The organism is Streptomyces sp. NPDC002958 (assembly GCF_055563255.1).
Genome location: NZ_JBVHDS010000003.1, coordinates 57,672 through 113,469 on the forward strand (window position 1 = coordinate 57,672; position 55,798 = coordinate 113,469).

The following is a 55,798-nucleotide window of genomic DNA, read 5'->3' on the forward strand; positions in this document are numbered from 1 at the left end:
GCTTCTCCTCCGGCAGCGCGTTCGGTCCGTTCACGGCCAGCAGCTCGGCAGCCCGGGCCGCGGAGAGTCCGGACGCCGGATCGACACCGACTGCCGACGCGACTTCCTGCGGAGAACGCGCGTACCAGATCTCCGGAGCACCGGCTCGCTGGGCGGCTGCCCGTTTCGACTGAATCACCATGGTCAGGACTCCGATCCGGATCCGGTCCGCCACATCCCGACAAGCTAGGCCCGCTTGCCCTTCTTGGTCCGCCGCGGCGCAACGGACGACTGCTTCAGCTTCGCCGTACGGTCGGTTCGGTGCCGTTCGCCGCCGGCTTCGGGCATCGGATGCCCGGCCACGTACGGATCGGCCGGCGCGCCCTCAGGAGCCTCGGCCTCCAGCTCTCGCCTGGCGGCCCGGAGGTCCTTGCGCGCCTCCTTACTGACCACGGGGTAGCGGGGGTCGATCTCCATCAGCGTGTGCGCCAGCACCGCTGCCGTACAGATACGCGCGTACCACTTCCGGTCCGCCGGTACGACGTACCAGGGCGCCCACGGGGTACTGGTCGCCGAGAGCATCTCGGAGAACGCGTGCTGGTAGTCGTCCCATCGCCGGCGCTCCTGGACATCGGCGGCGGAGAACTTCCAGTTCTTCTCCGGCACGTCGAGCCGCTTCATGAAACGAATGCGCTGCTCTTCCTTGGAGAGGTTCAGGAACAGCTTCACCACCTTGAACCCGTTGTCGGTCAGGTAGCGCTCCCAGCTGTTGATATCCCGGTAGCGGCGGTCCCAGATATCCGCCCTTCGTACATGCTCCGGCAGCCGTTGCCGATCGAGGATCTCCGGGTGCACCCGCACTACGAGGACCTCTTCGTAGTGCGAACGGTTGAAGATCGCGATGTTGCCGCGCGCGGGCAGCCTGGCGGCGTACCGCCACAGGTAGTCGTGGTCGAGCTCTTCGGCGGAGGGCTGCTTGAAGCTGCTCACCTTGACACCTTGCGGGTTCACCCCGCTCATGACATGCCGGATCGTCCCGTCCTTGCCTCCGGCATCCAGTGCCTGCAGACAGAGCAGCACTCCGTAGGTGTCCTGGGCGGCCAGACGCTCCTGGTACTCGGCGAGCAGCGACACACCCATGTGCAGCAGCTCCACACCGCGCTCCTTCTTCAGGCCGGCCTTGTAGCGGGGGTCGAAGTCCTTGCCCAGGTTCACCCGCGATCCCGGCTTCACCCGCAGTGGCTCGATGAGTTTCGCGATGCGTTCGGCCCTCGCGTCCGTCATGACGACCCGCCTCTTTTCCTGTCACGCCGAGTGCCCCTCGGTTCAGGGCGCTCGCCAACATGGCCCAAGTCCGAAGCGGGCGAGGGCTGGAGCCTCTCGGGCATTCACCGGCTGCGCAGAGGGGAGCGCGCCATGCTCCCGGGCGGTCTTCAAGCCTCCGACCACCCGAAGGAGGGCGACTGCCTCGTCCTGCCGGGCGGACGTCTCGGCTACCTGGGGCACCGCCGGACCGAAGCATGTGTGCGGACCGGGACCGCGACTCGTTCCCTGCGGTGGGGTGCTGTCGCCGGCGGTGGATGCCGGCTCATCCGTCCTCATCGTTAAACCGCCCGCGCGCTCGCAGGATCCAGGTCTCAAGGGCCAGAGACTGCATGGCCGATGGCCCCGGACCCGACTGTCCCGAGACAGCTCGACGGCCTGCGAGGCCGCCTCCCCCATTCTCAGGCCCCCCGGTCGAAACCGCCTCACGGACAACGCCCTCACGAGGGGTCCCTGCGATGTCGCAGGAACGATGCTCGAAACCGGGCCGCGGGGGAGGGGGCCGTGCGAGGCCGCCCGAGGCCGCCCGAGGTCGATCGATGACGACCGACAGCGACAGGTGAGCTGCAATACCGAGCAGCGGAGCCGCAGTGGCCGGCAAGGTCCAGCCGGCTTCGAGGAGTACGCCGACTGGAGCGAGCAGCTGCTCCCTTGGGAGGACGTCGAGGCGAAACTGGGCGGCTACCTGGTCGGTCTGGCGGTGTTGGTGCTTACGAAGACCCAGCCCTGCCCGAACGCGGAGACCTCCGCCCGGGAACCGTGATCGTTTTCACCAGGATCTCCCTGTACCTCAACTACTCACACCCGAACTACCGGCCGCCCGAGAAGTGATGGCCCTCGCCGGTTTGTCCGACCTCCCTTGCCTGTCGGCCAACGATCAGGGCGGCGAAGGCGTCGAGGACGCGTTGCAGACCGAAGGAGTAGGCGTGGGCGGGGTCGTAGGCACTGCTGTGTGCGGCGCCTGCGGCTGCGCCGACGCGGACGGCAGTGGGGTAGGTGTTTTCGTCGAGGACCCGGGCGAGGAGCGGGGCGTTCAGCTCCCACCATTGTTGGTCGTTCAGGGCGCTGTCGTGCTGTGCGGCGCGGGCGTCGGCGACGGCGCGGGCGCATGCCTGCACGAAGGTGAGTAGGTGGGTCAGGCAGTCATCCATCTCGACGTCGCTGAGGCCGAGGCCGTCGAGCCCAGACAGTTCGTGCTCGTACTTTGACATCTGCCCCGGCCCCAGCGGAGGCCTGACGGTGGAGACGGCCGCGGCCCATGGGTGGCGTTCGAAGAGGGCTTTGTTCTCCTCGGCGATAGCGGTGACGCGTTGGCGCCAGGGCTGTCCGGTGATGTCGGTGCGGGGCATGCGGGCGTAGGCGGCGTCGAGCATGAGGTCGAGGAGTTCGGCCTTGCCGGGGACGTAGGTGTACAGCGTCATCGGCACCACGCCGAGTTCCTTGGCCACCCGGCGCATGGTCACCGCGTCCAGGCCTTCAGCGTCGGCGATGGCGGTGGCAGCCTCGATCACCGCGTCGATGCTCAACCCCCGTCGCGGTCCTCGGCGACGGTCGGAGGAGGAGCTGCGCCACAGCAGTTGCAGGGTGTGGGCCGGGTCGCCCGAGCTGGTTCGTTCCGTTGGCACGGGGTCATCCTCTCGCAGTCAAACTCTGTACGATGTATATTGTACTGCGTATAGAGAATGTGCTCAGTGCGATCTCGGAGGAGTTTTCATGAAGGTCACCTCTAGTGCCGTGTCGCTCAACGTCGACGATGTCCCCGCATCCAGCGCCTTCCTCGTCGAGCACTTCGGGTTCCGCGAGGAGATGGCCGCCGACGGCTTCGCGTCCCTGACGCGCGACGACGTCGGCATGAACGTCATCTTTTTGCGGCGGGGGCTGGACACCCTCCCGGCAGACCAGCGCGACGAGCACGCCGCAGGTCTGATCCTCGCCTTCGTCGTCGAGGACCTCGAAGGCGAGCTGGCGCGCCTGCGCTCTGAAGGCGTCACGATCACCATGCCGCTGACCGACGAGGAGTGGGGTGAGCGCGCCTTTCAGGTCCGCGATCCCAACGGCGTCATCGTCCAACTGGTCGACTGGAACGCACCCACCAGCCGCTGAGACAACCGGCGGCGCCGCCCCGAAGCGATGACGCCCAGCCAGGGTCACAGGGCGCCGCGAGGAGAGGCCCCGACCTGTTGTTGAGCCCCTCAATCAAGTAGAGAACGCGAGGGGCCCTGGAAATTTTCGAATTTTCGAGGAGCCCCAACAGGGCCGACCTCGGCGGACTGGGGCCGGTTTTTCCCGGCTTCCGGCCGACGAGGGAGGCCGCCGCGGCCGCGGGTAGAGCCCACCGCATACTGACGGCGCTCAGTACTACGCAGCCCGCCGCGACAACGGTCAGACGGCTCCCGGGGTCGACGGCCCGCCGGGCCGCACTGCTGATCACCGCTCTGTCCACCCGGACGACCGTACGCAGCCCAGGGGTGCCCCGGCACTGCCGAAAGTCCCCCTGCGCAGGCGGTGTGCCGCTGCCGGCCGGAGTGGTTGTGGCTCCAGGCAGACGCCGGACCAGGCCCAGCTCAAGCACGGTGTGCCGACGGAGCCGTCCAGTTGGGCGAGTTCAGCCGTACCGTCCGTACCGGCTATACCGTCCGTCAGGACGACTCCGGGGGCGCGCCACCACTCATGTCACATCGTGGTCAGTCATCGGCGGGACGCTTCTTGGGCCGTCCGCTCGGTCGGCTCAGGCGTTGGGGCGCTTGCCGTGGTTGGCGTTCTTCTTCTTACGGCCGCGTCGCTTGTTTCCTCGCTTGGCCATGCTGCACATCTCCTTGTTCAGGCGTTCAGGCGTTCGCGAATTCGCGCATTCGGGACTTTTCGTGCCTTCGTCAGTCTAGGTTCGGCCCGGTGAGACCGCATCAGGGGGCGATTCTCGGGCCGTCACCCGTATGGGCGCGTCCGGGTGGTCGCGCGGGAGCGTGCCGCGCAGGGTCGGTTCTGTCTTGCAGTCCCGCTTCCGGTCAAGGAGTCTCCATGGCACACTCAGCGCCCATGCCCGGCCAGGCCCGTACCGCCGAACTCGGGGGCATCAACCCCTGGGCGGCCGGTGGGATCACGTTCGCCGGCGTGCTGCTGCTCGTCGACGGTGTCCTCGGAGTGATCAAGGGCATCACCGGTATAGCCTCCGACGAGGTCTACAGGCGTGTCAGGAACTACACGTTCAAGTTCGATGTGAGCGCATGGGGATGGATCCACCTCGTCCTCGGCATCGTGCTCGTATGCGTCGGCTGGGGCATCCTCAAGGGCGCCGCCTGGGCCCGTGTCACGGGTGTGGTGCTCGCCGCCATCAACCTGGTCGTCAACTTTGTCTGGCTGCCGTACCAGCCGGTCTGGGCGATCGTCTCCATCGCCATCGACGCGTTCGTGATCTGGGCCCTGTGCACGGAGACCTCGGAGGCGGTCATCTGAGTCATTCGGGTGCCAGGGCCCGACTCGGCTGTCCGGGAGGCCAGTTGGCCCATGCCGATCCTCGGTGAGGGTGAGTGAGTGAATGCGCTGGTGCGCGAGTGAGTGAGTGAGTGAGAGGACTGCGGTGTCGGAGGAGAACACGGAAGAGCTCGTCGCGCTCGCCGCCGAGGCGTATGTCTACGGCTGTCCGCTGGTCCACGACCTGTCGACGGTCGAGAACTTCATGCACACGGGCTTCGGGCCGCTGCCGCCCACCCCCTTCAACCACTTCGCGCATTCCGCTCAACTGGCTCTCCCCTACACGCACTTCTTGTCCGTCGACAACGACACCGTCCACTCGATCGCCCACCTCGACCTCTCCGGCGGGCCGGTCCTGCTCCATGTCCCCGACACGGGCGGCGCGTACTACGTGCTGCAGTTCGTGGACGCCTGGACCAACAACTTCGCGTACGTCGGCCGCCGAGCCACCGGTACGGAGGCCGGGGACTGGCTCGTCGTGCCACCCGGCTGGTCGGGCAGCGTGCCCGACGGGATGCGCGGGGTGATCGACGCGCCGACCTCCGTCATCTCCGTCATCGGCCGCAACGCCTGCAACGGACCGGACGATCTGGGGCGGGTCCGCGCGCTTCAGGCACAGTTCACCCTCACACATTTCGAACCGGGGACCCACCGCACGGGACTGCCCGCGCCCGACCCCGACGCACCGGAGTCGCTGCGGTTCTTCGAGCGGCTCAGGGTGTGGATGGCCGATTTTCCGCCGTCCGCGGCCGACCAGGCGTATCAGGACCGGTTCCAGCCGCTGGGGCTGCTGGAGGAGGGGCCCTCGCCGTATGTGTCCGCCGACCCCTCCCTCGTACACGCACTGACCGAGGGCCTGGCGCGGGGCAAGGCGCGGGTGGAGGAGGCGAGCCGGCCCGCGACGGCGGTAGGGGGCTGGGAGATGGATCCGCATCTCTTCGACTACAACCTCGACCGGTACGGCATCGGGACCGTCGACTCCCCGGAGTGGCGGATCGCGGACCGGGAAGCTTCCTATCTGACCAGGGCCGTGGTGGCACGGAGCGCGCTGTGGGGGAGCCATGGGTACGAGACGCTGTACGCCCACACCTTCCGCGACGCCGACGGCGAGCGGCTGAACGGCGCCCACTCCTACGTGCTGCGCTTCGACCGGCAGCCGCCGGTCGAAGCGCTCTGGTCCCTGACCATGACCACGTCCGACACGCCGGATCACCACCGCGTCGAGAAGTCGGCGGAGCGGTACTCGATCGGTGACCGCACCCCGGGCCTCGTATACGGAGAGGACGGTTCGCTGACGATCCACATGCAGAGGGAGCGTCCGGCCGCCCCGGCTGCGGCGGCGAACTGGCTTCCCACACCCGACGGGGACTTCCGGCCCGTGCTCGGGCTGTATGTACCGGGACCCGAGATTCTCGACGGTACGTACGAGATCCCCGCTGTCGAACGGAGCGGCGGACGGCGAACGGAGTGGTGAGGTGAGGTGCGGGGGAGCCCGGCGGGCGGCTGTTTGCCCCGGGCGTTGTCAGTGGCTCGGGTCACACTGGAGGCATGTGCCGCAGCATCAAGACCCTTCGCCCGCCCGCTCTCCCCGAAGAGGCCACCGAGGAGGAGATTCGGGCCGCCGCCCTGCAGTTCGTACGCAAGGTGTCCGGCTTCCGTGCGCCGGCCGCGCACAATAAGGAAGTGTTCGACCGGGCTGTCGACGAGATCGCCGAGGCGACCGCCAGGCTTCTGGACGGTCTGGAGATAAGGGGAGCCGTCAGGGCGCCGTAGTGGCAGTCGCGGGCGCCTGGGCTTGGGCCGCAGCCGCTGCTGCCGGGCGGCGCATGAGGTACGCGGCCAGGGTGCCCGCCACGAACAGGGCGAGGACCGAGACGGCCGTGCCCACCCAGGTCGCGCCGAGCCAGTGGGCAGCGAAATATCCGAGGCCCACGCTGTATCCGGCCCAGGCCACGCCTGCCAGGGCCGACCAGGGCAGGAATTCCTTCGCCCTGCGATGCGCGGCACCCGCGCCCAGGGAGACGACCGAGCGGCCCGCCGGGGCGAAGCGGGCGATGATCACGAGGATGCCGCCGCCCCGGGCGAGGGCGGCGCCGAGACGTTCCTGCGCGGAGCTGAGGCGGCGGGAGCGGGCGATGGCCCGGTCCAGACGTTCGCCGCCGCGCCAGGCCAGCCGGTACGCGACGAGGTCACCGAGGACCGAGGCGGTGGCCGCGCACAGGATCAGGGCGAGGAGGGAGGGGACCTGGGACACCTGCTCGGCGGCGTGCGCCGCGGAAGTCGCACCCGCGACCGTTGTTGAACCGGCGGCTGCCGTGGCGGCAGCGATCACCAGGACTCCGCTGGGCAGCACGGGCAGAAAGACGTCCAGGAGCACCGAAAGGGCGATCACGGCGTAGATCCATGGGCTGCCTATCAGCGCACCCACACTCTCAAGCACCTACTACTCCCCGATCGGAACAACGCCGCGACGTCGCAGGGGAGCGGCAGGAGCGGCAGGGCCAGTTGTACAGCGTACGCCTGACGTTCATCAGGTGATCGAAAAATTTCGGGCGATGTTGGAAAGCTCACGTACACCCGGAAATGGGAAGATTAGGCTCCGGGTGCGGGTGTACGTGAGGAGTGGCCGTGGAGCGGCCCGCGGCGGACGGGCCGGCCGTGTCGGAACGGCCCGGAACGGCCCGCGAGCGGAAGGGCCGGCCCGGCTCGTGAGGGGAAGGGCCGGTCCGGCTCGTGCGGATTAGGCCGTTATGGCGGTCAGACCGATACGGCCGGTGCCTGCTGGCCGGTGCCTGCTCGCGTGCGCGGGTTGCCGAACCATGGCCCGCCGGTCCTGTGCCGGCCGACCGGCGGCGTGCCCGTCCGCCCGTGCCGCGCCGGCAGCCGGCCGCGCGCACCCAGCGCGCCTCATTGGCGTCGAGCATCGACCGTCGCTGTTCGTCGAGCTCGCGGGCCGCGCGGGGCTCCACCATCAGCAGCCGTACTCGGCCGAAAACACGTCAGTAGCTCCAGGGCGCGAGCGTGGGCTCGGCTTCCGCCTCGGCGGCGAAACAGCGCAGGGTTTCGGTGCCGTCCGGGACGGCGCGCACCGCCATGCCGTCCCGGTGTACTGGTACGGAACCGTGCGGCGTGCACGGCCCCGTATGGTACGGAACGACGAGGGAGGGCGGGACGGTTCCGCTCGGCGGCCCCTTGCCGAGGTGCTGGGCCAGGGGCCCGGTGAGGCGCCTGGCCCAGCACCTGGCGAGGGGCCGGTTGCGGTGTTCGGTGCGGGGGTCAGCAGCCGTTCAGGACGGACTGCAGGGTGCTCTTCTCGGCCGAATCGACGCTCAGGTCGTAGTAGTGCTTCACATGCACCCAGGCGCGCGCGTACGTGCACAGGTACGAGGTGCGCGAGGGCAGCCATTCGGCCGGGTCCTTGTCGCCCTTGGACTGGTTGACGTTGTCCGTGACCGCGATGAGCTGCGGGCGCGTCAGATCGTTGGCGAACGACTGCCGTTGGGCGGTGGTCCAACTGCTGGCGCCCGACCGCCAGGCCTCGGCGAGCGGGACCATGTGGTCGATGTCCAGGTCGGAGGCGGCGGTCCAGGTGGCACCGTCGTACTCCGAGTACCAACTTCCGCTGACGGCCGCGCAGCTGGAGTCCTGCGTCACATTCGTGCCGTCCCGCTCGAGAACGACCTCACGGGTGTTGCAGGCGCCCGACTGGGTGATCCAGTGCGGGAACTTGTCGCGGCTGTAGCCGGTCGACGAGCCCTCCGCGGAGACGGTCAGCTGGCTCAGATAGGTGCGGGCGGTCGACGCGGAGACCGGGGTGGGCATGGCCGCCTGGGCGGTGGGGGCGGTGAGCAGCCCGGTGGTTGCGGCGAGGGCGGCGGATGCGACGACAACAGCGGTGCGACGCGCGTAGACACCTGACATGCGAACTCCCTTGATGTGGGGGGCCTTGGACGGGTGACCCTTCGGGCCCGACCATCGTGGCGGCGCCGGGTTTCCGTGGGGTGGGCGCCAGGTAACAGGGTGGCGACATGGGCACGTCACATCAAGGGTTCTGGCGAACAGCGCTGGAGCATGGGGGTGTACGTCCGCATCTGCGCGGGCGCATGTGCTGACGCATCGGCAACTCGCCTAAGCCGTAGACCGGTTCGCGCGGGTGGCCGGAGTCGGGCCGGTCATAGGGTTACGGCGTGCTGCTACCGGTCAACATCACGCTCGGGGTCGTCCTCGCCCTGCTGCTCGTGGCGGCGGCCACCGTCGCCGCCCTGGCCTCGCTCGGCCGGTCGCGCGAGATCTTGGTGGCCGGGCTGCGGGCCGCGGTCCAACTCGCCGCGGTTTCCCTGCTCATCGGCTGGGTGGTCCGTTCGCTGCCGCCGCTGCTCGCGTTCGTGGCGCTGATGTACGCCGTGGCGGTACGGACGGCGGGCCGCCGGATCACCCGCAATCGCACCTGGTGGTGGGCTGCCCTGCCGATCGGTGCGGGGGTCGCGCCGGTGATCGCCCTGCTGCTGCTCACCGGGATCGTCCCGGTCCGGGGCATCGCGCTGATCCCGGTGGTCGGCATCCTCATCGGGGGTGCGCTGACCGTGACCGTGCTCGGCGGGCGGCGGGCGCTGGACGAGTTGACGACCCGGCGCGGAGAGGTGGAGGCGGGTATGGCGCTCGGACTGCTCGACCGCGACGCGAGGCTGGAGATCGCCCGGCCCGCAGCGGCGGACGCGCTGCTGCCGGGGCTCGATCAGACGCGGACGGTGGGGCTCGTCACGTTGCCGGGCGCCTTTGTGGGCATGCTGCTGGGCGGCGCCTCACCGGTCGAGGCGGGGGCCGTGCAACTGTTCGTGCTCGTTGCGCTGATGGCCGTACAGGTGGTGGCCGTCACGGTCGTGCTCGAACTGGTGGCGCGGGGACGGCTGTACCGGGACTGAGGCCCGCCGGGGCCGGCTATTGCGCGGCGATGAGTGAGCGCGGCGGTCGCGTCCATGAAGGCGGGCGCTGCGGCGATCGGGGCGACGCCGTCGGTGTCGGCGGTCTCCTCGGCGAAAGAGAACAAGCAGCCTCGCCCGCCGGTCAGGGGGGTGACGGGCGAAGGCTACTTTGTTCCATCACGATACAAAAACCTGTCCGGGAAAGCCAATCCCCTCCCGGGTGGAGTCGTCGAGCGCTCCGTTCCGGGTGGTCAGGAGCGTCCCCGGCTCGTCGTCTCGGTGATCAGCGAGACGGCCCGTCAGCTGGAGGGGCGCGGACTGGTCCGGCGCGAGGGCATACAACTGGTGCTCACTCACAGAGGCCGGCTCGGAAGTAGTGGTGAAGCTCGCGGAGTCCCGTGAGGAGTCGATGGCCGAGCTGCTGGGCGACTGGTGGGGGCCAAAACGGTCGACCGACCTGGTCGGGCTCGTGGTGGAGCTGACCGCCGAGACGAGCCGGGTCTTGCAGGGAACGGCCCCGCGGCCCCACGGCTCAGCCGAGGCGGAACCACGCGGCCGGACCCGCGTGAGCGGCTCCATGGAAACCCCTACAGCTCCTTGGCGAACCAGTGCTCCGCGTACTGCCGCCGGTGGAACGCCGGAACCTCCCGATAGCCGTGCTTGGCGTACAGCCCCCGCGCCTCGACCAGGTCATTGCGGGTGTCGAGCCTGACCGCGCGTACGCCGATGGCGCAGGCCGCGCTCTCGACGGCCGTCAGGAGCAAACCCCCGCCGCCTGTGCCGCGGTATTCGGGGCGTACGAACACCCGGGTCAGCTCCGCGATGTCCGCGTCCACCACCAGCAGCCCGGCGCAGGCCGCCGGTTTCCCCTCGAACCGGCCGACGACGAACTGTCCGGTGGGCGGGACGAGCCGGTCGGCGCCGTCGTCGGTGAGCCCCTCGTCGATCTCCTCGGCGGTCGCGGGCCGCCCCCAGTAGCGGCCGGCGACCTCGTCGTAGTAGTCCCGCCGCAGCAGCGCGGCGTCGGGGGAGTCGAAGGGTTCGGGGGCAACGGTCCAGGTCATGCCGGTCATTCTGACTTGAGCATGATCGGAGAAACGAGCGGATTGATGAGGCGGACGCTTCACTCCGCATGCAAGCGTTCGAATACCTTCCTCCCCCCGCCGACGAACACGGGAGAGGGCGGGGGAACCAGCGTTCCGGTGCCGAGACCCGGCCCGAACGGTCATCCAGACATCTTTTCGAAATGGGCTGAATGACCGTCAGGCGAAGAGAGGGCCGATTGTGCCTACCTCGTAGCGCAATGCGAAGGTTTCACGGCACGCCCAGGTCGAGGGACGGGCACGGAATCGGCGGGAGGGTCGGCGCGGCGTGGCGAATGCGGAGCACGGTGTGCGCGGAAATGCGACGACGGGGGCGCGGACCGGGGCGGCCAGGGCTCTGCTCTGGCTGGTTGTGGCCGCGCTGGCTGTACGGCAGATGGCGGTGGTGCTGAGACAGCCGCCGGGCGAACGGCTCACCGATCTGGAGACCTGGATCGGTGAGAACGGTGTCCTGCGTGTGACGGGCTCGATGTACGAGAACGACCAGTTCACCGGTACCCCGTTCGCAGGGCTGGTGCTGAAGCCACTGATCCGGACCGCGGAACAGAGCCTGGGCGTCGCCTGGACCTTCGGTTCGCTGCTGCTCGTCGCCGCCCTGGGCATCGTCGCCGCCCGCGCGCTGCCGGGCCCGGTCACCCGCCGCACCTCACTGCCGGCCGCCCCTGTCGCGATCAGCCTGTTGATGCTCTCCCTACCGGTCCGTAACGCACTCCACCTGGGGCAGACCAGCATCCTGCCGGTCCTGCTGGTGCTGCTGGCCTGTTTCGTGGTCCGCGGGGAGCGCACCTCGGGCCTCCTGATCGGTCTCGCGGCCGCGCTCCAGCCGACCGTGCTGCTCTTCGTGGTCCTGCTCTGGCTCACCGGCCGCCGACAGGCGGCAGTGACCGGCGGCGCCGCGTTCGCCAACTGCACCGCGCTGGCCTGGGCCGCGATGCCGCACGACTCGTGGACCTACTGGGTGCACCATGTGGCGGGCGCCGGACTCGGCGACGACGCGGACAGTCAGGCCAATCAGTCCCTGCACGGCGCGCTGCTCCGGTTCGGCCTGACAGGTCCGCTCGAACTCGCGCTGTTCGTGGTGCTGGCGGCCGCTGTCTGCTACCTCGGACTGCGTCGCGCCGTCCGGTACGCGCGCGACGGCCAGTTGCTGCTCGCCGTCGCCGTGACCGGCTGCGTCGCCGTCGCCATATCACCGACCGCTTGGCAGCACCAGTTGCTGTGGGTGCTGCTCGCCGTGGTCGGGCGGGTCGGCAAGCGGGCTTCCGACCGGCTGGTGTGGCCGGCGGCCGTGGTGCTCGTGCTCACACTGCCGGGGAAGATGCTGCTGCCGAACATGGCGGTGGTCTTCCCCGTGCGCGACAACGTGCTGCTGATCGCGGCGCTCGGCGCGGCCTGCGTCGCACCGTTCCTGCCGCGCACCTCGCCGTACTGGCAGCAGCCGATCCCCACGGACTACGCGGCCCCGGTCGCGGCCCGCTGGAGCCGCATCCCTCTGCTGCCGTTCTGGCGGCGGGTGCTCAGTCGGCCCGATCTGCTGCTGGAACTGCTCCTGATCAGGGTCGTCTACTCCGCGTACTCCCATGTCAGGCTCGCGGCGACGGCAGGACGTGCCACCGCCGAACAGCATGGCCGCCAGATCCACTCCCTCGAACAGTGGCTGCATATCGACATCGAGCACTGGGCCAACCACGCGGTCGTCGAGGTCGGCCGGCTGAGGGACTTCTTCGACCACTACTACTCGACGTTCCACTTCATCGTGCCGCTGACGATCCTCGGCGTGCTGTTTGTGCGACGCCCCGCGGACTACCGCTGGGTCCGCAGCTCCATCGGCTTCGCCACGGCCCTCGCGCTGGTCGGCTTCTGGCTCTACCCGCTGGCCCCGCCGCGGCTGATGCCGGGTCTGGGTTTCATCGACACGGTCAATGGGGTCCAGGACTTGGCGAAGCCGGACTACGGGACGCTGACGTCCATGACCAATCAGTACGCGGCGATGCCTTCGCTGCACTTCGGCTGGTCGCTCTGGTGTGGTGTGGTCGTCGTCATGCTGGCCCCGAAGATGTGGATGAAGGCGCTGGGGCTGCTGCACCCGCTGTTCACGGTCTCCGCGATCGTGGCCACGGCCAATCACTGGGTGCTGGACGCGGTGGGTGGCGCGGTCGTCGTCGCGCTCGGCTTCGGGCTGACCTACGTACTGGTGGGGCCGCGGAGGGCGCAGTTGCCGGTCGTGCCAGCGGTGGCGAAGCCGCAGAACGGGATCGCGGTGCCGGTGCCGATTCCGAGGTCGGCCGACGACGCGGTGAGCAGCAAGCAGCACTGGAGCGCGTGAAAGGCCGACGGGGTGCCGGGACGATGTGTTCGTCCCGGCACCCCGTCGGCATTGGATCGCCGCTTGACCAGCATCCGCCCATCGGCCCGGGTCCGCCACTCGAACGGCTCAGGGGCCGGTCGTCCCGAGCGCCCAGGTGGCGAAGGACAGCGTGGCCATGGACACCACCGTAGAGGCCACCACGGAGTTGCGGGCCACGCGGGTGTCCAGGCCGTACTGCTGGGCGTAGACGAAGGCGTTCTGAGCGGTCGGCAGCGCGGAACAGAGCACGACGGCCATCAACTGGTGGTCCGGCAGATGCAACAGCGGACCGCCGACGACGAAGGCGATCAGGGGCTGGACCAACGTCTTGAGTGCGACCGTCACAACGACCTCCGCGCGCTTCGTACGCACCGCGGATCCGGCGGGCTCGGCGTGCTCCGCCGGACCGTCGTTCGCCGGGCGGCTGTTCAGGGAGAGGCCCAGCGTGACCAGGGCCGTCGGCACGGCGGCGGCGCCGAGCAGGTCGCCGGAGTGGGTGAGGGCATGCGGCAGTTGCAGTCCGAGTGCGGAGACGACGACACCCAGCAACGAGGCCATGATGATGGGGTTGCGGACCGGCATGGTCAGCATCCGCCGGACCACGACGCCCTTTCCGGAACCGGTCCCCGTGCCCGTGTCCAGCAGTGTCAGGATCACCGGGGAGACCAACAACACCTGGAACAGGATGATCTGGGCGACGAACGACGCGTCGCCGAGCACCTGGACCGCCACCGGAATACCGAGATTCGCGGAGTTGACGTAGCCGGACGCCATGCTGCCGATCGCCCGGTCGGCCGTGCCGCGGCCGAAGAGCCGGCCGGCCGCCACGAAGCCGAGGCCGCAGACCAGCGCCGTACCCGCCGCGAAGGCCACCATCGAGGAGTTGGCGAAGGCGGCCGGCCGGGCCCCGGAAACCATGGTGAACAGGGCGGCGGGCATTGCCACATGGAAGACGAACCGGCCGAGCACGGCTTCCGCCTGTTCGCCGAGGAGACCAGTGCGGCCGACCGCGTAACCGATGGCCGTGAGCGTCCAGATGGGGGCGAAGGCGGAGAGCAGGGCGTGCATGCCCGTCATCATCCTCGTGCTGTTGTGCGTGTCCCGCGCGAGGGTTCGGACGGGGGCGCGGGGTTTGTCGGTACGGACGGCGGGGGCCGGGGCGCGAGGGGGAGGCGCCCGCCGTCCGAAGCTGCCGGAGGCGGTCAGCTCCCGGCGGTTCCGACGTCCGCGGTGCTCGCGGCGGTGCTGACCTGAAGCTGCTTGATCCCGTTGAGCCAGGCCGAGCGCAGCCGCCGCGGGTCGCCGACCAGCCGCAGGTCCGGCAGCAAGTCCGCGATCGCGTTGAAGATCAGGTTGATCTCCATCACGGCAAGGGACTTGCCGAGGCAGAAGTGCGGACCGCCGCCGCCGAAGCCGAGGTGCGGGTTGGGGTCGCGGGAGATGTCGAAGGTCTCCGGGTTCTCGAAGACCTCGGGGTCGTTATTGGCCGAGGAGTAGAACAGCCCGACCCTGTCGCCCTTCTTGATCTGCTGCCCGCCCAGTTCGACATCCTGAGTGGCGGTCCGCTGAAAGGAGACCACAGGGGTGGCCCAGCGGACGATCTCCTCGGCGGTCGTCTCCGGCCGCTCGCGCTTGTAGAGCTCCCACTGATCGGGGTGGGTGAGGAAGGCGTGCATGCCGTGGCTGATGGCGTTACGGGTGGTCTCGTTCCCGGCCACGGCGAGCAGGATCACGAAGAAGCCGAACTCGTCGGAGGAGAGGTTCCCTTCGCCCTCCGCGGCGACCAACTGGGAGACGATGTCCTTGGCCGGGCACTCCTTGCGGGCCGCCGCCAGATTCATCGAGTAGGAGACGATCTCCATGGCCGCCTCGGTGCCGACTTCCTCGGTGATCGCGTACTCGGGATCGTCGTACGCGGCCATCTTGTTGGACCAGTCGAAGATCCTGGACCGGTCCTCCTGCGGTACGCCGATGAGTTCGGCAATGGCTTGGAGCGGCAGCTCGACGGCGATGTTGGTGACGAAGTCGAACGATCCGTCGTCGTCGGCGGCGGCGAGAGCCGTCTCGACGATCGAGCGGGCGCGGCTGCGAAGGGCCTGCTCCAGGGAGCGTATCGCCCGGGGCGTGAAGCCTCGTTGGACGATCTGGCGGACCCGGGTGTGCTCCGGCGGATCCATGTTCAGCATGATCAGCTTCTGGACCTCGATCTGGTCGCGGCTGATCGATTCGTTGAAGCGGATGACGGCGGTGTTGGTGTTCGAGGAGAACAGTTCGGGGTGGGTGGAGACGTACTTGACGTCCGTGTGCCGGGTGACGACCCAGTAGCCCTCGTCATCGAAACCGGAGATACCGGCCGGCTGGGTGCACCACCAGACAGGTGCGGTCTGCCGCATCTGTGCGAACTCCGGGTGCGGAATGCGGGCGTGGAGCAGATCGGGATCGGTGAAGTCGAACCCTTCGGGCAGATGGGGGCAGGACATCGGCAACTCCAGGTCGGTCCGAGAGCCGCCCGAACAATGCCTGACGGCCCATCAGAAGTTGCCCGAAAGGTAGTAACGAGTTCTACAACTGGCAAGAGGGGTGGGTCGATCTGTTGCGTGAAGAGTGGGCGAGGCAGGTATGAAAACGGACGCAAGGTGCGTGCAAGACCCTTGCGTACCCGGGGTAAGCCCCACAAGACTGCCTACAGAACTAGAACGCGTACTAGTTCCCCTCCGCGGGCGCCGGGACGCCCCTGCGGAAGCGAGGAGAGGACGAGCTCATGGCCGCGGAACCCGTCATCGTCGAAGCCGTACGCACCCCCATCGGCAAGCGTGGAGGAGCGCTCGCCAATCTGCATCCCGCCTACCTGCTGGGCGAGACCTACCGAGAACTTCTCGGCCGTACCGGCATCCACGCCGACTGCGTCGAACAGATCGTCGGCGGCACGGTAACCCACGCCGGCGAACAGTCCATGAACCCGGCCCGCAACGCCTGGCTCACCGTGGGCCTTCCGTATGAGACCGCCGCCACCACCGTGGACTGCCAGTGCGGCTCCTCGCAGCAGGCCTCCCACATGGTCGCCAACATGGTTGCGGCCGGAGTGATCGACGTCGGCATCAGCTGCGGTGTCGAGGCCATGTCACGCGTGCCGCTGGGCAGCGGCTCCAAGCACGGACCGGGCAAGCCCTGGCCCGACGAGTGGAATGTCGACCTGCCCAATCAGTTCGAGGCGGCCGAACGCATCGCCCGCAATCGCGGACTGACCCGGGAGAACGTCGACTCGCTCGGGCTGATCTCGCAGGAGCGGGCAGCCGTGGCGTGGGCCGAGGAGCGGTTCAAACGGGAGACGTACGCGGTCCAGGTGCCGACCACCGAGGAGGAGCAGGCGGCCGGGCAGGGCATGTGGCGTCTGGTCGACCGGGACGAAGGGCTGAGGGACACCACGATGGAGGGGCTCGGCCGGCTCAAGCCGGTCATGCCCACCGCGATCCACACCGCGGGCAACTCCTCGCAGATATCCGACGGCGCCTGCGCCATCATGTGGGCGTCCAAGCGAATGGCACGCGCCCTCAAGCTCAAGCCGCGCGCCCGGATCGTCGCACAGGCACTGGTCGGCGCCGACCCGCACTTCCACCTCGACGGACCGATCGACGCGACCCGCGCGGTGCTCGGCAAGGCCGGGATGTCGCTCAAGGACATCGACATCGTCGAGATCAATGAGGCCTTCGCCTCCGTGGTGCTGAGCTGGGCCCAGGTCTTCGGGCAGGACCTCGAAAAGGTCAACGTCAACGGCGGGGCCATCGCGCTCGGTCACCCGGTGGGTGCCACCGGGGCCCGGCTGATCACCACGGCCCTGCATGAACTGGAGCGCCGTGACAAGGAGTTCGCACTGATCGCGATGTGCGCGGGGGGCGCGCTGGCGACGGGCACGATCATCCAGCGGCTGTGACGCGGCCCTGCGGAAGAGACTCCGGGAAGGTCCCCGGCCGGTCGCCCGGCCGAATCCACGCTGCCGCGGCGCCGGACGGACATGCCCGCTCAGTACGGCACGTGGGTGGGGAAGGTGGCGGTGGGGCTGAACAGCGCGGCGTACGCCTCTTCGTGGTGGCGGCGGTGCCGCCCGGACCGGCTTACTTCCGTGACCGGGGCCGCGACTGGGGCCGCGACCGGGGCCGCGAGCGTGAGCATTCCGTCGTTGGCGAGCTCTTGTACGCGCATCAGCAGCGCCCGTACCTCCAGGCCGAGTTCGGCGGCCACCGTCTGCAGGTCGAGGCCGGACTCCCAGCTCCACAGCAGCACGGAGTCCATGCTGGGTGACCAGACAACGGTGTTCTCCATCTCGGTGGACTGTGTCGGAGGAGGGGGCGGAGGCGGGGCCGGGGCCGGAGCATGCGGTGGCGTATCCAGTGGCGGAACGATCAGCTCTTCGCGCGGGTGCGGCACGGGGATCTCGGGTGCGCAAGGGGGTTCGGCCGCCGCTTCCCTTACCGCTTGCGAGGTTAGGCTCAGGAGCTCCTCGGCGAGGGAGCGGGCGGCACTGCGGCCCACCGTGCGTCGCGCCAACCGCACTTCGCGCTCGTTCAGGCCCATCAGGTCCGCGATCGAGCTGTCGTCGCCGACGGTCACGGCGAAAGCCGCCAGCGTCCTGCTCCGTTCCGCCTGCGCCTCGTCCAGCAACGCCTGTGCCTGACGCATGCGTTCGTCGCTGGCGCAAAAAGCTTCCGCCAGCACAGCGTTCCGATCCCAGAATTCTCGAGGTTCCACATACGTGACAACGCTCCGGCGGCTGACGGGAACGGACCCCCGAGGAAAATGCGCCTAGATGGACCAACGGGTTATTAAGCTGGCCAAGTTATATGAAGTAGACCGTTTACCAAGTGTTGACCGTGTCAGGGCGTGGCGAAGGCCCCGACCGTCGGTCGGGGCCTTCGCGCGAGCTCAAGGGATGCCGGCTCAGTACCAGTGGTTGGCCTGCCAGAACGACCAGACGCCGCACGGGCTGCCGTAGCAGGCGAGGGTGTCGCACGGGCCGGGGCGGCTACTGACCCGGGTCGTGGAGGGCCAGGGACCTGTGGGGGTCCTCACTCGCCGGGACGTCGAATGTGACCTGGGCCTCGAAGGCGGCGCGGCGGGTGGCCCGGCGGAGCGCCTTCAGCAGCGTCGCGCCGACGGTGAGGGTCAGTACCAGGGTGAGCACGGCCCGGCCCAGGTCCCAGCCGAGCGACGTGGCCGTGCAGTACGCGAGGAAGCGGACCAGGTTCTCCGCCAGCGGATCACCCGGCTGGAAGGAGATCCCCGAGCCGAGTCCGGGCACGATCGTCCATCCGTACAGGTTCATCACCGTGCCGTACGCGAACGACGCCACGAACCCGTACACCGCCAGCATCAGGAGCTCTGCCCGCCCGCGCAGCCGGTCCGGGCCCGGCAGCAGGCCCGCGCCCATCGCGAACCAGCCCATCGACAGCATCTGGAACGGCATCCACGGACCCACCCCACCGGTGAGCAGCGCGGACGCGAACATCGTCACCGAGCCGAGCACGAAGCCGAAGCCGGGCCCGAGCACCCGGCCGCTCAGCACCATCAGGAAGAACATCGGTTCCAGCCCCGCGGTGCCCGCGCCCAGCGGGCGCAGCGCGGCGCCGACCGCGGCCAGCACCCCCAGCATCGCCACCGCCTTCGCGTCGAGACCGGAGTCCGCGATCATCGCGACGACCACGCCGACCAGCAGCGGCAGCAGCGCGGCGAACAGCCACGGCGCGTCCTCGGAGTGCGCCAGGCCGGTGTTCCCGTCGGCCAGCAACGGCCAGCCGAACGCGACCACACCGATCGCACTGATGAGGACGAGCGCGGCGATCGCGCGCGGCCCGAGACGTACCGGCCGTGCCCCGTGCCCGCTCATGACAGGGCTCCCAGTGCACCACGCACCTGTGCCACGGTCAGCCACTCCTGCGGGGCGAGGATCTTCGCGGTCTGCGGGGCGAACGCCGGGGAGGAGACCACCACCTGCCGGGTCTCCCCGTCCGCGACGACCTCCCCATCGGCGAGGATCACCACCCGGTGCGCCAGCTCGGCGGCGAGCTCCACATCGTGCGTGGCCAGGACGATCGCATGGCCCTCGGCCGCGAGGCCGCGGAGCACGCCGACCAGCCGGGCCTTCGCTGCGTAGTCCAGGCCACGGGTCGGCTCGTCCAGAAGCAGCAGCGGGGGCCTCGCGGTGAGCACGACGGCCAGGGCCAGTGCGAGCCGCTGGCCCTCGGAGAGATCGCGCGGGTGGGTGTCGTCCGGCACGCCGGGCAAAAGCTCGGAGACCAGCGCCCGGCAGCTGCCCGCGGCGGCGCCCGCATCGGCGTCGGCCGCCGCGCACTCGGCGGCGACCGTGTCCGCGTACAGCAGATCGCGTGGTTCCTGCGGTACGAGCCCGACTCGGCGCACCATCTCGCGCGGCTGCGTACGGTGCGGGGTCCGGCCGCCGACGAGGACGGTGCCTGTGGTGGGCTCGACCATGCCGACGAGCGTGGCCAGCAGAGTGGATTTGCCGGCCCCGTTGCGGCCCATCAGGGCGACGGTCTCGCCGGGAGCGACGGTGAGCGTCACCCGGCGCAGCGCCTCGACGCGCCCGCGCCGTACGCCGAGACGCTCGACCTGGGCCGGGTCATCCGCGACGGGCTCGGAAGCGGTCGCGGTGGGGGCGCCGCGGCCCAGCAGCCGGGCGAGCACCCCACGCCGCGGCGCCGGGGCGGCGGACAACGGTGCCCATACCGTCCCGGCGGCCCTGCCCGTCCCCGGCGTCTCGGCAGCCCCAGCAGCCTCGACCGCTCCGTCGGCCCCGGCCCGCACACCCGCCCCGGCCCGCACACCGGCCCGGACTGCCTGGTCCGCCCCGGGCGGCTGTGCCTGCGCCAGCCGCTCGCGCAGGCCCGCCGCCCGGCGCCGGGCATCGCGGACCGAGAGCGGCAGTGGTTCCCACCCCGCCAGTCGGCCCAGCGCGACGACCGGCGGGTTGACCGGGGAGACGGCCATGATGTCCGCGGGCGCGCCCATGACCGGTGCGGCGCCCGGTGACGGCAGCAGGACGACCTGGTCCGCGTACTGCACCACCCGTTCCAGCCGGTGCTCCGCCATCAGGACCGTCGTACCCAGGTCGTGCACCAGCCGCTGGAGCACCGCGAGGACCTCCTCGGCCGCCGCCGGGTCCAGCGCGGACGTCGGCTCGTCGAGGACCAGGACCTTCGGGTGCGGGGTGAGGACCGAACCGATCGCGACCCGCTGCTGCTGGCCGCCGGAGAGCGTGGCGATCGGCCGGTCGCGCAGCCCGGCCAGACCCAGCAGGTCGAGGGTCTCCTCGACCCGCCGCCGCATCACCTCGGGGGCGAGACCCAGCGACTCCATCCCGTACGCCAGCTCGTCCTCGACCGTGTCGGTGACGAAGTGGGAGAGCGGGTCCTGGCCCACCGTGCCGACCAGATCGGCGAGTTCGCGTGGTTTGTGGGTACGGGTGTCGCGGCCGTCGACCGTGACCCGGCCGGTCAGCGTGCCGCCGGTGAAGTGCGGTACGAGACCGGACACGGCGCCCAGCAGCGTCGACTTGCCGACCCCGGACGGACCGACGAGCAGTACCAACTCGCCCTCGGGAACGGTCAGATCGACCCCGGAAAGGGTGGGGCGCTCCGCCCCCTCGTACTGCACCGAGACATGCTCGAACCGGATCACTGGCTCTCCTTGGAATTCGGGGCGCCCACCGGCGGCGGCACGGGCGCCACCACCGCGGGCAGCAGCCCGATCAGCACCGCCGCCGCGGGCCACAGCGGAAGCACCGGTGCGACCAGCGGTACGACCCCGGGGTGCAGCGCCTCAGGATCGACACCGCCCGCCCAGATCATCGCCACGGCCACCGCGACCCCCGAACCCGCCACCAGCCAGGCCCGCACACCCCACCGGTCGGGCCGGTAGCGGGTACGGACCGAGCGGGCCCCGCCGAGCCGCAGCCCGGCCATCGCGGCGACGAGCCCGGCGATCAGCAGCGGCAGGCCGTACACCGCCCCCTGCACGGCCAGCAGACCGTACGTACCCGCGCACACCCCGAGCAGCCCGCCGAGCGTGAGGACGTTCGTGGTGTGCCGGACGGCGGGCGGGACCTGGGCGGTGCGCCCGTATCCGCGCGAGTCCATCGAAGCCGCCACCGCAACCGACCGCTCCAGCGCGCCCTCCAGGACCGGCAGTCCGATCTGGAGGACCGCCTTGATGCCGCCGGTCGGACGGCCTCGCAGCCGCCGCGCGGTGCGCAGCCGCGCCACATCGGCGACCATGTTCGGCGCGAACGTCATCGCGACGACGACGGCGACTCCCGCCTCGTACAGCGCACCCGGCAGTGACTTCAGCAGCCGGGCCGGGTTGGCCAGCGAGTTCGCCGCACCGACGCAGATCAGCAGGGTGGCCAGCTTCGCCCCGTCGTACAGCGCGAAGAGGAGCTGCTCGGCGGTGACCTGGCCACCGATCCTGATCCCCTTCGCCCAGTCCGGCAGCGGCACCTCGGGGAGGGTGAACAACGTATGCGTACCGGGGATCGGTGAACCGAGAAAGATGGAGAAGACCAGCCGTACGCCGACGACGAACAGCCCGATCTTGATGAACGCGCCGTACGAGCGGGCCCACGGCGCGTCCGTACGCCGCGCCGCGACCACATAGCCCGCAACCCCGACCAGCAGCCCGAGCAGCAGCGGATTGGTGGTCCGGGACGCGGCGGTGGCGAGGCCGAGCGCCCACAGCCACCAGGCTCCGGCGGGCAGGGCGTTGCTCCGGTTCGCCTCGGGGGCGCGCAGCGGGCGGCGCAGCCGGACGGTGCCGGTGGCGCCGGTCACCGGGCCACTGGTCGGGGCGGTCATCCGCGGCGGCGGCGGGCCTGCACGACTGCGCCTGTGCCGAGGAGAAGAATGGCGGCGACACCGACGAGCAGCCCGGCGGACGGACCGCCGCCGACGTCGCCCGAGCTGTCGGCGGCGGCGGAACCGGCCGGGTCCGGGGAAGCGGACGCGGCGGGTGCCCCGTGCTCGTTGTCCGAGACCTGTTCGCCGCAGCCCGAGCTCGGATAGCCGGAGATGGCGCAGAGCAGCGCGTCGCTGCTGTAGCGCAGCGGCTTGGCCACCGAGGCGAGCGCCTCCGCGGTGCTCGCGTCTGGGGCGACCTGCGCGCATGCCGTACGCGGCGCGGGCGGCGTCTCGCCGGCCGGGGCGTCCGACGCCGTGCCCGGGTCGATGACCAGCGCGACCCGTTTGGTGCCGTCCTCGGCCGGGGTGTCCGCGCAGATCTTCGCGAAGTCGGGGGAGCGGCGCGGCTTCGCCGAGTCCTGGGAGTCGTCGCTCACCGAGAACCGGAAGCCCTGCACCGTGCCGTCGTCCGGCCGGACCAGGGACGGGCCCTGGGTGGCGTACGTCCAGCCGGTGCCGGAGCCCTCCCAGAACGACCAGTACCGGTAGCCCGCAGCCTGAGCCGTCCCCGCGCAGAGCACGGTCAGAACGGAGCCCAGGACCACCAGCAGGGCGGAGGTCCTTCCCGCCCGCCTCACAGCTGCTGGTTCTTCCGGCGGCCGCTTATCAGGAAGCCGGCGCCCGCACCGACGACGAGGCCGATGCCCACGTACCACCACACGCCGTTGATCACGTCGTCCCCGCTGTGGACCTCGTCCTTCTCCGTGGGCACGTACCCGGTGTCGGCGGACGGGTCGGGCGTCGTGATGGCCGCGGGGGCGGGGCCGGTGGCGTTCAGTTTGTCGACCAGGTTGACGCCGCCGAAGTCGCGGGCGTCGGCGCCGGTCGCGTGCGCGGCCAGAACCAGCTGAGCATAGGCGGCGGGACCGTTCTGCTCGGCCCATTCCCCGGAGTTCTTCTTCAGCCAGCCGACGGCCTTGGCCGCCTTGTCCTGGTGGCCCGCGGCGGACAGTGCGACGACCGCGTCCGCGGTGTTGCCGAAGTCGGGCTGCGGGGTGGAGTCGGTGGCTCCGGGCATCGGCGCCAGGTTCAGATGGCCGCTGGTGGCGAGGGCGTCCGCGAGGAAGTGGGCGCCGTTCTGGGCGGCCTGTTCGGGCGTGAGCCCGGACCCCGGGTGGCAGCTGGGCGCCTTGACCGCGGCGTTGTCCCCGACGGCCAGGCCCTTGCCCATCATGCCGAGCACGGCGGCCGCGGTGGCGTCCGCGTTGGCGGCGAGCTTCCCCTTCTTGTCGGGCTGGTAGGCGAAGGCGCCGCCGTCCTTGCCGCCGCACGGGATCGCGAGATCGAGCAGTGCGTCGTAGGGGGTCTTGCCGCCCGGGGTCGTGATGTCCGCGATCCGCTGGCCCTGCCGGGCGAGGGCGCCGATCACCAGCGAGGTGGAGTTGGCGTCACTGGGGCTGCCCGCGGTGTAGCCCCAGCCGCCGTCCTCGTTCTGTACGGACTTCAGCCAGCGCACCGAGTCGTTCACGACGTCCCGGTGCCCGCCCACCTCGACGAGTGCCTGGGTGGCGACCGCGGTGGCATTGGTGTCCAGCATCGTTTTCGCGTCGCACGGTTTGGAGACATCGGGCCGGTACGCGGCGTAGGCGCCGTTGGCGCACTGCTGGCCGATCAACCAGTCCACCGACTTCGTGGCGGGCGTGACGCCCTCGACCCGCTGGGCGAGGAAGGCCAGCGACTGCCGCCAGACACCGTCGTAGGTCGGGTCCTTCGTGCCGTACAGCCCCGACGGCAGCGCGACGGACGGTGAGGGCGACGGGGAAGGCGCTGCCACCGCGACCGGGGCAGCGGCCGCACAGAGCACGGTGGCGGTGACGGCGAGCGTTGCTGCGCTGCGGCGTACGGTCATGGCGGGCGGGGCCTCTCCTGCGGGGGAACCGGGCACAGGCACGCTCACGCACCAGGCTCCGGCTCCGTATACCTCGACGGTGCCGACCACCGGGGTTCCGATGGTGCGAGCCGGTCACGACCGCGGACAGGGCATTCCGACTCACCGTCTTCGACGACGGTTCACGGCTGCGTGGTCAGCGCCGGATTTGCACCGGCTTCCCCCTGAACGGGCATGATGACGACTCGCACACTCTACCGGGCGGGCTCAAACGGCCTCCGAGCCGGGAGGAGCGCCGACGCCCGTCCTCCCTCCCGCCCGGGCGGGAGCCCCCGTCACACCGTGATGTACGTCACCGGCTCGCTCCCCGCCACCGCCTCCGCGCGCCCCAGCTTCACCAGCCGCCGCAGATGTGCCTCCGCCTCCGAGACGGCGATGCTCCGCGAGCCGTGCGGGATCTGCGCCCAGGGCCGGTTCCACTCCATCCGCTCGGCCAGCTGCCATGGCGTCAGCGGGGTGACCAGCAGCTTGAGCAGCCCGGTCAGCCGCTCCTCGTGATGGTCCAGGAGTTCCTGTACGCGCCCGGCGGCATCCGTGAACGCGTACTGATGGGCGGGCAGCACTTCGGCGACCCCGAGCCTGCCGATGCGCTCCAGCGAGTCGAGGTAGTCGCCAATGGGGTCTCCCCAGCTCGAACGCAGCCGAGAGCTCCGGGAGGGGGCGGTCACGGTCGCGTCGTCCGGGTCCTCGTACAGCCCGATGTGCGGGCTGATCCCCGGCAGCAGATGATCCCCGGAGAAGAGCCGGCCACGGCCCGGCAGATTCCTCGGATGCTTCTCCTCCAGGTGTAGGCAGACATGGCCGGGCGTGTGCCCCGGCGTCCAGATGGCCCGCAGTTTGCGGCCGGCCAGAGCGAGGAGTTCACCGGGAACGATCTCCCGGTCCGGAAGCGCGGCCCGCAGCCCGGGCAGCGTGCGCATCCGGCCCCTCTCGGCCGCGGCCGCCCGCAACGGTGCGAGATGCTCCTCGGGCGCACCGACCGCGGTGAGCTTCGCCGAGAGATACGTCAGCCAGGTACCCGGCCGGGACTCGCGGGTCCGCCGCACGATCGCGGTGTCCGCCGCATGCATGGCGATCCAGGCTCCCGACGCCTCGCGCACCTGCCCGGAGAGGCCGTGGTGGTCGGGGTGATGGTGGGTGATGACCACACCGTGGATGTCGCCGATGCCCACACCGACGACGGCGAGACCGGCGGTGAGAGTGTCCCACGCCTCCGGATCGTCCCAGCCGGTGTCGATCAGGACCGGCCCGCGATCGGTGTCGAGGACATGCACGAGGGTGTGGCCGAGTGGATTGTCAGGGATGGGGACCTTGATGCTGTGCACGCCCCCGCCGTGGTCGGTCACCTGCGTCATGGGGTCCCCATCTCTCTCCGCGGCCTGGTCGGCGTACCGGACGTACGGCTGTGCGGTGCACTGCGCTCACTGTAACGAGAACTTGTTCCAGTGGTAGCCCCGGTCGACTATCCGCATCAAGGTGCTCCGTGACGGGGCGAAGCGGTCATGGCTGCCGGTGTGCCCGGTGGGCGTTGTCGCAGCCGTGGACTCCTGGAACTGGAACTGGTATCAGTTCTGACACGGAGTCAGGTATCGTGCCGGGTCGCGGGAGGCAGCAGCCATGACCGAGCTTGTCGAACACGGAAAACTGTTCATCGGCGGGGAGTTGGTCGATCCGCTGGGCCGGGATGTCATCGAGGTCATCTCCCCGCACACCGAACAGGTCATCGGCCGGGTGCCGCACGCCTGTGAGGGGGATGTGGACCGGGCCGTCGCCGCCGCTCGGCGGGCCTTCGACGAGGGGCCCTGGCCGCGGATGGCCGTGGACGAGCGGATCGCGGTGATCAGTCGGATCAAGGACGCGTTCGCCGTACGGTACGAGGAGATCGCCCGGGTCATCAGCTCGGAGAACGGCACCCCGTACACGTCCGGCGTCATGGTGCAGGCGCTCGCCGCGATGATGGCGTGGGACGCGGCGATCACGGTCGCCCGCACCTTTCCGTACGAGGAGCGGCGAGACGGGGTCCTCGGTCCGCTGCTCGTGCGTCGGGAGCCGGTCGGAGTGGTCGCGGCCGTGGTGCCGTGGAACGTCCCGCAGTTCACCGCCGCCGCCAAGCTCGCGCCCGCGCTGCTGGCCGGCTGCTCCGCCGTGCTCAAGGTCTCGCCCGAATCCCCGCTGGACGCCTACATCCTGGCCGAGATCGTCGCCGAGGCCGGGTTGCCGCAGGGGGTGCTGTCGATCCTTCCGGCCGACCGTGAGGTCAGCGAGTACCTGGTCGGGCATCCGGGCGTCGACAAGGTGTCGTTCACCGGGTCCGTGGCCGCCGGGCGCCGGGTGATGGAGGTCGCCTCCCGCAATCTCACCCGGGTCACGCTGGAACTGGGCGGGAAGTCCGCCGCCGTGATCCTTCCCGATGCCGATCTGGACACGGCCGTCGCCGGCATCGTCCCCTTCGCCTGGATGATCAACGGCCAGGCATGCGTCGCCCAGACCCGCATCCTCGTCCCGCGTTCCCGCTACGACGAGATGGCCGAGGCGTTCGCCGCCGCCGCAGGTGCGCTGAAGGTGGGTGACCCGCTCGACCCCGCCACCGAACTCGGTCCCCTCGTCGCGCGGCGCCAGCAGCAGCGCTCGTTCGACTACATCCGCATCGGCCAGGACGAGGGCGCCAAGATCCTTACCGGCGGCGGCCGTCCGGCGTCCCAGGAACGGGGCTGGTACGTCGAGCCGACTCTCTTCGGCGACGTCGACAACTCCATGCGCATCGCCCGCGAGGAGATCTTCGGCCCCGTCATCTGCCTCCTGCCGTACGGCGACGAGGCCGAGGCCGTACGGATCGCCAACGACTCCGACTACGGCCTCAGCGGCAGCGTCTGGACCGCTGACACCGAACGCGGTATCGACATCGCCCGCCGGGTCAGGACGGGCACGTACAGCGTGAACACCTTCAGCCTCGACATGCTCGGCCCGTTCGGCGGCTACAAGAACTCCGGCCTGGGGCGGGAGTTCGGCCCCGAGGGATACGCCGAGTACTTCGAGCACAAGATGATCCATCTGCCGACCGGACACGAGGGGGCGTGATGGGGGACCGCTGGGCCGTGGAGGTCGACCGGGCGGTCTGCATCGGCTCCGGGATGTGCGTGAACCACGCCCCGGCCGGATTCGCGCTGGATTCCGCCCGGCAGTCCCACCCGGCAGCCCCGGAGACCGACGCCAACGAGAAGGTCCTTGCCGCGGCCGAGGGATGCCCGGTCGAGGCGATCACGATCACGCTGATCGGCTCGGGGGAGGTCGTCTTCCCGCCGGAGGAGTAGGCGGAGCGGGCGCGGCGAAGTGGATGTGCCGTCGAGCCTCGGAAGGTTCAGGGGGGGCCGAACTGCCGGAACCGGGCAGTGAATACGCCGTGGTGCCCGGCTAACATCCGGGTATGGCAGGAAGGGTGTTCCTGCCATGACTGGTGAGGGGGACGGTCTGCCATGGTGGAACTCTGGGTGATGTTCGGTGTCATGGCGGCGGCAGTCGCGTCTCTGATCGTCGTGCTGCTTCGACGCGGGAGCACCCGTACGGAGAACGCCGACGGCCTTCTCATGGAGCAGCAAGCGCGGGAGCGGGCGCGGCACACACGCGCCACCTACCACTCCGTCTCGGTGCACAGCTCCACGATCGGCAAGGGCTTCAGGTCGTGACGACCGCCGGGAAGGGTGTCAGGAGCGCGGACGCCCTGGTTCCGCCCGGCGGGGGCGCACACCGACTTCGCCGCATTCCAGGCAGGCGGACTCCCCGGACCCCGGACCGGCCCACAGAGACCGTACGGTGAGCGCACTCCGCAGCGACCAAGATCATCCCGTGGCCCCTTCCGGGCTCGCCTCGGCGGCACCTCCTGGTCGGCGCCTCCTCTGTCGCGCAGCTGGACGAGAGCCCGGCCGCGGTGGACCTGGAGCTGACCACGGAGCAGCGGGCGGCACCGGGCGCGGCCCACTGGCGGCCCCCGTCCGTGCCCTCACCATGTAGGCTGCCACCACGCCGACGTACTACGGTGTGTGCACCGACCCCATGTGACGTGGGCTTCGGCCTCCTTACGGTGACGACTATGGAGACTCCGCAGAGCCCGGATCACGGGCCCACCCCGCACCCCGCCCCGCCCACCGTCCCGCCGCCCGCCACCGGTCCCTCGCCGTCACCCGCAGACCGGCTCCTCGTCGGGCGCACCGCCCTGGTGACCGGTGCCGCGAGCGGCATCGGGCGGGCCTGCGCACAGGCCCTGGCCGCTTCGGGCGCCCATGTCCATGTGGTGGACAGGGCCGCCGACGCCGCCAAGGACCTGGCCGAGGCGATCGGCGGGACGGCCTGGGTGGTCGACCTCTCCGTCCCCGACGCGGTGGACACACTGCCCGCCGACGTGGACATCGTGGTCAACAACGCCGGGCTCCAGCATGTCGCTCCCGTGCACGAGTTCCCGCCGGACCGCTTCGCGCTGATCCAGCGCGTCATGGTGGAGGCCCCGTTCCGCATCTTGCGCCGGACCCTGCCGGGCATGTACGAACGCGGCTGGGGGCGCGTGGTCAACATTTCGTCCGTGCACGGCCTGCGGGCCAGCCCCTACAAATCGGCCTATGTGATGGCAAAGCACGCACTGGAGGGACTCAGTAAGGTGGTCGCGCTCGAAGCGGCGGAGCACGGGGTGACGAGCAACTGCGTCAGCCCCGGGTACGTACGCACCCCCCTGGTCGAGAACCAGATCGCGGACCAGGCCCGTACGCACGGCATCTCCGAGGAGGAGGTGGTGGGCCGGGTCATGCTGGAACGCAGCGCGATCAAGAGCCTGATCGAACCTGACGACGTCGCCGAGGCCGTGCTGTGGCTCTGCGGACCGCGTACCGGGCACATCACCGGCATCTCGCTCTCCATGGACGGCGGCTGGACCGCCAACTGATCCCCGACCCCTACGAATGATGGTCGCCCATGTCTGAACCGTCCGCCTCCGCCGCGCCCCATCTGCGGCGCCTTTTCGACCTGCTGGCCGACGGCGCCCCCGCCGAGGCGCTGGGCGCCGTCTCGTCGCAGGCGCGGGCCGCCGGTGTGCCCGCGGGCGATCTGGCGGAGGTGGAGCGGGCCACTGCCACCGCCCTGCGGATCAGGGGCGCCCTGCGGCAGCACCGGCGCCGCGAGCTCCAGCTCACCGCGCTCTTCGACACCGCGGGCGACCTGGCCGCATCCCGCGACCTGGACGAGGTGCTGAAGGCGATCGTCCGCCGCGCCAGGATGCTGCTCGGCACGGACACGGCGTATCTCACGCTCCCCGACGAGGAGGCGGGCGACACCTATATGCGGGTCACCGACGGGTCGGTGTCGGTGCTCTTCCAGGGACTGCGGCTGGAGCTCGGCCATGGGCTCGGCGGTCTGGTGGCGCAGACCGCGAGCCCGTACGCGACCCCCGACTACCGCACCGACGACCGCTTCCACCACACCCGCAACATCAACGCCGGGGTGCTGGACGAGGGGCTCGTAGCCATCCTGGGCGTGCCCCTGCTCCTCGGCTCCAGCCGCGGTGGTACGGGAAAGGTCATCGGCGTCCTCTTCGCGGCCGACCGTGCATCGCGCGTCTTCAGCCCCGACGAGGTCGCCCTGCTGTGCTCGCTCGCCGCACATGCCGCGATCGCCATCGACACCGCCCGCGCGCTCGCAGACACCCGGTCCGCGCTGGACGAACTGGCCGAGACCAACGCCGAGCTGGCCGACGCCAATGCGGCCGTACGGGCCCATTCGGAGGCGATGCAGCGCGCCGAGGAGTCCCACGACCGGCTGACCGATCTGGTCCTGCGCGGCCGCGACGTCAAGGATGTCGCCGCGGCGGTCGCGGGGCTGCTGGACGCCCCGCTCACCATTCACGACCCGGGCGGGCGGCCCCTGGCGGCGGTCCGGCCCGACGGTGCGGACTTCGCCGCCGACAGCATGGACGCCGGGTGGCTGGCCGAGACCGCCGAGCAGTCCCGTACGGGTGCCCGTGCCGTGCACCGTGACGGCCGGTGGATCTGCGCCGTCCTCGCCGGGCCGGAAATCCTGGCCGGTCTGGTCCTGCACCAGCGCCGACAGCTCGACGACTCCGACCGACGGCTGTTCGAGCGGGCCTCGGTGGTCACCGGACTCCTTCTGCTGCTGCGGCGCACGGTCGCCGAGACCGAGAACCGGATCCGCGGCGAGCTGATCACCGATCTGCTGACCGAAGCGGACCGCGACCCGGCCGGGCTCGCCGAACGCGGCAGGCGCCTCGGCGTCGACCTCGACCGCCCGCATCTGCTGCTGGTGGCCGAGGGCGGGACCCGGGAAAGGCTGGCCCCTGCCACGATGCGCTATCTGTTCGGCGGGGACATCCACGGGGTGAGCGCCGAACACGCGGGGAACGTGGTGCTGTTGATAGAAGCCGGTGACCCCGTCCCGGCCGCCGGCGACGCGGCGCGCGCGGCGGCGGCCCAGCTCGGGCAGCTGATCCAGGCCCCCGTCACGGTCGCCGCCGCCGGGCCGGCCCGCGGCGTCCAGGAGCTGGCCTCCGCATACGGGGAGGCCGCCCGCTGCCTGCGCGCCATGCGGGTCCTGGGGCGCACGGGGGAAGGTGCGTGCGTCGACGAACTCGGCTTCCTCGGCGTGGTGTTGGGAAACGCCCAGGACGTCGACGGCTTCGTCTCGGCGACGCTGGGGCCGCTGCTGGAGTACGACGCGCAGCGCGGCACGCAGCTCGTGCGCACGCTCAACGCCTATTTCGGGTCCGGGGGCAGTCTCATCCGCGCCAAGGACGAACTCCACGTGCACGTCAACACGGTGGTGCAGCGGTTGGACCGGGTGCAGGTGCTGCTGGGACGGGGCTGGAACGAGCCCGGGCGCGCGTTGGAACTGCAACTCGCTTTGCGGTTGCACTTGTTGGCGGGCGGCCGGGAACGGTAGTCGGCCGTCCGGCCGCCCGGGGTGCGTTCTGTTGTCTTCTGTCCTCAAGCGCCGGACGGGCCGGAAGATGTCCTCAAGCGCCGGACGGGCTGGAGGGTGTCCTCAAGTGCCGGACGGGCTGGATTTTGCCCGGCGGGCCGGGGCATGCGCGGGTGGGCTCGTGGGTGTCCTCAGGTGCCGGACGGGGTCGGGGTGCCGGACAGGTCCAGCAAGTGGCGTGCGATCTCGCCGCCGCCCGCGTCACCCGTCAGCAGCGTGTAGTGGTTGACGTCCGGTACCAGTACCGGTGTCACCTCCGTGCCTCCGAGGTCGGCCGCCGCCAGGCGGGTCTCGTCGTACAGGCCCTGCTCCTCGTTCATCAGGCCCCGCTGTGCCCACAGCAGCGTCGCCGGAGCAGGCAGCTTCCGTACCGCCGTCAGGACCTCCTCGTCGAACAGGCCCATGCCGTCGGCGCGTACCGCCTCGATCCGGCAGGTGGAGTGCATGGCGGGTTCGTCCCCGGTCAGATCGCGCTGGAGGTACGCATCCACCTCGTCCGACCATGCATCCGCCAACGCGGGGTGCGCCTGCCAGAACGAGCGGTAGGCGGCCCGGTCGGGAAAGGTCATCGACAGCCGGTCCATGGCCGGGCCGATCACGGCGGTCAACAGCTCGTCCGGGGCGAGATGCGTGGGGGCCGGGAAGCCGATGCCGCCGTCGACCAGCAGCAGTGGCCCGAACCTTTCCGGGTGCCGTACGGCGGCCAGCGCCGCCACGAACGCGCCCATCGAATGGCCCGCCAGCACCACCCGGTCCAGGCCCAGGGCCTCGGTCAGGGCGGCGATGTCATCGGCGTGCGTGGCGATCCCGTACGGTCCCGGCAGGGCCGAACTCCCGGCCCGGCCGCGCAGGTCCGGGGCAATCAGGGTGACGCGGCCGTCCAGCAGCCTCGCCACCGGGCCCCAGGACAGCGCGTTGGCCGTGATGCCGTGCACGGCGACGACGACCGGCGCGCCCGGCTCACGGGCCGGCCACCGGATTACCGCCAACTCGCCCCCGGTCACGGGGACCTGTACCTCTTCGTACGGAATCACGGGCGTCCGTTCTCCTTCCGGGCCTTCTCGGCCGGGAGCGTTTCGGTGGCGGCGGGCCTGCGGCGTACCGCGGCCAGCCGGGACGGCAGCCGGGCCAGGCCGCCCGGCAGAAGGTGTACCACGGCCACGAACAGCACACCGAGCAGGAACAGCGGCTGCGAGAGCGGCACCCGCAGCAGCGCGGGCAGATCGGCGACCGCGCCCGACCCGGCGAGATCGCCGAGCCGGTGATCGGCCCACGTGTAGAGGATACCGCCGACCATCGGACCCCAGCGGGTGCCCGATCCGCCCAGCACCACCATCACCAGCAGAGAGAGGGTGAAGTCGGAGGTGGTCGTCTGGGGGGTCGAGCCGCCGGTGAGCAGCAGATGGACGAGGCCGCCCAGCGTGGCCAGCGCGCCCGCCAGGACGAAGGCCGTCAGCTTGAAGCCGTACGGCTTCAACCCCAGTACCTCCACCCGGCGTTCGTTCTCCTTGATGCCCTCCCAGACCCGTCCGGTGGGGGAGCGGACCGCCCAGTGGACGACGGCAAGGGTGAGGACCAGATAGGCGAGTGCCAACCAGTAGAGGTTCGCGGTGTTCTCGATGCCCACGAGCCCGGACGGCAGCAGATCGGCGGGGGCGGCCCGGCCCTCCTCACCGCCGGTGAATCCACCGGGGTTGCGGGAGACCAGGATGGAGCCCGCCTGGGCGAAGGCCAGCGTCACCATGGAGAAGCCGATGCCGGTGACCCGCAGGCTCACCGACCCCAGGACCAGCGCGAGCGCGATCCCGAAGCACAGTCCGAGCAGTGCGGACACGGCGAACGGGAGGCCCGCCTCCATCAGGAACATATTGGTGGCGTAGCTGCCCGTGGCGAAGTAGAGCGCATGCCCGAAGGAGAGCAGGCCGGTGCGCCCCACCAGCAGGTCGTAACCGGTCGCAAGCGCTCCGAACAGCAGGCAGGTGGCGAGCAGTTGGAGACTTCCCGGGCTGCCGATCGGGCCGTCGAGGACGCCGGGCAGCGGCAGTGCGCTGTACGGCGCGACGAAGAGGATCAGCAGTGCGGCGGCGGGCCACCAGCGGCGCAGCAGCCGGGCTGTGTTCCCTGCGCCCGGTGCGACCGTGTGTCTGTCGCCGGTGCGGTCGTGTGTCTCGGTGACGGTGCTCACGCGAGCCTCCCGGTCAGTCCGCGCGGCCGTACGAGCAGCAGCGCGGCGAGCAGGACGACGACGGCCAGGTCGCCGAGGCCCGCTGCGGTGTAGTAGTTGGCGAACTGCTGGACCAGGCCGATGACGACGGACGCCACGGCGGCGCCGGTCACCGAGCCCATGCCCCCGGTGACCACCACGACGAATGCGAAGATCAGCAGCGAGGTTCCCTGACGGGGGTCGACCGAGCCGAAGTACAGGCCGCCGAGTGCCCCGCCGAGCGCAGCGGCGCAGCCGCCGATCGCGAAGACGAGCGTGAACGCCTTCCGCACGTCGATACCGAGGGCGGTGACCATCGCCCGGTCCTCGACCCCGGCCCGTACGACGAGACCGTGCCGGGTGCGGCCGAGGAAGAGCCGCAGTGCCACGAGTACGACGACGGCCGCCGCGACCAGTACCAGCCGGTTGACCGGGACCTGGGCGCCGAGCAGGCCGAAGGTGCCGGACAGCGCCTTCGGTCCCGGGAAGGTCAGGGCGTCCGAGCCCCAGATCCCCGACAGCAACGCCGGGACGGCGAGCCCCACCCCGACCGTGGCGAGGACCTGTTCGCGCGGCCTGGTGTAGAGCGGGCGGACGACGGCGAGTTCCAGCAGCACGGCGGCAGCGGTGCCCACCGCCGTACCGAACAGGACCGCGAGGACGAAGCCCGCACCGTCGGGGCCGGCGCCGGGCAGATTGCCGGACGCCGCCCACCAGGTGCCGTACGCGCCGATGGAGAGCAGCGCCCCGTGCGCGAAGTTGAGCACGTCCATCAGGCCGAAGATCAGTGAAAGTCCCGATGCGATCAGGAAGTAGAGCGCCCCCAGACCGAGTCCGGTCATGGTGAGCAGAACGACGGTGGACATCAGGAGTCCGCCTCCACGGTCGAAGGAGTCACTGCCGGCGATGGCCGGGGCGTTGTTGCCGGACCGTGTCCCACGCCCAGCAGTCGCCGTGCCGCCTCCGCATCGCCCAGCAGTTCGGCGGCCGGTCCCTGATGGGCCGTCCGGCCGTCGGCGAGCACCGCACAGTGCTCGGCCAGGCGTCGTACGACGGCGAGGTTCTGTTCCACGAGCAGCACCGGCACCGCCTCGGCGGCCCGCTCCAGCACCTGGGCGACCTCGGTGACCACCTTGGGTGCCAAACCCTTGGTGGGTTCGTCGGCGATGATCAGCCGGTTGCCGTTGAGGAGCGTGCGGCCGATGGCCACCATCTGCTGCTGCCCGCCGGACAGTGTCCCGGCCAACTGCCGCTCCCGGCGCTTCAGTTCGGGGAACAGCTCATGGACGAGTGCGTAGGCGGGCTCGCCCGCGCCGCGCCGCTCGGCCAGCCGGAGATTCTCCGCGACGGTCAGCCCGGCGAAGATGCCCCGGTCCTCGGGGGCGTAACCGATGCCGAGCCGCACCACGGTGTGGGTGGGCATCGACACGGTCTCCTCGCCGTCCAGCCGCACGCTGCCGGCGCGCGGGACGAGGCCGAGTACGCCGCGTACGGTCGTGGTCTTCCCGGCGCCGTTGCGGCCCAGGAGCGCGGTCACCCCGTGACGGGCGACGTCCAGGTCCACGCCGTGCAGGATGTGCCGGCCGCCGATCAGGACCCGCAGGTCCCGTACGGCGAGCAGGGTCCCTGTCGTCATAGCCCCTCCCCGAGGTAGGCCTGCTGCACGGTCGGGTCGGCCGTCACGGCCTCGGGGGTGTCCAGCGCCAGCAGCCGGCCGTGGTGCATCACGGCGAGCCGGTCGGCCAGGCCCAGCAGGACGTCCATGTGGTGCTCGACCATCAGGACGGTGCGGCCCTCGTCCCGGTGCAGGGTGCGAATCAGTTCGGTGAGCGCGGGGACCTCCTCCGCGCTGACCCCGGCCATCGGCTCGTCCAGCAGCATCAGCCGCGGCTCGCCCACCAGCAGCACCGCCAGCTCCAGCTTCCGCTTCTCGCCGTGCGACAGCTCGGACGCCATCGCCCGTGCCCGGTGGCCGAGGCCGGTGCGTTCCAGTACGCCGTTCACCTCGGCGGTGTACGGGGAGGCGCGCCGCCACAGCCGGTACGAGCCGCCCCCGGCCGCCTGAGCGGCCAGCCGGACGTGGTCGGCCACGCTCATGCCCGGCCAGAGGCTGGACGTCTGGAACGTGCGGCCGATGCCGCGCCTGGCCCGCGCGTGCGCGGGGTGGCCGGTCATGTCCGTGCCATCCAGCGCGATCGTGCCCGACGTGGCCATGGTCAGCCCGCTGATCAGGTTGAACAGGGAGGTCTTGCCGGCTCCGTTGGGGCCGATGAAGGCGAGGAACTCGCCCTCGTGGACGCTCAGCGTGACGTCCTCGACGATCGTCGCCCCGCCGACGCCCCAGCCGAGCCCGGTCAGTTGGAGCACCGGGGCGGCGGCCTGCGCCCCGCCCGCGCGTTCTGCGGTGATGTCCGGTGCGGTCATCGGTCAGCCCGCCGAGGGCTTCGCGGGCGGCGCCACCTTGTCCATCGGCTCGGTGCTCACCAGCTCGGGCCGGGCATCGGCGCCCTTCCCCTTGAGCTTCGCGACGAACATCGGCTGCACCAGTGCGTGGTCCTCGGCGCGGACCTGCACCTTGCCCTTCACCCCGTCGAAGCTCCAGCCCTCCAGAGCCTTCACCATCGCGGCGGAATCGGTGGCTCCGCCTTCCTCGACGGCGCGCACGACCATCTGTGCCGCGGTGAAGCCGTCGGGGGTGAACAGGTCCGGGGTGCCGCCGGCCTTGGTGACCGAGTCGAGCATGGCCTTCTCCGCGGCGTTGTTGCCGCCCGCACCGGCGAAGTAGTGCGCCAGGAACGACACCTTGGAACCGGCGTTCCCGAAGATCGGGTACGAGGCCGTTCCGGCGAGGCCCGTGACGACCTTGCTCGCCCCCAGCACGCCCTGCTGGTCCAGCGCGGTCCACAGCGCCGGTGCGGTGGAGCCCGCCCAGGCGACGAAGACCAGATCGGGCCCGCCCGCCTTCACCTGCCGGGCGAACGGGGTCAGGTCCGTGGCGCTGGGCGGAGCCAGTACGGAGCCGACGTTCGCGCCCTTGGAGCCGAGGACGGCCTTCACGGCGGCGACATTGGCCTGGCCGAAGGTGGAGTCCTGGGCCAGCACCGTGACCTTCTTGCCCTTGGCCTCGCCGAGCATCGTCCCGGCGGTGAGGATGTCCTGGTAGGACTGCCGGCCCGAGCGGAAGGTGTAGTCGTTGATGCCGGTCACGGCGTCGGTGGCGGCAGGGCCGCTGATGTACAGCACCTTGTTCTGGGCGGCGAGCGGCGCCATCTGGAGGGCCACCCCGGAATCGGTGGTGCCGGCCAGCACCTTGTAGCCCTTGCCGATCAGGTTCTTGGCGGCGGAGACCGCCTTGCCCGGGTCGCCCGCGTCGTCCTGCTCGGTGACCTCGATCCGGTGCCCGGCGACCTTGCGCGTGCCCTTCGTCGCGTAGTCCAGGCCCGCCATGAACCCGTCCCGGTACTGCTTCCCGTAGTCCGCGAGCAGCCCGGTCCTGGAGTAGACCAGGCCCACCTTGACGGTCGAGTCCTTGCCGTCCTCGCCGGCCCCGGCCTCACCCGCCTTTCCGGCGGCGGTGCATCCCACCAGCAGGAGACCGGCCGAGGCCAGTGTGACGACGGCGGTGAGGGATCTGTGGTGACGGGCGCTGCCTATGGCTCTGCGACGCATGGTGAACGGCTCCTCGGCGTGTTCATGTGATGTCGCCGAACCGTATGAACACCGTGCCGCCGTCGACATGGTGCAGGGCGCCCCACCTGGCGCGGTACACGTGTGGGGGGCTCACATGGGCCGGGGCGCGAGCCGCGCCAGGGGCCGTACGTGGGCAGCCGGAGCCGGGCGTCGCACCGTCCGGCCCCCGGGCTGCCCACGGCGCCGATGTGTCGGGGTCGTGGGCGGTGATGGTCCGTCAGATGGCGGAGAGCGCGCTTGCCGTGGCCACGACCACACCGAGGGCGGCGAACGCGATGCCGATGATGCCCATCACCATTCCGGCGGTCGCCTGGCCGCGGCCGCCACCCTCGCCCCGGTCGGCCATGCGTCGGGCCGAGATGCCGAGGCACAGCGCGATGATCGGCGGGATGATCGGGATCAGCAGCAGCCCGACGATGCCGAGCACCATCGAGGCCGTCGCCTTGCCGCTGGGCAGCGGGGCGCCGGCGGGGTACCCGTAGCCGTTCGGCGGCTGGGCGCCGTGGCCCGGCAAGCCCCCCGGGTATGCGGCCGGGGCCTGAGTTCCCGCCGCGCCGCCTGCACTGCCTGACTGGTCAGCCATGTCTTCCTCTCCCTCGATGCTGGTCATGACCATGCTAAGGAGAGGTCTGTGGTATTTCCGAACGGAGCGGTGAGGGATGTGTGATGAAAGATCCTCCAGGGCGCGACCCGTCAGGACGCGTCCCGGGGCGCCGTCACGTCGATCAGCCGGCACACCGTCTCGATGTCTATCTTCACCTGGGCGATCGACGCCCGCCCCGACAGCCAGGTGATCAGCGCCGAGTGCCAGGTGTGCTCGATGACCCGGACCGCGGACAGCTGCTCCGGCGTCGGATGCTCCAGGCCCATCGCGTCCAGGATGATCGCCGTCGTGATCCGCGAGACGGTGTCCACCTCCGGGCTGACGCTGCGGTCCGCGAAGGTCAGAGCCCGCACCATCGCATCCGCCAGATGCGGTTCGCGCTGCAGCGCGCGGAACGCCCGCATCAGGGTGTCGGCGACCCGCTGCGCCGCGTCGTCCCCGGCCGGGGGGTGCTTGTGCAGCGTCGTGTGCATGTGCTGGAGCTGGTCCTGCATGGTGGCGACCAGCAGATGGATCTTGGACGGGAAGTAGCGGTACAGCGTACCCAGGGCGACCTCGGCGGCCTCCGCGACCTCACGCATCTGCACCGCCTCGAATCCGCCTTTGCCGGCGAGCTGGGCGCTGGCGTGCAGGATGCGGCGGCGGCGGGCCTCCTGTCGCTCCGTCAGGGGCGGCGATGCCGGCTTGGCTTCCGCTGTCATGTCTCCCCATCCATGGCTTCTGTCCGCAACCGGAGGGAGGCGCTCGGTCTCCCGGCGGCGCACAGCATGCCAGGGTGGCCGGTCGTGGCGCGAATCACCTGATCCGGCCGTTGCACCGACGCTACCTGCCGGTAGATTCGTATCTCATTGAACGACCCAGTCTGAAACTTGTTCTAGATTAGCGTGAGCGGTTACGCTCCGGCGAACACGCAGTGAGAAGGGGGCCGAGTGTGACCGCTGAGGCCATAGAGACGGGCCCCCGCACGGGCAGCGACACGCCGGGAACCGCCGACGACCGTCCGTTGCGCATCGCACTCCTCACCTACAAAGGCAACCCGTTCTGCGGCGGCCAGGGCGTCTACGTACGCCACCTCGGCCGCGAGCTCGCCCGCCTCGGCCACAGCGTCGAAGTGATCGGCGCCCAGCCCTATCCGGTGCTCGACGAGGGCGTCCCGCTCACCGAGCTGCCGAGCCTGGACCTCTACCGCCAGCCCGACCCCTTCCGTACCCCGAAGCGCGGCGAGTACCGGGACTGGATCGACGCCGCCGAGGTTGCCACCATGTGGACCGGCGGCTTCCCGGAACCCCTCACCTTCAGCCTGCGCGCCCGGCGTCATCTCGCCGCCCGTCGCGGCGAGTTCGACGTCATCCACGACAACCAGACCCTCGGATACGGGCTGTTGGCGAACCTCGGCGCCCCGCTCGTCACCACGATCCACCACCCCATCACGGTCGACCGGCAGTTGGACCTGGACGCTGCCGAGACCCGTCGCCGGCGCGCCTCTGTTCGCCGCTGGTACGCCTTCACCCGCATGCAGAAGCGGGTCGCGCGCCGACTGCCCTCTGTGCTCACCGTCTCCGGCTCCTCCAAGCAGGAGATCGTCGACCATCTCGGGGTGCGGGGCGACCGTATCCACGTCGTGCACATCGGCGCGGACACCGACCTGTGGTCGCCCGACCCCTCGGTCGCCGAGGTACCCGGCCGGATCGTCACCACATCCAGCGCCGACGTCCCGCTGAAGGGCCTCGTCCACCTCGTCGAGGCCCTCGCCAAGCTCCGTACCGAGAACCCACAGGCGCACCTCGTGGTCGTCGGCAAGCGGGCCGAGGACGGACCGGTCGCGCAGGCCATCGAGCGGCACGGACTCCAGGACGCCGTCGAGTTCGTCAAGGGCATAAGCGACGCCGAACTCGTCGACCTGGTGCGCAGCGCCCGGATCGCCTGCGTCCCCTCGCTGTACGAAGGCTTCTCGCTGCCCGCTGCCGAGGCCATGGCCACCGGCACGCCCCTCGTCGCCACCACCGGCGGTGCGATCCCCGAGGTCGCGGGCCCGGACGGCGAGACCTGTCTGGCGGTCCCGCCCGCCGACGCCGGGGCGCTGGCCGACGCGCTCGGCCGGCTGCTCGGCGACCCGGAGCTGCGGGCCCGGCTCGGCGCCGCGGGCCGCGCCCGGGTGCTCTCCCGGTTCACCTGGAAGCAGGCCGCCATCGGCACCGCCGCCCTCTACCGCGAGGCGATCGCCGCCCGCGCGGGCACCGCGCGCGGCGGCCGTCGTTGACACCGCCGTCCGCCCCCGTCGTCCCCGCCCACTGATCCCCCTCGACCGCGAAAGCAGGCATCCGTGCTGACCGTGGACTTCACCCGCTTCCCGCTCGCCGCAGGTGACCGAGTGCTCGACCTGGGCTGCGGCGCCGGACGCCATGCCTTCGAGTGCTACCGGCGCGGCGCCCAGGTCGTGGCACTCGACCGGAACGGCGAGGAGATCCGCGAGGTCGCGAAGTGGTTCGCCGCGATGAAGGAGGCGGGGGAGGCCCCCGAGGGCGCCACCGCCACCGCGATGGAGGGCGACGCGCTCAATCTGCCGTTCCCCGACGAGTCCTTCGACGTCGTGATCATCTCCGAGGTGATGGAGCACATCCCCGACGACAAGGGTGTGCTCGCCGAGATGGTCCGGGTCCTCAAGCCCGGCGGCCGGATCGCGATCACCGTGCCACGCTACGGCCCCGAGAAGGTCTGCTGGACGCTCTCCGACGCGTACCACGAGGTCGAGGGCGGCCACATCCGCATCTACCGGGCCGACGAATTGCTCGGCAAGATCCGCGGCGCCGGCCTCAAGCCGTACGGCACCCACCACGCCCACGCCCTGCACTCGCCGTACTGGTGGCTGAAGTGCGCGTTCGGGGTGGACAACGACAAAGCGCTGCCGGTCCGCGCGTACCACAAGCTGCTGGTCTGGGACATCATGAAGAAGCCGACCGTCACCCGGGTCGCCGAGCAGCTGCTCAACCCGGTCGTCGGCAAGAGCTTCGTGGCGTACGCGACCAAGCCGCACCTGCCCGTGGCCGCGGCCGCCGAGGACCTCTTCAGGGCCGAGGCGTGACCACTCCCGAGCAGACCGAACACCTCGTACTGCCCGGAGTCCTCACCGCCGAGCAGGCCGCCGAGACCGTCGCAGCCCTCCTCGCCGCGCAGTGCGAGGACGGTGCGCTGCCCTGGTTCCGCGGCCACCACCTCGACCCGTGGGACCACACCGAGGCCGCCATGGCCCTCGACGCGGCCGGCGAGCACGCCGCCGCGGAACGCGCGTACGACTGGCTGGCCCGGCACCAGAACGAGGACGGCTCCTGGTACGCCGCGTACCACGACGGAGACCCGGAGCAGCCGACCGACCGCGGTCTGGAAACCAACTTCTGCGCGTACGTGGCCGTCGGCGTCTGGCACCACTACCTCGCAACCGGCGACGACGCGTTCGTCGACCGGATGTGGCCGACCGTCTACGCCGCCGTCGAATTCGTGCTCCGGCTCCAGCAGCCCGGCGGCCAGATCGGCTGGAAGCGCGAAGCCGACGGAACACCCGTCGCCGAGGCGCTGCTGACCGGCTGCTCCTCCATCCACCAGGCGCTGCGCTGCGCGCTCGCCCTCGCCGAACGGCGCGAAGAGCCGCAGCCCGACTGGGAGTTGGCGACCGGCGCTCTGGCCCACGCGATCCGCAACCACCCCGAACGCTTCCTGGACAAGAGCCGCTACTCGATGGACTGGTATTACCCGGTCCTCGGCGGCGCGCTCACCGGGACGGCCGCCAAGGAGCGGATGGAGGAGGGCTGGGACCGCTTCGTGGTCCCCGGCCTCGGGGTGCGCTGTGTGCTGCCCAACCCGTGGGTGACCGGCGGCGAGAGCTGTGAACTCGCCCTGGCGCTGTGGGTGATGGGCGAGTCCGACCGGGCGCTGGAGATCCTTCAGTCCATCCAGCATCTGCGCGCCGAAGGCGGGATGTACTGGACGGGGTATGTCTTCGAGGGCAACCGGGCGTTCTGGCCGGAGGAGCTCACCACCTGGACCGCCGGTTCGCTGCTGCTCGCGGTGGCCGCACTCGGCGGCGACGAGGCGACCACCGCGGTGTTCGGCGGCGAACGGCTGCCGCGCGGGCTGGAACCCGACTGCTGCGGCTAGGGCGTGGTTCGAAGGTCCCGCCTGCCCCGCGGAGTGCCGGGTCCGGCCGGTTCCGGTTGCCGTCCCACGGCGGAGGGACCCGGACGGCGCCCCCGAGTGGCACACCGCCCGGGGGCGGGCGAGCCTTACGGAGAGTGTCGAGACGTGTCACTCACTGTAGAGATCGCTGTGATGCGCCCGGCCCAGGGAGGCCCGCTGTGCTCAGTTCTGCCGTGAACCGTCCCGTACCGCTCCGCCGTCTGCTCGTCTCGCTGCTGCTGTCCTGCACCATGCTGGTGAGCGCCACCGCGTGCGGCAACGACAGCAGCGGCACGAGCAGCGCTGCGTCCCCGAGCGGCACGTCCTCGGCCGAGGCACAGAAGTTCGCCAAGACTCGGTTCGTCGCCAATGCGGGGCTCGCGGCCGGAGCGACGTACCAGTGGATCGTGAAGCCGTACCGTGCGGGCACGTTCAAGAAGGGCGCGGACGGGCGGACTCTCGCTCTGGTCAAGGCCGGGCTCGCGGGCGGCTTCGCCTACAACCGGCTGAAGGCCGCGGTGGTCAACGCCAAGGGCGACCCGCTGCTGTCGAAGGCGGTCGCGCCGCTGACGGCGGGTATCGAGTCGCTCAAGGGGCTCGGCGACAAGCTCCGCAAGGGCGAGGCGGGCGAAGGCGACATCGGCGCCTTCGAGGGCGTGATCAGCGGCATCAAGGCCGCGGGCAAGAGCGCGGGCGCCGAGGTGAAGGACAAGGTTCCCACCACCTCTCAGCTCGGCGGATAATCACAGGCGGGAGGGGGTGCGGCACACTACGGTGCGCGGTATGAGCGCACTCCCGCACGACCTCTGCTGTGACGAAATCATTGTCCACACCGACGAGTTGAGGGCGGCGATCAAGGGTGCCGACCTCGGTGCGACCGTCCCGACCTGCCCCGACTGGACCCTGCGCGATCTCGCCGTCCATCTCGGCAGGGCCCATCGCTGGGCGGGCGAGATCGTACGCACCCGGGCCACCGAAGCGGTCCCGGAGGAACGGGTGCCGGAGTTCACGCCCGAGGGCGACGACCCCGCCGTCCTCGACGCCTGGCTCGCGGACGGCGCGGCGAAGACCGTCGAGGCGCTGCGGGAAGCGGGTCCGCACCAGGAGGTCTGGTCCTGGGGGTGGGAGCGGAGCACGGGCTTCTGGGCGCGTCGCATGGCGCACGAGACGATCGTCCACCAGGCCGACGCCGCGATCACCGCGAAGACCCGCTACGAGGTGGCACCGGAGCCGGCCGCCGACACGATCGAGGAGTGGCTGGAGATCGTCGCCTTCATGCAGGCCGGGGGGTACAGGACGGCCGCAGAACTGCGCGGCGGCGGGCGCTCGATCTATCTGCACGCCACGGACGTGCCGGGAGCCGAGTGGCTGATCGAGTTCGGCGAGGACGGCTTCACCTGGCGGCGCGCCCACGAGAAGGCGACCGTGGCGCTGCGGGGCCCGCTCACCGACATCATGCTGGTCTTCAACCGGCGTCTCGCGGCGGACAGCGACCGGGTCGAGGTGCTCGGGGACGCGGAGCTGCTGGACTTCTGGCTGGAGCGCGCCGCGTTCGGCTGATGCCTTCACCGTCCCGCCCGCGAGCGGCCTTTGCCTGTTGCGCGGTCCTTGTCCGTTGTGCGGGCGGGGCGGTGCTGAGCCAAGCTGGAGGGGACAGCCCGTTGTGTCCGGCGGCCCCTGGGGAGGTGCCGATGGAGCCCGTCCGCGCCCTGAAACGGATCGCCTTCCTGCTGGAACGCGGCAGGGCCGAAACCTACCGCGTGCGGGCATTCCGTACGGCCGCCGACGCGGTGACGGCGATGGCGGACGGCGAGGTCGCACAGCGGGTGGCGGACGGCTCGCTGGAGTCGGTCAAAGGCATCGGACCGAAGACCGCGCAGGTGATCCGCGAGGCGGCGGCCGGGAAGGTACCCGGCTACCTGGAGCGGCTGGAGGAGGAGGCCGCCGCCGTACCACTGCCCGAAGGCGGCGAAAGCCTCCTCGCCCTCCTGCGCGGCGACTGCCATCTGCACTCCGACTGGTCGGACGGCGGCAGCCCGATCGAGGAGATGGGCCGCACGGCGGCGGAGCTGGGCCATGAGTGGGCGGTCCTCACCGACCACTCGCCCCGGCTGACCGTGGCGAACGGGCTCTCCCCGGAGCGGCTGCGACGGCAGCTGGATGCGGTCGCCCTGCTCAACGCGGGATGGGCGCCGTTCCGGCTGCTCACCGGCATCGAGTGCGACATCCTCCCCGACGGCACCCTCGACCAGGAGGAGGAACTGCTGGAACAGCTGGACGTCGTGGTGGTCTCCGCACACTCCGCACTGCGGATGGACGCCGTCCCGATGACCAGGCGCCTGCTCGCGGCCGTCCGCCATCCGCGGGCGAACATCCTCGGCCACTGCACCGGGCGGCTGATCACCGGCCGGCGGCGTCCGGAGTCGCGGTTCGACGCGGACGAGGTTTTCGCCGCGTGCGCGGAGGCGGGCACCGCGGTCGAGATCAACAGCCGGCCCGAACGGCTCGACCCGCCCCGCCGGCTGCTGCGCCGCGCCGTCGACGCGGGCACCCTGTTCTCCATCGACACCGACGCACACGCGCCCGGACAGTTGGACTGGCAGATCCACGGCTGCGCCCGCGCCGAGGAGTGCCACGTCCCGGCGGAACGCGTCATCACCACGTGGTCGGCCGACGAACTGCTGGCCTGGTCGCGCGGGGGCGCGACCCCGGAGCGGGCCCGCTCCGGGGCGGACGGGGCGGTCTGCGCAGCCCCGGGACAGGAGCGGTGAACCCATGACGGCCACAAGCGTGCGAGGCATCGATCACATCGGGGTCACGGTCCCCGACCTGGAGACCGCCACCCTCTTTCTTGCCAGGGCGTTCGGCGCCGAGGTGCTGTACGACACCCTGCGCCGCCATGACCGCCCGCAGGGCGGGCCGGACGTCGAGCGGCGGCTCGGAGTCCCGGCGGGCACACAGCAGTTGGCGATCCGGATGCTGGCCCTTCCCGGCGACGGCCCGGGCATCGAGCTGTTCGAGTTCCAGGGCCCCCGCCGGGAACCGCCGGTGCTGCCCTGCGACTTCGGCTGGCAGCATGTGGCGCTCTACGCCGACGATCTGGACGCGGCCGTGCGGGACTGTGTGGCCGCGGGAGCCTTGCTGCTCGCGGAGGCGCAGCCGCTGCCGGGCCCCGAAGCGGGGGAGCGCAACCGGTTCGCGTATCTGCGTACCCCATGGGGCAGCACGCTGGTACTCCTGACGTACCCCGACCCCCAGCCCTGGGAGCGCACCGCGCCGCGACGGCGGGTGCGGCCCGCGCCGGTCGGTACCGGGGCCTGGCCGAAGGACCCGGCTCGCCCTAGTTGAGCTCCGCGAGCACCCGCAGGGTGTGCGGGTCCGGTGCGGTCACCAGCAGATCGGTCACCGGCCCCCTGCGCCACAGCTCCAGCCGCTCCGCGATCCGTTGCCGAGGCCCGACGAGCGAGATCTCATCGGCGAACGCATCCGGCACGGCCAGCACCGCCTCCTCCTTGCGCCCTTCGAGGAACAGCTGCTGGATCCGCCGCGCCTCCTCCTCGAACCCCATCCGCGCCATCAGATCGGCATGGAAGTTACGGGCCGCGTGCCCCATCCCACCGATGTAGAAGCCGAGCATCGCCTTCACCGGCAGCAGCCCCTCGGCCACATCGTCACAGACCTGCGCGCGGGCCATCGGCGCGATCATGAATCCGTCGGGGAGGTCGGTGAGCGACGCCTCGTACACCTCGGTGCGCAGCGGAGACCAGTACAGCGGCAGCCAGCCGTCGGCGATCCTCGTCGTCTGCGCGATGTTCCTCGGCCCCTCGGCCCCGAGCAGTACGGGGAGCCGGGGCCGCAGCGGATGGGTGATCGGCTTCAGCGGTCTGCCCAGTCCGGTGGCGCCCGGGCCGTTGTACGGGTGGGGGTGGAAGCGCCCGTCCAGCTCAACGGGGGCCTCGCGGCTGAGTACTTGGCGGATGACGTCGACGTACTCACGGGTCGCGGTCAGCGGGCTCTTCGGGAACGGCCGCCCGTACCAGCCCTCCACCACCTGTGGCCCGGACAGCCCCAGGCCGAGCATCATCCGGCCGCCGGAGAGATGGTCGAGGGTCAGGGCGTGCATGGCGGTCGCGGTCGGGGTGCGTGCCGCCATCTGCGCGATACCGGTGCCCAGTCGGATGCGGGAGGTGTGTGCGGCGATCCAGGTCAGCGGGGTGAACGCGTCGGAGCCCCAGGCCTCCGCCGTCCACACCGATTCGTACCCCAGCTCCTCGGCCTCCCGGGCCAGCTCCAGATGGGCGGGGTTCGGGCCGCGGCCCCAGTATCCGAGCGCGAGTCCGAGCCGCATTCCGCTGCCTCCCACCGTTGCTGACGTAGCGTCAGATCATTGACGCACGGACGGAGAGTACGGCAGCGGCCCCCCGCCCGGAAGGGGCGAGAGGCCGCTGCTCGTACTGCGGGAGCGTGGACTCAGCCGCGCTGGATGCCCGTGGTGTCCTGGAGCACACCGCGACGTCCGTCCTGGGTCTGGGCGATGAGGCCCGGACCGCGCTGCTCCACCGCGAGGTACCAGGTGCCGGGCGCCAGTTCGGCGATCGGCGACGGCGAACCGTCCTCCGCGTACAGCGGGCGGGCCACCGGCACCGCGAACCAGAACGGCGTGAAGTCACCGGCCGCCGGGGTCGGCTGGGCCTGCTGCGGCTCCGGCTGACCGGCCTGCGGCTGCGCACCGTACGGCTGCGACTGACCCGGCTGTGCGCCGTACGGCTGCTGCTGGGCACCGGGGTAGCCGTAGCCCTGACCGGGCTGCTGCTGGCCGCCGTACGGCGGCTGCACGGCCTGCGGACGCGGGGCGCCCGCCAGCGGGGCCTTGAGCGCGGGGACCAGCGGGGTGGCGACCGCACCCGCGGCCAGCGCCAGGGCGGCGATCAGGCCGAGGACGAGACCCGCACCGGCGTCGATCTGGCCGAGGTCGATGATCGTCCAGAAGAGGTTCCAGGCGGTGAAGACCGTGGCCGCGACACCGATCTGTCCGAGATCCAGGCCTACGACCTTGCGGGGCTGGGGCTGGGAGCGGGACAGGATGATCAGTGCCGCACCGGCCACCCCGACCATGTAGACGCCTATAGCGTTGCCCAACGATTCCCAGGAGTTCGGCGCGTTCACGCTGAGATCGCCGTAGGAGTAGAAATCGAGGAAAGAGGCGATGAACAGCACGACCGCTGCTCCGATCACCACGCCATCGCCTCGAGTGAGGGAGCGGATATTCACGTGAAGGTCCTTAGTCGATCGTCTCGTCGGGGCGGTCGTCGGTGCCACCGGCAGGGCGGGCACGGCGCGAAGCTCGGCGGCAGGCTCCCCATCGTACGGATGAATCTATCGTCTGCCCGGGCGGGTTGTGTCCCTGCCCGGGCGTTGAACGCACATCCCCCCAATTTCGCCTCAGAACTACCTCTTACTACCCCTTCAGGTAGCTGCTGATGCCATCGGCAATGCCCTGCGCCGCCTTCTGGCGCCAACTCGCACTGGTGAGCAGGGCGGCGTCCTGCGGATCACGCATATTTCCGCATTCGATGAACACTTTGGGCACGGTCGACAAATTCAGTCCGCCCAGGTCCTTGCGGACGTCCAGCCCGGTATTGCCGCCCACGTAATTGGAAGGCGTACTTCCGGTATCGCGGACGAAGCGACCGGCGATCCGGGTGCCGAGATCGCGCGAGGGCTCGACGATCTTCGAGGTGTCCGCCTCCCCGCCCCGTACCGGCGCGGGGAGGATCACATGGAAGCCGCGGTTGCCGACCGCGGAACCGTCTGCGTGCACCGAGACCACCGCATCGGCCTCGGCTTCGTTGCCGATCCGGGCACGTTCGTCGACACACGGCCCGTAAGCGCGGTCGTTGTCGTGCGTCAGCACCACCTTCGCCCCCTGCGCCTGCAGGAGCGTGCGCAGCCGGTGCGACACATCGAGGGTGAACCGGGCTTCCGCGTATCCGGAGGCGGTCGAGGTGCCGGTGGTGTCGCACTCCTTGCGCGTGGTGCCGATGTCCACCTGACGGTTGATCTCGCGGGTGTGCAGATGGTTGTTCGGGTTGTGCCCGGGATCGATGACGACGGTCTTCCCGGACAGCGGCCCCGAGGCCCGGCCGCCCGAGGACTTCGAGGGCGACGCGGACGGAGTGGGCGATGCGGACGCCCTCTCCGGCGCCGGACCGCTCTTCGACGGCGAGGCGGTTGCGGTACCGCTGCTGCCCTGCCGGGGCTCAGCCTGTGCCCCGCCGCTGCCGCCACCGTCCGCGCCGCAGCCCGTGGCGCTCAGGCACACGGCTGCGACCGCGGCGGCGGCGAACAGGGGCCGGCGGCGTGGAGTGGGGGGAACGCTGTCGTCGTACGGCACCCCGCGATGCTATCGGGGTGCCGGGATCAGATCCCGGTTCCCGTGCGGCGCAGCACGCGCAGCGAATCCGTCACCGACACCTCGGTGAACGCGCCGGAGGCCAGCGCCCGCAGATAGACCCGGTAAGGGGCCTGGCCGCCGTGCGCGGGGTCCGGGAACACATCGTGGAACACCAGCAGCCCGCCCTCGGCGACATGCGGCGCCCAGCCCTCGTAGTCACCGTTCGCATGCTCGTCGGTGTGACCGCCGTCGATGAAGACCAAGCCGATCTTGCCGCCCCACACGGCCGCGACCTGCGGAGACCGTCCGACCAGTGCCACGACGTGGTCTTCGAGACCCGCCGCGTGCAGGGTCCGGCGGAACGTCGGCAGCGTATCCATCCGGCCGACCTCCGGGTCCACGACGGTCGGGTCGTGGTACTCCCAGCCGGGCTGTTGCTCCTCGCTGCCGCGGTGGTGGTCGACGGTCAGAGCCGTCACCCCGGCCGCCCGGGCGGCGTCGGCGAGCAGGAGGGTGGAGCGCCCGCAGTACGTCCCGACCTCAAGGATCGGCAGCCCCAGCGCGGTGGCCTCGACGGCGGCCCGGTACAGCGCGAGTCCTTCGAGCAGAGGCATGAAGCCCTTGGCGGCCTGGAAGGCGGCGAGAATCTCGGGCTCGGGCTCGACGACGGACTCGGCGGGCACGGGTTCCTCCTGGTGGGGACGGTTTTCCGGGGTACGTGTTCGACGGCGCCCCATCGTGCCGTACGCCCCCGCCGAGGGCATCGGCGGGGGCGTACGCGGGGTGAGCCCGGGCCGGGGTGTGACCCGGCGGTCTCTCCGATGAAGCGGGGGAGGCCGAGCCCCAGGTCAACCGCGGAATTCAACCCTGTGCGGCGCGGGATCGCTGCGCTAGGCACCAAGATTGTTTCTTGGCACCCATGACCGCTCCGTTGCCCCCCGGGGCCGATCGCGCCGCGTCAGCACAACGGTGGAAGACATCGTAATGAACACAATGGCGCATATTACGGCTGGAACCCAGAACAATCCTGGGAGACCAAGAGGAACCGCGAACATCCCGCCGATTATGCCGCTCAGAACCTTCCCGGCGGCGACCGCGAAGAAGAAGTACGCCGTAGCGGCACCCACACGCGCCCCCAGGAGGCGCTGAGCGTAGGTCGGACCGACCCCATGAATCGCAGAAAATACCCAGACGTGAGAAATCTGAACCACGTACACAATTGCGATATGCGGTACGCCTGCCAGCAGGCTGTAGCCCAGAGCGGCCACTCCGACTGCGATCGCCATGGTCCACGGGGCGCCGAACCGCGAAGATATCGCCCCTATCACCGGGAAGGCGATCAATTCAAGTCCCGCGCACAGTCCGAGCAGAACTCCGTTGGCCAGCATTGAGTAATCAAGGTCATGGACGATGTAGATCGGCAGGTAGGAAGCCTTCAGGTAGTCACCCACAAGCACCAGGCATATAAGAGCACAGAAGAAGGCCAGTCTGCCCGAGCCTCCCGATGTCGCACCGCCGGGCGATTCTGCCTTCTGAGGTCCATCGAGATTCGAGGGTGCGGAACTCTTCACAAAGAAAGCGATGCTGAGATACAGGAGTGCGGATAAAATGAAAGCCGTCTTGATTCCCCCGATCTCGGCAATCATGGAACCCGCCAGAGGGCCGATCGCGTACCCCAGTGAAAAACATGCCCGGAGGGAACTTGCCACCTTGGCACGCCCTCTCTCCTCGGATTCCCGAGAAACCGCTATCGAGGCGAATACCTGGGAGCTGAGGACGGTGGAGAGGGAAAGGAAGCAGGTCGAGACCAGAAGAACTTCCGGTACGTTACGGGTCCAGCCCACTGCAAACCATCCGAGGCTGAGCAGCAGTGCACTGATTCGGATGATCCCGGTACGATAATTACGGCGATCGGAGATATGCCCCAGAACCAGTCCCGCAAGGGAACCCAGTAATGAGGTCGTGGATAAGTATCCCGCCTGGGAGAGAGTGCCTCCCGCTGTCGTCGTCACATGGATGGGAAGAAGCGGTACCCCACAGGACGATGCCGCACCGGCGGTAATAAGGGTCGCCACGTGGGACCTGTAAGCAGGCGCACCATAGATTGCCAGGACACCTGGAAGCTTCATATTGCCTCTCCGGAAATACAGGGCACCTCGGCATCAGGTCGATGCGGGTGGGAGGTCGAGCTCTCCAAGGAGATTTTCGGGCAATGAAATGTCGTGGACGGCCGGAACCGTGCCGTTCCTTACGTATGAATCCCCCAGCTCGACGGCAGCGGTGACGAACCCGGTGAGTGAGGTTCTGTACCGCGTCGTCACCTGGTCCGGCGCCATCACTCGCCATGCCCCGGGTGCCAGCGTTTCGAGTGCCCTTCGTGCCGCCGCGGTATGGAGGTCCACTTTGCCTGTGCCGGCGGCCGTCATTCCGAGACCAAAGGCGCTCAGCCACAAGGAGTACTGGGACCTCTCATCAACAATTCCGGTCGCCTCCGGCCAAGCCCGGCAGACCTCCTCGTAGCGATCGCTCATCTCGTCCAGATCAATCCCCATGTGTTCAAGAGTCGATTCTTCGCAATTTATCTCGCGCCATCGCCGGTGTGTATCCTTTCTGTACAGCCACTGGTTGCCTCGCCTGGACCAGGAAAAATGAGGGAGGATCTTTCCGGCTTCTGTTGTGCCGCTCCCGATCCCCATCTCTGCGGAATCATCATCGAAGCAGACCGAGAGTCGTGTGCCAATGAGATTTCCTGCAACTGTCGGAAGCTCGGAATGCTGAACGAGATTTGGCACATGCATATAAGCGCGTATGCCGAGACGGGTCACATGGTCGAGCAGTGCGAAATCGTCATGGACGTGAGTTCCGTCGAGTGATTCCGCGGAAAACGACCGGGCCGCCCGTGCCGGTAGCACAAGGGCAACGCACGGCAGATATTTGTCACAGATCTCGGCCCATCGAGATCCGTGCAATGCCGCAATGCGTACCACGTTCGACGTTCGAGAGCTCCAACTGGTGAAGAATGAAAGGGCGGAGTTCGGCATGCAGGACACAGCACTTCGTAGCGCCGGTATGAAGTCGTGGCTGACATAGCAGTCATCCTGAAGCACCAAGTGATGAGTCGCGTCGTCCTCCACCGAATTCCAGGAGCGAATGGAGTTTTCGATTGTTCGGCCAGTGGGGGCCGGGTCCACCACTATTTTTGGCGACAGCTCCGCCACGGATTCCGCCAACGATCGAGCCGCATCAATTCGTGCCGGGTGCGTCATGATTGCCGTAGACAACTTGATTTCTGCCTGCACTTCAGTCATTTCGGTACACCCCTTCTGAATGTCTGAAATCCGATGATTTACGAGGCTGCCTCATTCGGCACAGGCTCCCGCCGCCCCAATCGAGCTTTATGGGCCGTACATCAAGCATTCACCAGAAGAGTGATCAGGTCTCGTCTGCTTATTGAGCCAAAAATGGCGAGTTTCCTACTGGAGTGTGCGGCGGACATGGCGCGGGACGCGTGGACATGCCGTTGCGGATCGGCGTCCGGCAGCTCGTCGGGATTGCCGAACACCTGTTCCAAGCATGCGCAGATCCTGTCGTAATCTGACCTTCCGTCAGAATGGAACGTGTTCTACTCTTGGGCCGTTCCAGTGGCTGCGACCGGCGAGGATCCGCATGGGCATCGGAATCACCGAAGAACAGAGGGAGCTGGCACAGGCGGTACGGGGGTGGCTGGCCCGCGCCGTACCGCCGGAGGAGATACGCAAGCTCCTCGACGCGGACGCCCCCGGCACTCCCGGCAAGCGCCCCGGGTACTGGGACGGGCTCGCCGAACAGGGCCTCCTCTCCATCCATCTGCCCGAGGAATACGGAGGCGCAGGCGGCCGACTCCTCGATCTGGCCGTGGTCCTGGAAGAAGCGGGCCGGGCCACGCTCCCCGGCCCGTACCTCGCCAGTGCCCTCGCCTCCGCCGTACTGTGCGCGTCGGGCGCGGGCGGGCCGGTGGGTGACTTCGCGACCGGTACGCGCATCGGCGCCGTCGCCCTCGGCCCCGGCACCCTCACCGCCGTGGAGCACGAGGACGGCCATCTGCTCGACGGTACGGCCCCGCCCGTCCTCTCCGGCGCCGATGCCGACCTCCTCCTGCTCCCCGCCGAATCCGCCACCGGCACCCTCTGGTTCGCCGTCGACGCCGCCACCGAAGGGCTGACCGCCCGACCGCACCGCGGCGCCGACCCGACCCGGCCCACGGCCGAGATCCGCGCCGAGGGTGTACTTGTCCCCGTGGAGCGTGTCGTACGGACCGACACCGCACACGTCCGCGACCTCGCCGCCGTCCTCCTCGCCGCCGAAGCGTGCGGAACCGCGGCCAAGGCGCTGGACACCGCCGCCGAATACGCCAAGGTCCGCGAACAGTTCGGCCGCCCCATCGGACGGTTCCAGGCCATCAAGCACCTCTGCGCCGACATGCTCGTACGCGTCGAGCGGGCCCGCGCCCTGGTGTGGGACGCGGCCCGCGCCGCCGACGAGGAGGAGAACCCGGCCGTACGGTCCATGGTCGCCGCCCTCGCGGCGTCGGACGCCCTCGACGCCGCGTACGACTGCGCCAAGGACTGCATCCAGATCCTCGGAGGCATCGGCTTCACCTGGGAGCACGACGCCCACCTGTATCTGCGCCGGGCTCTGGTGGCCCGGCAGTTGCTGGGGGCCGGTGACGCCCACCGGCTGCGGGCCGTCCGGCTGGCCGAGGGCGGAGCGCGCCGCGAACTCGCCCTCGAACTCCCCGCCGAGGCCGCGGTCCACCGGGCCGAGGCGCGCGAGGCCGTCGCCGCCGCCCGAGGCCTCGACCCGAAGGCCGCCCGCCGCGCCCTCGCGCCGACCGGCTACGCCGCCCCGCATCTCCCCGCCCCCTACGGGCTGGGCGCAGGTCCCGTCCAACAACTCGCCATACAGCAGGAGTTGAAGGAGCAGGGGGTGAAGCTGAGCGACCTCGGGATCGCCACCTGGGTGGTCCCCTCGCTGATCGCCCATGGGACGGCACAGCAGCAGGACCGCTACCTGCTGCCCACCCTGCGCGGCGAACTCCTCTGGTGCCAGCTGTTCTCCGAACCCGGTGCCGGCTCCGACCTCGCCTCGCTCCGGACCAGGGCGGAACGGACGGCGGAGGGCTGGCGGATCAACGGACAGAAGGTCTGGACGAGCGCCGCCCAATGGGCCGACCACGGAATCCTGCTGGCCAGGACCGACCCGGACGCCCCCAAGCACCAGGGGCTCAGCTACTTCCTCGTCGACATGAAGAACACCGAGGGCATCGACATCCGCCCGCTGAAGGAGATCACTGGCGACGCCCTTTTCAACGAGGTGTACTTCGACGACGTCCTGCTGCCCGCCGACGCCGTCGTCGGCGAGATCAACGACGGCTGGCGGGTCGCCCGCAACACCCTGGGCAACGAACGCGTCCACATGGCCGACCAGATGACTTTCGACACCGGTCTGGAGGCGCTGATCGCCCGCTCCGGCGAACTCGACGGCACGTACCGGGCCCGTATCGGAGCACTCGCCGCCGAGGCCCACGCACTCGCCTGCATCGGACTGCGCACCACCCTGCAACAGGTCTCGGGTCTCGAACCCGGCGCGGGAGCCTCCGTCCGCAAGCTCGTCCAGACCAGCCACCAGCAGAAGGTCGCCGAGCTAACCCTCGAACTCCTCGGCCCGGTCGGCGCGGTCGGCGAAGGGGCGGGGGAGCGGGCCGTGCACGGCTTCCTGATGTCCCGCTGTCTGACCATCGCGGGCGGCACCACCCAGGTTCAGCTCAATGTCGTCGCCGAGCGCATCCTCGGCCTCCCGCGCGATTGAAGGGACTTGCTCATGAAGGCGTACATCGTCGGTGTCGGAATGACGAAGTTCGAGAAGCCCGAGACACGCGACTGGCAGTACTGGGACATGGCGAAGGAAGCCGGGACGGCGGCGCTCACCGATGCCTCGGTCGCGTACGAGCAGATCCAGCAGGCCGTCGTCGGCTACTGCTTCCAGGCCTCCACCGCCGGTCAGCGCGCCGTCTACGAACTCGGCCTGACCGGAGTGCCCGTCTACAACGTCAACAACAACTGTGCCACCGGCTCCACCGCGCTCATGATGGCCCGGCAGTTCGTCGAGGGCGGCGGCAGCGACTGCGTCCTCGCGCTCGGCTTCGAGAAGATGGCGCGCGGCGCGCTCGGCGGCGGTGGTGCGGACGGCGGTGCCGCGGACTTCAGGACATCACCCGTGGCCCGGCACTACGGGATCATGGCCGCCGCCCACGGCTTCGGGGCGAGCCCGCCCACCGCCCAGATCTTCGGCAACGCGGCCCGCGAACACATGGAGCGGTACGGGACGACCGAGGCCCAGCTCGCCGCCGTCGGCGCCAAGAACCACCGGCACTCGGTGAACAACCCCTACGCCCAGTTCCAGGATCCGTACACGGTCGAGGAAATACTCGCCGCGAAGACCATCCACCGCCCGCTGACCAAACTCCAGTGCTCGCCCACCTCCGACGGATCGGCCGCCGCCGTCGTCGCATCGGAGCGCTTCGTCGAGAGCCACGGCCTGGGCGACCGGGCGGTCGAGATCGTCGCCCAGGCCATGACCACCGACACCGGCGACTCCTTCGCCTCCGGTACCTGCATCGACGCCGTGGGACAGCCGATGTCGCGCGCCGCCGCCCAGCAGGTCTACGGGGCTTCGGGACTCTCGGCCGCCGACCTCGACGTCATCGAGCTGCACGACTGCTTCTCCATCAACGAACTCCTCACCTACGAGGCGCTCGGGCTCTGCGGCGAGGGCGAATCCGGGAAGCTCGTCAAGTCCGGGGCCACCACGTACGGCGGCCGGTGGGTGGTCAACCCGTCCGGCGGGCTGATCTCCAAGGGCCACCCCCTCGGCGCCACCGGCATCGCCCAGGCCGCCGAACTCACCTGGCAGCTGAGGGGCGAGGCACAGGGCAGGCAGGTGAAGGACGCACGGATCGGCCTGGCCCACAACATCGGGCTCGGCGGGGCGGCGGTGGTGACGTTGCTGCGGCGGTAGCCGGAGCCGCGTGCCTGGTCCCGATACCGGATGATACGGGGTGAAGGGTGCCTGCGAATATGACACCCATGGTTGACGTCACGACGCCCACGGCTCTGCGAAGCCGGCGAAAGCCCCCCGCCTGGGCGGTGGTGCTCGCCGCCTGCGTCGGCCAGTTCCTCGTCATACTCGACGTGTCCGTCGTCAATGTGGCGCTGCCGTCCATGCGGTCCGACCTGGGACTGAGCGCCGACCAGCTGCAGTGGGTCCTCAACGCCTACGCGATCGCGTTCGCCGGGTTCATGTTGCTCGGCGGGCGCGCCGCCGACATATACGGCCGCAAGCGGATGTTCCTGGTGGGGCTCGGTCTGTTCACCGCCGCCTCGCTCGTCGGTGGATTCGCGCAGGAGGGCTGGCAGTTGCTGGTCGCCCGCGCCGCGCAGGGGCTCGGCGCAGCCGTGCTGTCTCCGGCGACCCTCACCCTGCTCACCGCCGCCGTGCCCGAGGGGCCGGCCAGGACCAGGGCGATCGGTACCTGGATGGCGGTCGGTGCGGGCGGTGGCGCGGCGGGGGGACTGATCGGCGGGGTGCTCACCGATGTCCTCTCCTGGCGCTGGGTCCTGCTGATCAATGTGCCGTTCGGCGTGCTCGTCCTGGTCGGGGCCACGGTCTGGCTGGCGGAGAGCCGGGCGTCCGTACGCCACCGGATCGACTGGCTGGGTGCCGTG

The 55,798-nt window shown here is 70.1% G+C and carries 53 protein-coding genes, 2 pseudogenes and 1 riboswitch (2 of these 56 only partly in view); of the genes and pseudogenes, 24 read left to right on the top strand and 31 right to left on the bottom strand.

What is annotated here, in order from left to right; all coding sequences use genetic code 11:
- Positions 1-181: the start of a cation-translocating P-type ATPase gene (locus ACZ3IC_RS06615; protein WP_467413278.1), read on the bottom strand. 2,543 nt of this gene lie to the left of the window's left edge; 181 of the gene's 2,724 nt are visible here — the first part of the coding sequence; it begins with the start codon at positions 179-181; its stop codon lies off the left edge, out of view.
- Between the two features lie 44 nt (positions 182-225).
- Positions 226-1,263, bottom strand: a complete 1,038-nt coding sequence (locus ACZ3IC_RS06620; protein ID WP_467413280.1) for a polyphosphate kinase 2 family protein — start codon at positions 1,261-1,263, stop codon at positions 226-228.
- A gap of 598 nt (positions 1,264-1,861) precedes the next feature.
- On the opposite strand from ACZ3IC_RS06620, the gene ACZ3IC_RS06625 reads away from it, so the two are divergent.
- Entirely contained in the window at positions 1,862-2,065 is a 204-nt protein-coding gene (locus tag ACZ3IC_RS06625) for a hypothetical protein (protein WP_467413281.1), read from the top strand.
- Between the two features lie 46 nt (positions 2,066-2,111).
- Here ACZ3IC_RS06625 and ACZ3IC_RS06630 read toward each other — a convergent pair whose 3' ends face one another.
- Entirely contained in the window at positions 2,112-2,927 is an 816-nt protein-coding gene (locus ACZ3IC_RS06630; RefSeq protein ID WP_467413284.1) for a TetR/AcrR family transcriptional regulator, read from the bottom strand.
- 88 nt (positions 2,928-3,015) lie between these two features.
- Here ACZ3IC_RS06630 and ACZ3IC_RS06635 point away from each other — a divergent pair, with 88 nt between their 5' ends.
- Positions 3,016-3,405: a VOC family protein gene (locus ACZ3IC_RS06635; RefSeq protein ID WP_467413286.1), complete on the top strand. Its 390-nt coding sequence runs from the start codon at positions 3,016-3,018 to the stop codon at positions 3,403-3,405.
- A gap of 625 nt (positions 3,406-4,030) precedes the next feature.
- Here ACZ3IC_RS06635 and ACZ3IC_RS06640 read toward each other — a convergent pair.
- A complete protein-coding gene (locus ACZ3IC_RS06640) occupies positions 4,031-4,105 on the bottom strand; it encodes a 50S ribosomal protein bL37 (RefSeq protein ID WP_373302405.1) in 75 nt (24 codons plus the stop codon).
- A gap of 215 nt (positions 4,106-4,320) precedes the next feature.
- On the opposite strand from ACZ3IC_RS06640, the gene ACZ3IC_RS06645 reads away from it, so the two are divergent.
- From ACZ3IC_RS06645 to ACZ3IC_RS06655, 3 genes are all read left to right on the top strand, one after another.
- Positions 4,321-4,755 (top strand): DUF7144 family membrane protein, encoded by a 435-nt coding sequence (locus ACZ3IC_RS06645; RefSeq protein WP_467413288.1) that lies wholly within the window; start codon positions 4,321-4,323, stop codon positions 4,753-4,755.
- A 106-nt stretch (positions 4,756-4,861) separates the two neighbouring features.
- On the top strand, positions 4,862-6,247 hold the full coding sequence (locus tag ACZ3IC_RS06650) for a DUF1254 domain-containing protein (RefSeq protein WP_467413290.1): 1,386 nt from the start codon (positions 4,862-4,864) through the stop codon (positions 6,245-6,247).
- 74 nt (positions 6,248-6,321) lie between these two features.
- A complete protein-coding gene (locus ACZ3IC_RS06655; protein WP_467413293.1) occupies positions 6,322-6,546 on the top strand; it encodes a DUF2277 domain-containing protein in 225 nt (74 codons plus the stop codon).
- Here ACZ3IC_RS06655 and ACZ3IC_RS06660 read toward each other — a convergent pair.
- The 3 genes and pseudogenes from ACZ3IC_RS06660 to ACZ3IC_RS06670 all read right to left on the bottom strand — a co-directional run bounded on the left by ACZ3IC_RS06660 (position 6,533) and on the right by ACZ3IC_RS06670 (position 8,694).
- Positions 6,533-7,213, bottom strand: a complete 681-nt coding sequence (locus tag ACZ3IC_RS06660; RefSeq protein ID WP_467413295.1) for a DedA family protein — start codon at positions 7,211-7,213, stop codon at positions 6,533-6,535. The genes ACZ3IC_RS06655 and ACZ3IC_RS06660 overlap by 14 nt on opposite strands.
- Positions 7,214-7,658: 445 nt before the next feature.
- Positions 7,659-7,865: pseudogene (locus ACZ3IC_RS06665) on the bottom strand (alkaline phosphatase D family protein); the annotation flags it as partial.
- Positions 7,866-8,049: 184 nt separating this feature from the next.
- Positions 8,050-8,694 (bottom strand): HNH endonuclease family protein, encoded by a 645-nt coding sequence (locus ACZ3IC_RS06670; RefSeq protein WP_467413297.1) that lies wholly within the window; start codon positions 8,692-8,694, stop codon positions 8,050-8,052.
- Between the two features lie 266 nt (positions 8,695-8,960).
- On the opposite strand from ACZ3IC_RS06670, the gene ACZ3IC_RS06675 reads away from it, so the two are divergent.
- Both ACZ3IC_RS06675 and ACZ3IC_RS06680 read left to right on the top strand, forming a co-directional pair.
- Positions 8,961-9,695 carry an ABC transporter permease gene (locus ACZ3IC_RS06675; RefSeq protein WP_467413299.1) on the top strand — a complete coding sequence of 245 codons (735 nt, stop codon included), beginning with the start codon at positions 8,961-8,963 and terminating at the stop codon, positions 9,693-9,695.
- A gap of 279 nt (positions 9,696-9,974) precedes the next feature.
- A pseudogene (locus ACZ3IC_RS06680) lies at positions 9,975-10,264 on the top strand (EmrB/QacA family drug resistance transporter); the annotation flags it as partial.
- Positions 10,265-10,282: 18 nt separating this feature from the next.
- On the opposite strand, the gene ACZ3IC_RS06685 reads toward ACZ3IC_RS06680, so the two are convergent.
- Positions 10,283-10,759, bottom strand: coding sequence for a GNAT family N-acetyltransferase (locus ACZ3IC_RS06685; protein ID WP_467413301.1), 477 nt, complete (start codon positions 10,757-10,759; stop codon positions 10,283-10,285).
- A gap of 376 nt (positions 10,760-11,135) precedes the next feature.
- Here ACZ3IC_RS06685 and ACZ3IC_RS06690 point away from each other — a divergent pair, with 376 nt between their 5' ends.
- Positions 11,136-13,124 (top strand): bifunctional glycosyltransferase 87/phosphatase PAP2 family protein, encoded by a 1,989-nt coding sequence (locus tag ACZ3IC_RS06690; protein ID WP_467414011.1) that lies wholly within the window; start codon positions 11,136-11,138, stop codon positions 13,122-13,124.
- A 108-nt stretch (positions 13,125-13,232) separates the two neighbouring features.
- On the opposite strand, the gene ACZ3IC_RS06695 is transcribed toward ACZ3IC_RS06690, so the two are convergent.
- Together ACZ3IC_RS06695 and ACZ3IC_RS06700 are read right to left on the bottom strand one after the other, a co-directional pair.
- Complete coding sequence (locus ACZ3IC_RS06695; RefSeq protein ID WP_467413302.1) at positions 13,233-14,213, bottom strand: AEC family transporter; 981 nt, start codon at positions 14,211-14,213, stop codon at positions 13,233-13,235.
- Between the two features lie 134 nt (positions 14,214-14,347).
- The gene (locus ACZ3IC_RS06700) at positions 14,348-15,625 is read right to left on the bottom strand and encodes a cytochrome P450 (RefSeq protein ID WP_467413304.1); all 1,278 of its coding nucleotides are present in this window, start codon (positions 15,623-15,625) and stop codon (positions 14,348-14,350) included.
- Positions 15,626-15,906: 281 nt separating this feature from the next.
- On the opposite strand from ACZ3IC_RS06700, the gene ACZ3IC_RS06705 reads away from it, so the two are divergent.
- On the top strand, positions 15,907-17,076 hold the full coding sequence (locus ACZ3IC_RS06705) for a steroid 3-ketoacyl-CoA thiolase (protein ID WP_467413306.1): 1,170 nt from the start codon (positions 15,907-15,909) through the stop codon (positions 17,074-17,076).
- 89 nt (positions 17,077-17,165) lie between these two features.
- On the opposite strand, the gene ACZ3IC_RS06710 is transcribed toward ACZ3IC_RS06705, so the two are convergent.
- The 7 genes from ACZ3IC_RS06710 to ACZ3IC_RS06740 all read right to left on the bottom strand — a co-directional run bounded on the left by ACZ3IC_RS06710 (position 17,166) and on the right by ACZ3IC_RS06740 (position 25,354).
- A complete protein-coding gene (locus tag ACZ3IC_RS06710) occupies positions 17,166-17,822 on the bottom strand; it encodes a hypothetical protein (RefSeq protein ID WP_467413308.1) in 657 nt (218 codons plus the stop codon).
- A gap of 343 nt (positions 17,823-18,165) precedes the next feature.
- Positions 18,166-19,026, bottom strand: a complete 861-nt coding sequence (locus ACZ3IC_RS06715) for an ECF transporter S component (protein ID WP_467413309.1) — start codon at positions 19,024-19,026, stop codon at positions 18,166-18,168.
- On the bottom strand, positions 19,023-20,837 hold the full coding sequence (locus tag ACZ3IC_RS06720; protein WP_467413311.1) for an ABC transporter ATP-binding protein: 1,815 nt from the start codon (positions 20,835-20,837) through the stop codon (positions 19,023-19,025). Before ACZ3IC_RS06720 ends, ACZ3IC_RS06715 begins: the two co-directional genes overlap by 4 nt.
- Positions 20,834-22,009, bottom strand: coding sequence for an energy-coupling factor transporter transmembrane protein EcfT (locus tag ACZ3IC_RS06725; RefSeq protein ID WP_467413314.1), 1,176 nt, complete (start codon positions 22,007-22,009; stop codon positions 20,834-20,836). Before ACZ3IC_RS06725 ends, ACZ3IC_RS06720 begins: the two co-directional genes overlap by 4 nt.
- Complete coding sequence (locus ACZ3IC_RS06730; protein WP_467413316.1) at positions 22,006-22,689, bottom strand: SCO2322 family protein; 684 nt, start codon at positions 22,687-22,689, stop codon at positions 22,006-22,008. Before ACZ3IC_RS06730 ends, ACZ3IC_RS06725 begins: the two co-directional genes overlap by 4 nt.
- Entirely contained in the window at positions 22,686-23,960 is a 1,275-nt protein-coding gene (locus tag ACZ3IC_RS06735; RefSeq protein ID WP_467413318.1) for a prenyltransferase/squalene oxidase repeat-containing protein, read from the bottom strand. Before ACZ3IC_RS06735 ends, ACZ3IC_RS06730 begins: the two co-directional genes overlap by 4 nt.
- 129 nt (positions 23,961-24,089) lie before the next feature.
- Positions 24,090-24,163: riboswitch (cobalamin riboswitch) on the bottom strand.
- A 111-nt stretch (positions 24,164-24,274) separates the two neighbouring features.
- Positions 24,275-25,354 carry an MBL fold metallo-hydrolase gene (locus ACZ3IC_RS06740; RefSeq protein ID WP_467413319.1) on the bottom strand — a complete coding sequence of 360 codons (1,080 nt, stop codon included), beginning with the start codon at positions 25,352-25,354 and terminating at the stop codon, positions 24,275-24,277.
- Between the two features lie 262 nt (positions 25,355-25,616).
- Here ACZ3IC_RS06740 and ACZ3IC_RS06745 point away from each other — a divergent pair, with 262 nt between their 5' ends.
- The 5 genes from ACZ3IC_RS06745 (at position 25,617) to ACZ3IC_RS06765 (ending at position 30,935) form a co-directional block, all read left to right on the top strand.
- The gene (locus ACZ3IC_RS06745) at positions 25,617-27,077 is read left to right on the top strand and encodes an aldehyde dehydrogenase (protein WP_467413322.1); all 1,461 of its coding nucleotides are present in this window, start codon (positions 25,617-25,619) and stop codon (positions 27,075-27,077) included.
- Complete coding sequence (locus ACZ3IC_RS06750) at positions 27,077-27,310, top strand: ferredoxin (RefSeq protein ID WP_467413324.1); 234 nt, start codon at positions 27,077-27,079, stop codon at positions 27,308-27,310. Before ACZ3IC_RS06745 ends, ACZ3IC_RS06750 begins: the two co-directional genes overlap by 1 nt.
- A gap of 162 nt (positions 27,311-27,472) precedes the next feature.
- A complete protein-coding gene (locus ACZ3IC_RS06755; RefSeq protein ID WP_467413325.1) occupies positions 27,473-27,682 on the top strand; it encodes a hypothetical protein in 210 nt (69 codons plus the stop codon).
- Between the two features lie 404 nt (positions 27,683-28,086).
- On the top strand, positions 28,087-28,929 hold the full coding sequence (locus tag ACZ3IC_RS06760; RefSeq protein WP_467413328.1) for a 3-hydroxybutyrate dehydrogenase: 843 nt from the start codon (positions 28,087-28,089) through the stop codon (positions 28,927-28,929).
- A 29-nt stretch (positions 28,930-28,958) separates the two neighbouring features.
- Complete coding sequence (locus ACZ3IC_RS06765; RefSeq protein ID WP_467413329.1) at positions 28,959-30,935, top strand: helix-turn-helix domain-containing protein; 1,977 nt, start codon at positions 28,959-28,961, stop codon at positions 30,933-30,935.
- 170 nt (positions 30,936-31,105) lie between these two features.
- Here the strand turns inward: ACZ3IC_RS06765 and ACZ3IC_RS06770 are convergent, their stop codons facing one another.
- From ACZ3IC_RS06770 to ACZ3IC_RS06805, 8 genes are all read right to left on the bottom strand, one after another.
- On the bottom strand, positions 31,106-32,008 hold the full coding sequence (locus ACZ3IC_RS06770) for an alpha/beta hydrolase (protein WP_467413331.1): 903 nt from the start codon (positions 32,006-32,008) through the stop codon (positions 31,106-31,108).
- On the bottom strand, positions 32,005-33,159 hold the full coding sequence (locus ACZ3IC_RS06775) for a branched-chain amino acid ABC transporter permease (RefSeq protein ID WP_467413333.1): 1,155 nt from the start codon (positions 33,157-33,159) through the stop codon (positions 32,005-32,007). The genes ACZ3IC_RS06770 and ACZ3IC_RS06775 overlap by 4 nt, the downstream gene beginning before the upstream one ends.
- On the bottom strand, positions 33,156-34,043 hold the full coding sequence (locus ACZ3IC_RS06780; RefSeq protein WP_351794278.1) for a branched-chain amino acid ABC transporter permease: 888 nt from the start codon (positions 34,041-34,043) through the stop codon (positions 33,156-33,158). The genes ACZ3IC_RS06775 and ACZ3IC_RS06780 overlap by 4 nt, the downstream gene beginning before the upstream one ends.
- Complete coding sequence (locus ACZ3IC_RS06785; protein ID WP_467413335.1) at positions 34,043-34,813, bottom strand: ABC transporter ATP-binding protein; 771 nt, start codon at positions 34,811-34,813, stop codon at positions 34,043-34,045. The genes ACZ3IC_RS06780 and ACZ3IC_RS06785 overlap by 1 nt, the downstream gene beginning before the upstream one ends.
- A complete protein-coding gene (locus ACZ3IC_RS06790; RefSeq protein ID WP_467413337.1) occupies positions 34,810-35,601 on the bottom strand; it encodes an ABC transporter ATP-binding protein in 792 nt (263 codons plus the stop codon). The genes ACZ3IC_RS06785 and ACZ3IC_RS06790 overlap by 4 nt, the downstream gene beginning before the upstream one ends.
- 3 nt (positions 35,602-35,604) lie before the next feature.
- On the bottom strand, positions 35,605-36,846 hold the full coding sequence (locus ACZ3IC_RS06795) for a substrate-binding domain-containing protein (protein WP_467413339.1): 1,242 nt from the start codon (positions 36,844-36,846) through the stop codon (positions 35,605-35,607).
- Positions 36,847-37,084: 238 nt separating this feature from the next.
- Positions 37,085-37,450: a DUF4190 domain-containing protein gene (locus tag ACZ3IC_RS06800; protein ID WP_467413340.1), complete on the bottom strand. Its 366-nt coding sequence runs from the start codon at positions 37,448-37,450 to the stop codon at positions 37,085-37,087.
- A gap of 110 nt (positions 37,451-37,560) precedes the next feature.
- Positions 37,561-38,172, bottom strand: coding sequence for a TetR family transcriptional regulator (locus tag ACZ3IC_RS06805; protein ID WP_467413342.1), 612 nt, complete (start codon positions 38,170-38,172; stop codon positions 37,561-37,563).
- A gap of 230 nt (positions 38,173-38,402) precedes the next feature.
- Here ACZ3IC_RS06805 and ACZ3IC_RS06810 point away from each other — a divergent pair, with 230 nt between their 5' ends.
- From ACZ3IC_RS06810 to ACZ3IC_RS06840, 7 genes are all read left to right on the top strand, one after another.
- On the top strand, positions 38,403-39,731 hold the full coding sequence (locus tag ACZ3IC_RS06810) for a glycosyltransferase family 4 protein (RefSeq protein WP_467413343.1): 1,329 nt from the start codon (positions 38,403-38,405) through the stop codon (positions 39,729-39,731).
- 63 nt (positions 39,732-39,794) lie between these two features.
- On the top strand, positions 39,795-40,553 hold the full coding sequence (locus tag ACZ3IC_RS06815) for a class I SAM-dependent methyltransferase (RefSeq protein ID WP_467413344.1): 759 nt from the start codon (positions 39,795-39,797) through the stop codon (positions 40,551-40,553).
- Positions 40,550-41,623 (top strand): prenyltransferase, encoded by a 1,074-nt coding sequence (locus ACZ3IC_RS06820; RefSeq protein ID WP_467413346.1) that lies wholly within the window; start codon positions 40,550-40,552, stop codon positions 41,621-41,623. Before ACZ3IC_RS06815 ends, ACZ3IC_RS06820 begins: the two co-directional genes overlap by 4 nt.
- Before the next feature lie 212 nt (positions 41,624-41,835).
- Positions 41,836-42,384 carry a hypothetical protein gene (locus ACZ3IC_RS06825; protein ID WP_467414013.1) on the top strand — a complete coding sequence of 183 codons (549 nt, stop codon included), beginning with the start codon at positions 41,836-41,838 and terminating at the stop codon, positions 42,382-42,384.
- 40 nt (positions 42,385-42,424) lie between these two features.
- The gene (locus ACZ3IC_RS06830; protein WP_467413347.1) at positions 42,425-43,201 is read left to right on the top strand and encodes a maleylpyruvate isomerase family mycothiol-dependent enzyme; all 777 of its coding nucleotides are present in this window, start codon (positions 42,425-42,427) and stop codon (positions 43,199-43,201) included.
- A gap of 131 nt (positions 43,202-43,332) precedes the next feature.
- Positions 43,333-44,412: a PHP domain-containing protein gene (locus tag ACZ3IC_RS06835; protein ID WP_467413348.1), complete on the top strand. Its 1,080-nt coding sequence runs from the start codon at positions 43,333-43,335 to the stop codon at positions 44,410-44,412.
- Between the two features lie 4 nt (positions 44,413-44,416).
- Complete coding sequence (locus tag ACZ3IC_RS06840) at positions 44,417-44,989, top strand: VOC family protein (protein ID WP_467413350.1); 573 nt, start codon at positions 44,417-44,419, stop codon at positions 44,987-44,989.
- On the opposite strand, the gene ACZ3IC_RS06845 is transcribed toward ACZ3IC_RS06840, so the two are convergent.
- The 6 genes from ACZ3IC_RS06845 to ACZ3IC_RS06870 form a co-directional block, all read right to left on the bottom strand.
- On the bottom strand, positions 44,982-45,989 hold the full coding sequence (locus ACZ3IC_RS06845) for an LLM class F420-dependent oxidoreductase (protein ID WP_467413351.1): 1,008 nt from the start codon (positions 45,987-45,989) through the stop codon (positions 44,982-44,984). The two genes, ACZ3IC_RS06840 and ACZ3IC_RS06845, sit on opposite strands and share 8 nt — an antisense overlap.
- A gap of 122 nt (positions 45,990-46,111) precedes the next feature.
- On the bottom strand, positions 46,112-46,912 hold the full coding sequence (locus ACZ3IC_RS06850) for a hypothetical protein (protein WP_467413352.1): 801 nt from the start codon (positions 46,910-46,912) through the stop codon (positions 46,112-46,114).
- 187 nt (positions 46,913-47,099) lie between these two features.
- Entirely contained in the window at positions 47,100-48,035 is a 936-nt protein-coding gene (locus ACZ3IC_RS06855) for an N-acetylmuramoyl-L-alanine amidase (RefSeq protein WP_467413354.1), read from the bottom strand.
- A gap of 26 nt (positions 48,036-48,061) precedes the next feature.
- Entirely contained in the window at positions 48,062-48,718 is a 657-nt protein-coding gene (locus tag ACZ3IC_RS06860) for a class I SAM-dependent methyltransferase (protein WP_467413356.1), read from the bottom strand.
- Positions 48,719-48,925: 207 nt separating this feature from the next.
- Positions 48,926-50,164: an MFS transporter gene (locus tag ACZ3IC_RS06865; protein WP_467413357.1), complete on the bottom strand. Its 1,239-nt coding sequence runs from the start codon at positions 50,162-50,164 to the stop codon at positions 48,926-48,928.
- Positions 50,165-50,197: 33 nt separating this feature from the next.
- Positions 50,198-51,343 (bottom strand): hypothetical protein, encoded by a 1,146-nt coding sequence (locus ACZ3IC_RS06870; protein WP_467413359.1) that lies wholly within the window; start codon positions 51,341-51,343, stop codon positions 50,198-50,200.
- Positions 51,344-51,701: 358 nt separating this feature from the next.
- On the opposite strand from ACZ3IC_RS06870, the gene ACZ3IC_RS06875 reads away from it, so the two are divergent.
- The 3 genes in view from ACZ3IC_RS06875 to ACZ3IC_RS06885 are tightly spaced (at most 59 nt apart) and all read left to right on the top strand, a layout consistent with a single transcriptional unit that may run on beyond the window.
- Positions 51,702-53,882: an acyl-CoA dehydrogenase gene (locus tag ACZ3IC_RS06875; RefSeq protein ID WP_467413360.1), complete on the top strand. Its 2,181-nt coding sequence runs from the start codon at positions 51,702-51,704 to the stop codon at positions 53,880-53,882.
- Between the two features lie 12 nt (positions 53,883-53,894).
- A complete protein-coding gene (locus ACZ3IC_RS06880) occupies positions 53,895-55,091 on the top strand; it encodes a lipid-transfer protein (protein ID WP_467413361.1) in 1,197 nt (398 codons plus the stop codon).
- Positions 55,092-55,150: 59 nt separating this feature from the next.
- A protein-coding gene (locus tag ACZ3IC_RS06885) for an MFS transporter (RefSeq protein ID WP_467413363.1) crosses the window boundary here: on the top strand, positions 55,151-55,798 show its beginning. 795 nt of this gene lie beyond the right edge of the window; only the first 648 of its 1,443 coding nucleotides appear in the window; its start codon is at positions 55,151-55,153; its stop codon lies beyond the right edge, outside the window.

What these genes read in the sequence shown, in the direction of transcription:
- ACZ3IC_RS06755 (WP_467413325.1), top strand. Translation starts at nt 27,473, where the DNA reads ATGGTGGAACTCTGGGTGATGTTCGGTGTCATGGCGGCGGCAGTCGCG.
- ACZ3IC_RS06740 (WP_467413319.1), bottom strand. Translation starts at nt 25,354, where the DNA reads ATGACGCAGGTGACCGACCACGGCGGGGGCGTGCACAGCATCAAGGTC.
- ACZ3IC_RS06805 (WP_467413342.1), bottom strand. Translation starts at nt 38,172, where the DNA reads ATGACAGCGGAAGCCAAGCCGGCATCGCCGCCCCTGACGGAGCGACAG.
- ACZ3IC_RS06620 (WP_467413280.1), bottom strand. Translation starts at nt 1,263, where the DNA reads ATGACGGACGCGAGGGCCGAACGCATCGCGAAACTCATCGAGCCACTG.
- ACZ3IC_RS06705 (WP_467413306.1), top strand. Translation starts at nt 15,907, where the DNA reads ATGGCCGCGGAACCCGTCATCGTCGAAGCCGTACGCACCCCCATCGGC.
- ACZ3IC_RS06655 (WP_467413293.1), top strand. Translation starts at nt 6,322, where the DNA reads ATGTGCCGCAGCATCAAGACCCTTCGCCCGCCCGCTCTCCCCGAAGAG.
- ACZ3IC_RS06870 (WP_467413359.1), bottom strand. Translation starts at nt 51,343, where the DNA reads ATGACTGAAGTGCAGGCAGAAATCAAGTTGTCTACGGCAATCATGACG.
- ACZ3IC_RS06635 (WP_467413286.1), top strand. Translation starts at nt 3,016, where the DNA reads ATGAAGGTCACCTCTAGTGCCGTGTCGCTCAACGTCGACGATGTCCCC.
- ACZ3IC_RS06645 (WP_467413288.1), top strand. Translation starts at nt 4,321, where the DNA reads ATGGCACACTCAGCGCCCATGCCCGGCCAGGCCCGTACCGCCGAACTC.
- ACZ3IC_RS06875 (WP_467413360.1), top strand. Translation starts at nt 51,702, where the DNA reads ATGGGCATCGGAATCACCGAAGAACAGAGGGAGCTGGCACAGGCGGTA.
- ACZ3IC_RS06735 (WP_467413318.1), bottom strand. Translation starts at nt 23,960, where the DNA reads ATGACCGTACGCCGCAGCGCAGCAACGCTCGCCGTCACCGCCACCGTG.
- ACZ3IC_RS06830 (WP_467413347.1), top strand. Translation starts at nt 42,425, where the DNA reads ATGAGCGCACTCCCGCACGACCTCTGCTGTGACGAAATCATTGTCCAC.
- ACZ3IC_RS06780 (WP_351794278.1), bottom strand. Translation starts at nt 34,043, where the DNA reads ATGTCCACCGTCGTTCTGCTCACCATGACCGGACTCGGTCTGGGGGCG.
- ACZ3IC_RS06750 (WP_467413324.1), top strand. Translation starts at nt 27,077, where the DNA reads ATGGGGGACCGCTGGGCCGTGGAGGTCGACCGGGCGGTCTGCATCGGC.
- ACZ3IC_RS06715 (WP_467413309.1), bottom strand. Translation starts at nt 19,026, where the DNA reads ATGAGCGGGCACGGGGCACGGCCGGTACGTCTCGGGCCGCGCGCGATC.
- ACZ3IC_RS06725 (WP_467413314.1), bottom strand. Translation starts at nt 22,009, where the DNA reads ATGACCGCCCCGACCAGTGGCCCGGTGACCGGCGCCACCGGCACCGTC.
- ACZ3IC_RS06765 (WP_467413329.1), top strand. Translation starts at nt 28,959, where the DNA reads ATGTCTGAACCGTCCGCCTCCGCCGCGCCCCATCTGCGGCGCCTTTTC.
- ACZ3IC_RS06800 (WP_467413340.1), bottom strand. Translation starts at nt 37,450, where the DNA reads ATGGCTGACCAGTCAGGCAGTGCAGGCGGCGCGGCGGGAACTCAGGCC.
- ACZ3IC_RS06700 (WP_467413304.1), bottom strand. Translation starts at nt 15,625, where the DNA reads ATGTCCTGCCCCCATCTGCCCGAAGGGTTCGACTTCACCGATCCCGAT.
- ACZ3IC_RS06745 (WP_467413322.1), top strand. Translation starts at nt 25,617, where the DNA reads ATGACCGAGCTTGTCGAACACGGAAAACTGTTCATCGGCGGGGAGTTG.
- ACZ3IC_RS06695 (WP_467413302.1), bottom strand. Translation starts at nt 14,213, where the DNA reads ATGCACGCCCTGCTCTCCGCCTTCGCCCCCATCTGGACGCTCACGGCC.
- ACZ3IC_RS06795 (WP_467413339.1), bottom strand. Translation starts at nt 36,846, where the DNA reads ATGCGTCGCAGAGCCATAGGCAGCGCCCGTCACCACAGATCCCTCACC.
- ACZ3IC_RS06685 (WP_467413301.1), bottom strand. Translation starts at nt 10,759, where the DNA reads ATGACCTGGACCGTTGCCCCCGAACCCTTCGACTCCCCCGACGCCGCG.
- ACZ3IC_RS06880 (WP_467413361.1), top strand. Translation starts at nt 53,895, where the DNA reads ATGAAGGCGTACATCGTCGGTGTCGGAATGACGAAGTTCGAGAAGCCC.
- ACZ3IC_RS06710 (WP_467413308.1), bottom strand. Translation starts at nt 17,822, where the DNA reads ATGCGTCAGGCACAGGCGTTGCTGGACGAGGCGCAGGCGGAACGGAGC.
- ACZ3IC_RS06840 (WP_467413350.1), top strand. Translation starts at nt 44,417, where the DNA reads ATGACGGCCACAAGCGTGCGAGGCATCGATCACATCGGGGTCACGGTC.
- ACZ3IC_RS06835 (WP_467413348.1), top strand. Translation starts at nt 43,333, where the DNA reads ATGGAGCCCGTCCGCGCCCTGAAACGGATCGCCTTCCTGCTGGAACGC.
- ACZ3IC_RS06845 (WP_467413351.1), bottom strand. Translation starts at nt 45,989, where the DNA reads ATGCGGCTCGGACTCGCGCTCGGATACTGGGGCCGCGGCCCGAACCCC.
- ACZ3IC_RS06865 (WP_467413357.1), bottom strand. Translation starts at nt 50,164, where the DNA reads ATGAAGCTTCCAGGTGTCCTGGCAATCTATGGTGCGCCTGCTTACAGG.
- ACZ3IC_RS06760 (WP_467413328.1), top strand. Translation starts at nt 28,087, where the DNA reads ATGGAGACTCCGCAGAGCCCGGATCACGGGCCCACCCCGCACCCCGCC.
- ACZ3IC_RS06790 (WP_467413337.1), bottom strand. Translation starts at nt 35,601, where the DNA reads ATGACCGCACCGGACATCACCGCAGAACGCGCGGGCGGGGCGCAGGCC.
- ACZ3IC_RS06670 (WP_467413297.1), bottom strand. Translation starts at nt 8,694, where the DNA reads ATGTCAGGTGTCTACGCGCGTCGCACCGCTGTTGTCGTCGCATCCGCC.
- ACZ3IC_RS06785 (WP_467413335.1), bottom strand. Translation starts at nt 34,813, where the DNA reads ATGACGACAGGGACCCTGCTCGCCGTACGGGACCTGCGGGTCCTGATC.